The organism is Streptomyces sp. NPDC041068 (genome assembly GCF_040647455.1).
Taxonomy (GTDB): Bacteria; Actinomycetota; Actinomycetes; order Streptomycetales; family Streptomycetaceae; genus Streptomyces.
In genome coordinates this window covers 1-57,671 of the sequence record NZ_JBEZCG010000002.1, presented here as the reverse complement: position 1 = coordinate 57,671, position 57,671 = coordinate 1, and the positions used below count along the sequence as shown (strand labels likewise).

48 protein-coding genes are annotated in these 57,671 nt (G+C 65.9%); 25 read left to right on the top strand and 23 right to left on the bottom strand.

Features of this window, described 5'->3' with window-relative positions; genetic code table 11:
* Positions 1–2,733: 2,733 nt before the first annotated feature.
* The 3 genes from AB0B50_RS04065 to AB0B50_RS04055 all read right to left on the bottom strand — a co-directional run bounded on the left by AB0B50_RS04065 (position 2,734) and on the right by AB0B50_RS04055 (position 4,180).
* Positions 2,734–2,898, bottom strand: coding sequence for a hypothetical protein (locus tag AB0B50_RS04065; RefSeq protein ID WP_362325230.1), 165 nt, complete (start codon positions 2,896–2,898; stop codon positions 2,734–2,736).
* A 622-nt stretch (positions 2,899–3,520) separates the two neighbouring features.
* Positions 3,521–3,808 carry a hypothetical protein gene (locus tag AB0B50_RS04060; RefSeq protein ID WP_362325227.1) on the bottom strand — a complete coding sequence of 96 codons (288 nt, stop codon included), beginning with the start codon at positions 3,806–3,808 and terminating at the stop codon, positions 3,521–3,523.
* Positions 3,809–3,895: 87 nt separating this feature from the next.
* The gene (locus AB0B50_RS04055) at positions 3,896–4,180 is read right to left on the bottom strand and encodes a helix-turn-helix transcriptional regulator (protein ID WP_362325224.1); all 285 of its coding nucleotides are present in this window, start codon (positions 4,178–4,180) and stop codon (positions 3,896–3,898) included.
* Positions 4,181–4,558: 378 nt separating this feature from the next.
* On the opposite strand from AB0B50_RS04055, the gene AB0B50_RS04050 reads away from it, so the two are divergent.
* From AB0B50_RS04050 to gltX, 5 genes are all read left to right on the top strand, one after another.
* Entirely contained in the window at positions 4,559–5,755 is a 1,197-nt protein-coding gene (locus AB0B50_RS04050; protein ID WP_362325221.1) for a helix-turn-helix transcriptional regulator, read from the top strand.
* An 18-nt stretch (positions 5,756–5,773) separates the two neighbouring features.
* Positions 5,774–6,508, top strand: a complete 735-nt coding sequence (locus tag AB0B50_RS04045) for a creatininase family protein (RefSeq protein WP_362325218.1) — start codon at positions 5,774–5,776, stop codon at positions 6,506–6,508.
* A 1,015-nt stretch (positions 6,509–7,523) separates the two neighbouring features.
* Positions 7,524–8,513, top strand: a complete 990-nt coding sequence (locus AB0B50_RS04040; protein ID WP_362325215.1) for a hypothetical protein — start codon at positions 7,524–7,526, stop codon at positions 8,511–8,513.
* A 113-nt stretch (positions 8,514–8,626) separates the two neighbouring features.
* The gene (locus AB0B50_RS04035) at positions 8,627–9,271 is read left to right on the top strand and encodes a DUF6886 family protein (protein ID WP_362325212.1); all 645 of its coding nucleotides are present in this window, start codon (positions 8,627–8,629) and stop codon (positions 9,269–9,271) included.
* 230 nt (positions 9,272–9,501) lie between these two features.
* Positions 9,502–10,869 carry a glutamate--tRNA ligase gene (gene gltX / locus AB0B50_RS04030; RefSeq protein WP_362326767.1) on the top strand — a complete coding sequence of 456 codons (1,368 nt, stop codon included), beginning with the start codon at positions 9,502–9,504 and terminating at the stop codon, positions 10,867–10,869.
* Between the two features lie 11 nt (positions 10,870–10,880).
* Here the strand turns inward: gltX and AB0B50_RS04025 are convergent, their stop codons facing one another.
* The 11 genes from AB0B50_RS04025 to AB0B50_RS03975 form a co-directional block, all read right to left on the bottom strand.
* Entirely contained in the window at positions 10,881–11,873 is a 993-nt protein-coding gene (locus tag AB0B50_RS04025) for a glycosyltransferase (protein ID WP_362325209.1), read from the bottom strand.
* The gene (locus AB0B50_RS04020) at positions 11,870–12,475 is read right to left on the bottom strand and encodes an HD domain-containing protein (protein ID WP_362325205.1); all 606 of its coding nucleotides are present in this window, start codon (positions 12,473–12,475) and stop codon (positions 11,870–11,872) included. Before AB0B50_RS04020 ends, AB0B50_RS04025 begins: the two co-directional genes overlap by 4 nt.
* Complete coding sequence (locus tag AB0B50_RS04015) at positions 12,472–14,199, bottom strand: carbamoyltransferase C-terminal domain-containing protein (RefSeq protein ID WP_362325202.1); 1,728 nt, start codon at positions 14,197–14,199, stop codon at positions 12,472–12,474. Before AB0B50_RS04015 ends, AB0B50_RS04020 begins: the two co-directional genes overlap by 4 nt.
* A 23-nt stretch (positions 14,200–14,222) precedes the next feature.
* Positions 14,223–15,044 (bottom strand): radical SAM protein, encoded by an 822-nt coding sequence (locus AB0B50_RS04010; RefSeq protein ID WP_362325199.1) that lies wholly within the window; start codon positions 15,042–15,044, stop codon positions 14,223–14,225.
* A gap of 16 nt (positions 15,045–15,060) precedes the next feature.
* A complete protein-coding gene (locus AB0B50_RS04005; RefSeq protein ID WP_362325196.1) occupies positions 15,061–16,155 on the bottom strand; it encodes a hypothetical protein in 1,095 nt (364 codons plus the stop codon).
* Positions 16,152–17,270: a GTP 3',8-cyclase MoaA gene (locus tag AB0B50_RS04000; RefSeq protein WP_362325193.1), complete on the bottom strand. Its 1,119-nt coding sequence runs from the start codon at positions 17,268–17,270 to the stop codon at positions 16,152–16,154. Before AB0B50_RS04000 ends, AB0B50_RS04005 begins: the two co-directional genes overlap by 4 nt.
* Complete coding sequence (locus AB0B50_RS03995; RefSeq protein ID WP_362325190.1) at positions 17,260–18,249, bottom strand: D-2-hydroxyacid dehydrogenase; 990 nt, start codon at positions 18,247–18,249, stop codon at positions 17,260–17,262. The genes AB0B50_RS04000 and AB0B50_RS03995 overlap by 11 nt, the downstream gene beginning before the upstream one ends.
* On the bottom strand, positions 18,246–19,607 hold the full coding sequence (locus tag AB0B50_RS03990; RefSeq protein ID WP_362325187.1) for a glycosyltransferase family 4 protein: 1,362 nt from the start codon (positions 19,605–19,607) through the stop codon (positions 18,246–18,248). The genes AB0B50_RS03995 and AB0B50_RS03990 overlap by 4 nt, the downstream gene beginning before the upstream one ends.
* 517 nt (positions 19,608–20,124) lie before the next feature.
* The gene (locus tag AB0B50_RS03985; protein WP_362325184.1) at positions 20,125–21,570 is read right to left on the bottom strand and encodes a hypothetical protein; all 1,446 of its coding nucleotides are present in this window, start codon (positions 21,568–21,570) and stop codon (positions 20,125–20,127) included.
* A 212-nt stretch (positions 21,571–21,782) separates the two neighbouring features.
* Positions 21,783–22,508, bottom strand: a complete 726-nt coding sequence (locus AB0B50_RS03980) for a haloacid dehalogenase-like hydrolase (RefSeq protein WP_362325181.1) — start codon at positions 22,506–22,508, stop codon at positions 21,783–21,785.
* Positions 22,505–23,818 (bottom strand): helix-turn-helix transcriptional regulator, encoded by a 1,314-nt coding sequence (locus tag AB0B50_RS03975; protein WP_362325179.1) that lies wholly within the window; start codon positions 23,816–23,818, stop codon positions 22,505–22,507. The genes AB0B50_RS03980 and AB0B50_RS03975 overlap by 4 nt, the downstream gene beginning before the upstream one ends.
* Positions 23,819–24,347: 529 nt before the next feature.
* Between AB0B50_RS03975 and AB0B50_RS03970 the strand changes: the two genes are divergently transcribed.
* The 7 genes from AB0B50_RS03970 to AB0B50_RS03940 all read left to right on the top strand — a co-directional run bounded on the left by AB0B50_RS03970 (position 24,348) and on the right by AB0B50_RS03940 (position 31,441).
* A complete protein-coding gene (locus AB0B50_RS03970; protein ID WP_362325176.1) occupies positions 24,348–24,542 on the top strand; it encodes a hypothetical protein in 195 nt (64 codons plus the stop codon).
* A gap of 309 nt (positions 24,543–24,851) precedes the next feature.
* Positions 24,852–25,715 (top strand): hypothetical protein, encoded by an 864-nt coding sequence (locus AB0B50_RS03965; protein ID WP_362325173.1) that lies wholly within the window; start codon positions 24,852–24,854, stop codon positions 25,713–25,715.
* 79 nt (positions 25,716–25,794) lie between these two features.
* On the top strand, positions 25,795–27,330 hold the full coding sequence (locus AB0B50_RS03960) for an amino acid permease (protein WP_362325170.1): 1,536 nt from the start codon (positions 25,795–25,797) through the stop codon (positions 27,328–27,330).
* A gap of 269 nt (positions 27,331–27,599) precedes the next feature.
* Positions 27,600–28,640, top strand: a complete 1,041-nt coding sequence (locus tag AB0B50_RS03955) for a phosphotransferase (RefSeq protein WP_362325167.1) — start codon at positions 27,600–27,602, stop codon at positions 28,638–28,640.
* Between the two features lie 277 nt (positions 28,641–28,917).
* Entirely contained in the window at positions 28,918–29,739 is an 822-nt protein-coding gene (locus tag AB0B50_RS03950; protein ID WP_362325164.1) for a hypothetical protein, read from the top strand.
* 297 nt (positions 29,740–30,036) lie between these two features.
* Complete coding sequence (locus AB0B50_RS03945) at positions 30,037–30,699, top strand: hypothetical protein (RefSeq protein ID WP_362325161.1); 663 nt, start codon at positions 30,037–30,039, stop codon at positions 30,697–30,699.
* Positions 30,700–30,757: 58 nt separating this feature from the next.
* A complete protein-coding gene (locus AB0B50_RS03940) occupies positions 30,758–31,441 on the top strand; it encodes a 2'-5' RNA ligase family protein (RefSeq protein ID WP_362325158.1) in 684 nt (227 codons plus the stop codon).
* 39 nt (positions 31,442–31,480) lie between these two features.
* Here AB0B50_RS03940 and AB0B50_RS03935 read toward each other — a convergent pair whose 3' ends face one another.
* The 3 genes from AB0B50_RS03935 to AB0B50_RS03925 form a co-directional block, all read right to left on the bottom strand.
* Positions 31,481–32,053: an SMI1/KNR4 family protein gene (locus AB0B50_RS03935; protein WP_362325155.1), complete on the bottom strand. Its 573-nt coding sequence runs from the start codon at positions 32,051–32,053 to the stop codon at positions 31,481–31,483.
* Between the two features lie 310 nt (positions 32,054–32,363).
* A complete protein-coding gene (locus AB0B50_RS03930; RefSeq protein ID WP_362325152.1) occupies positions 32,364–33,260 on the bottom strand; it encodes a hypothetical protein in 897 nt (298 codons plus the stop codon).
* Entirely contained in the window at positions 33,257–34,369 is a 1,113-nt protein-coding gene (locus AB0B50_RS03925; protein WP_362325150.1) for a hypothetical protein, read from the bottom strand. The genes AB0B50_RS03930 and AB0B50_RS03925 overlap by 4 nt, the downstream gene beginning before the upstream one ends.
* A 459-nt stretch (positions 34,370–34,828) precedes the next feature.
* Here AB0B50_RS03925 and AB0B50_RS03920 point away from each other — a divergent pair, with 459 nt between their 5' ends.
* Positions 34,829–35,674, top strand: coding sequence for a glycoside hydrolase domain-containing protein (locus AB0B50_RS03920; protein ID WP_362325148.1), 846 nt, complete (start codon positions 34,829–34,831; stop codon positions 35,672–35,674).
* Between the two features lie 78 nt (positions 35,675–35,752).
* On the opposite strand, the gene AB0B50_RS03915 is transcribed toward AB0B50_RS03920, so the two are convergent.
* A complete protein-coding gene (locus AB0B50_RS03915; protein WP_362325145.1) occupies positions 35,753–36,106 on the bottom strand; it encodes a hypothetical protein in 354 nt (117 codons plus the stop codon).
* Between the two features lie 186 nt (positions 36,107–36,292).
* On the opposite strand from AB0B50_RS03915, the gene AB0B50_RS03910 reads away from it, so the two are divergent.
* From AB0B50_RS03910 to AB0B50_RS03890, 5 genes are read left to right on the top strand one after another with little or no spacing between them, the layout of a single operon-like run.
* Positions 36,293–36,664, top strand: coding sequence for a hypothetical protein (locus AB0B50_RS03910; RefSeq protein ID WP_362325142.1), 372 nt, complete (start codon positions 36,293–36,295; stop codon positions 36,662–36,664).
* Positions 36,657–37,079 (top strand): DUF6093 family protein, encoded by a 423-nt coding sequence (locus tag AB0B50_RS03905; protein ID WP_362325139.1) that lies wholly within the window; start codon positions 36,657–36,659, stop codon positions 37,077–37,079. The genes AB0B50_RS03910 and AB0B50_RS03905 overlap by 8 nt, the downstream gene beginning before the upstream one ends.
* Entirely contained in the window at positions 37,076–37,477 is a 402-nt protein-coding gene (locus AB0B50_RS03900; protein WP_362325136.1) for an HK97 gp10 family phage protein, read from the top strand. Before AB0B50_RS03905 ends, AB0B50_RS03900 begins: the two co-directional genes overlap by 4 nt.
* A 5-nt stretch (positions 37,478–37,482) precedes the next feature.
* On the top strand, positions 37,483–37,713 hold the full coding sequence (locus AB0B50_RS03895; protein ID WP_362325133.1) for a hypothetical protein: 231 nt from the start codon (positions 37,483–37,485) through the stop codon (positions 37,711–37,713).
* The gene (locus AB0B50_RS03890; RefSeq protein ID WP_362325130.1) at positions 37,710–38,156 is read left to right on the top strand and encodes a hypothetical protein; all 447 of its coding nucleotides are present in this window, start codon (positions 37,710–37,712) and stop codon (positions 38,154–38,156) included. The genes AB0B50_RS03895 and AB0B50_RS03890 overlap by 4 nt, the downstream gene beginning before the upstream one ends.
* Before the next feature lie 36 nt (positions 38,157–38,192).
* Here the strand turns inward: AB0B50_RS03890 and AB0B50_RS03885 are convergent, their stop codons facing one another.
* Entirely contained in the window at positions 38,193–38,834 is a 642-nt protein-coding gene (locus tag AB0B50_RS03885) for a DUF6461 domain-containing protein (protein ID WP_362325128.1), read from the bottom strand.
* Positions 38,835–38,920: 86 nt separating this feature from the next.
* Positions 38,921–40,846, bottom strand: coding sequence for a hypothetical protein (locus tag AB0B50_RS03880; RefSeq protein WP_362325125.1), 1,926 nt, complete (start codon positions 40,844–40,846; stop codon positions 38,921–38,923).
* Positions 40,847–41,643: 797 nt separating this feature from the next.
* Between AB0B50_RS03880 and AB0B50_RS03875 the strand changes: the two genes are divergently transcribed.
* The 6 genes from AB0B50_RS03875 to AB0B50_RS03850 all read left to right on the top strand — a co-directional run bounded on the left by AB0B50_RS03875 (position 41,644) and on the right by AB0B50_RS03850 (position 52,343).
* A complete protein-coding gene (locus tag AB0B50_RS03875) occupies positions 41,644–42,111 on the top strand; it encodes a hypothetical protein (RefSeq protein ID WP_362325122.1) in 468 nt (155 codons plus the stop codon).
* A 5-nt stretch (positions 42,112–42,116) separates the two neighbouring features.
* Entirely contained in the window at positions 42,117–42,704 is a 588-nt protein-coding gene (locus AB0B50_RS03870) for a hypothetical protein (protein WP_362325119.1), read from the top strand.
* Between the two features lie 402 nt (positions 42,705–43,106).
* Positions 43,107–48,083 (top strand): phage tail tape measure protein, encoded by a 4,977-nt coding sequence (locus AB0B50_RS03865; RefSeq protein ID WP_362325116.1) that lies wholly within the window; start codon positions 43,107–43,109, stop codon positions 48,081–48,083.
* Entirely contained in the window at positions 48,080–48,994 is a 915-nt protein-coding gene (locus AB0B50_RS03860) for a hypothetical protein (RefSeq protein WP_362325113.1), read from the top strand. The genes AB0B50_RS03865 and AB0B50_RS03860 overlap by 4 nt, the downstream gene beginning before the upstream one ends.
* Positions 48,991–49,923, top strand: a complete 933-nt coding sequence (locus AB0B50_RS03855) for a hypothetical protein (RefSeq protein ID WP_362325110.1) — start codon at positions 48,991–48,993, stop codon at positions 49,921–49,923. The genes AB0B50_RS03860 and AB0B50_RS03855 overlap by 4 nt, the downstream gene beginning before the upstream one ends.
* Before the next feature lie 971 nt (positions 49,924–50,894).
* A complete protein-coding gene (locus tag AB0B50_RS03850; protein ID WP_362325108.1) occupies positions 50,895–52,343 on the top strand; it encodes a hypothetical protein in 1,449 nt (482 codons plus the stop codon).
* 231 nt (positions 52,344–52,574) lie between these two features.
* On the opposite strand, the gene AB0B50_RS03845 is transcribed toward AB0B50_RS03850, so the two are convergent.
* Positions 52,575–52,769 carry a hypothetical protein gene (locus tag AB0B50_RS03845; RefSeq protein ID WP_362325105.1) on the bottom strand — a complete coding sequence of 65 codons (195 nt, stop codon included), beginning with the start codon at positions 52,767–52,769 and terminating at the stop codon, positions 52,575–52,577.
* 98 nt (positions 52,770–52,867) lie between these two features.
* Here AB0B50_RS03845 and AB0B50_RS03840 point away from each other — a divergent pair, with 98 nt between their 5' ends.
* A complete protein-coding gene (locus AB0B50_RS03840) occupies positions 52,868–53,386 on the top strand; it encodes a proline dehydrogenase (RefSeq protein WP_362325102.1) in 519 nt (172 codons plus the stop codon).
* Between the two features lie 108 nt (positions 53,387–53,494).
* Here the strand turns inward: AB0B50_RS03840 and AB0B50_RS03835 are convergent, their stop codons facing one another.
* Both AB0B50_RS03835 and AB0B50_RS03830 read right to left on the bottom strand, forming a co-directional pair.
* Positions 53,495–53,869 (bottom strand): hypothetical protein, encoded by a 375-nt coding sequence (locus tag AB0B50_RS03835; RefSeq protein WP_362325099.1) that lies wholly within the window; start codon positions 53,867–53,869, stop codon positions 53,495–53,497.
* Positions 53,870–53,880: 11 nt separating this feature from the next.
* The gene (locus AB0B50_RS03830; RefSeq protein ID WP_362325096.1) at positions 53,881–57,603 is read right to left on the bottom strand and encodes an RHS repeat-associated core domain-containing protein; all 3,723 of its coding nucleotides are present in this window, start codon (positions 57,601–57,603) and stop codon (positions 53,881–53,883) included.
* Positions 57,604–57,671: the final 68 nt, after the last annotated feature.

Here is a 57,671-nt window from a genome sequence, read left to right as displayed (position 1 = left end):
TCCTGCAGCTCCGCTGCATGCCAGGATATTCCCCAACTTCGTTACAAAGCTGCTCTGTTGTTCCGCTACTCCCCGCACACTCACGGATGCTCCCGACGCGGCGGCTAGGGTCGAGCACGGAGCGCCGTTCCCCACGTATATGGAGATAGTCGCTTCGACCGGCTCGTCCTGGCCGACGTGAACATCTATTTCCCGCACCAGCGGGGACGGTCCGTACGAAATCTCCAGGGCGGGTTTGACAGAGACCCGCTCCTGCCACGCGCGAGAATGGTCCCGCGCCGTGGGGGACGATGACACGTTCACCCTGCTGCCCCGGGCTTGCGCGGTTGTTCCCTGGGCCTGGCTCCTGGCGGGCGAGCTGACGGCCTGCTCACCGCACCCGCGGTGATGTACCCGGGCTGCGGCCGACGTTCAACGCGCTCACCCAGTGCTCCCCGTACCCACGGGGATGTTCCCACTGCTGGCTACCTTCGGACGAACCCCGCGTACTGCTCCCCGCGGCCGTGGGGATGGCCCCTCTTCCACGGTGGCGAACACCAGCGGCCGCGGGTGCTCTCCACACTCGCGGAGATGTTCCCCCGGCGAGCCCGAAGATGGCTGCGTACTCCGGGTGCTCCCCGTACCCGCGGGGATGTTCCTCGCCGCCGTCGCGGCCGAGGATGAGGCCGGAGTGCTCCTCGCACCCGCGGGGATGGACCCGCGTCGATGGCCGCCTCGGCGCGTTCGATCTTGTACTCCCTGCGACCGCAGGGATGTTCCCAGCAACGGCGGTCCGGGAGTTGGTTGCCCTTCACACTCCCCTCACCCGCGGGGATGCTCCCTCGTCGAACAGGCCGTTGCCCGAGTCCCGGGCCTCCTTCCCGCGCCCGCGGAGATTTTCCCGAGGAAGCGACACTTCCGGACGCGCAGTTCCGGTGATCCCTGCACCCGCGGGTACGTTCCCACCGGGCTCGTGGACCGGGACTTGTGGGGCCACCGCTCCCCGCGCCTGCAGGGATGCTCCCTCGGCCTGCACGGCGATCAGGTTGGCCAAGGCCTGCTCTCCGCGTCTGCGGGGATGTCCCCGGGCGCCGCTGCACTGGCCTCGTCACCCCATGCTGCTCCCCGCACCCATAGGGATGTTCCCGTCTGGCTGTTCTCGCCGCTGAGGTCGAAGAGCTGCCACCGCCGCGCGGATGTTCCCGGGACCGACGGGAGCACAGTGGAACTTCGTGCTGCTCCCTGCACCCGCAGGGATGTTCCCCCGAAAGCGAAAAGCCCGGCTGGCGCGCTGGGCTGCTCCCCGCGCCCGCGGGGATGTTCCCCAGCACTGACGGCACTGCCCCTTGGGCGGGTTGCGCACCCCGCGCCTGCGGGGATGGGCCCAGCTCGCGCTTGGTCATGTACGTGGCTTCAGCCTGCACCCCGCACCTGCGGGGACGTTCCCCCGACGAAGACCGACTCCATCACCCTGGGGCTCTGTTCCCCGCACATGTGGAGTTGCTCCCTCCTGGAAGGTCAGGGACGATCGCCACACGGACGGCTCCCCGCGCCTGCGGGGATGTTCCCGCGGAGACGGTTTTCGGAGTGGAGACGTGGAGGCTGCTCCCCGCACCCGCGGGGATGGACCCACGGCCGAGGAGGCTGAGGCCGCCAAGCGTGCCTACTCCCTGCGCCGGCGGGTATGGCCCCTTCTTCCTCGACCGGAACCCAAACAAGGAAGACTGCTCCCTGCACATGCGGGGATGGACCTCAGGGCCGAAGTCCGTCAGCTGGACACGATACTGTTCCCCGTTCACGCGGGGATGGTCCCAAGGTCCAGGAGGATGCTGACGGCTGGATGGTCTGCTCCCCACTCACGCGGAGATGGTCCCGTGATGTCCGTGCGGTGCTGAGCGGCAAGGCCCTACTCCCCGCGCACGCGAGGATGTTCCCAGAGCATGCTGACGCAGTGGAAGCGGCGGGAGGTGCTCCCCGCGCCTGCGGGAATGTTCCCAGCGGCCGCTTGTCGCCGTCGACCATGGCGCCGAGCTCCCCGCGCTTGCGGGGATGTTCCCGACATCACCCGCGCCGAGTACGCGCTCCGCCTGTGCTCGTTCCCCCTGTCTGCGAGATCCCCGAGCCGGACCCGCCGTGCTCCCCGCACCCGCGCGGATGTTCCCCACGACCTTCGGCCGCGTCGGTACCTGGAGAGGTGCTCCCTGCACCCGCGGGGATGTCCCAGCGGGCCGATACCGCCGGTACCGGTGTCCTCCTGATCCCCGTGTCCGCGGGGATGGCCCAACCTGGCCGGGGGCCGCCTCGTTTCCGGGGCTCTGCTCCTCGCGCACGCGGGGATGGACCCTTGGGAGACTCGGCTTCGGAGACCTCCGCCTTTTACTCCCCGCACCCGCGAGGATGGCCCCCTCCAATCGCAGGAGGAAGAGGCCCTCGACGTCCGCTCCCCGCGCCTGCGGGGCTGGACTCCGCGAGATCGCCGACCGCGTCCGCCCCGTCCTCTGCTCCCCGCGCCCATGGGGATGGACCCGTCGTCTCCGCCGGGCTGATGGCCACTTGGTCCTGCTCCCTGCACCCGCGGGGGATGAACCCTCGGCAGGAGCCGCAACGAGCGGCATCGGAGCCCCCTCCCCGTGCACGCGGGGATGTTCCCCTACGAAGCAGCTTCTGCGCATCAGCCTAACCACCTGCTCTCCGCATCTGCGGCTGAGCTCGCCGGTCACGCAGGGCGCTGCATCGGTGATGTCCGGGTGTGCGTTACGGGCGACTGCTCTCCGGGGATCCGGACGGGTGGACGCAGTTGAGGTCGAGGAGTGGTACGAGGCTGTTCAGCAGGCGGCGGCCGAAGGTCGCTTCTTCTTCGTGGAGATAGCAGTGGTCGTAGCGGCTGATCATCGCTGAAGGGCCGCCTAGCTCGCCCACGTAGTGTCCTGCCCCCCCCAGAACGTGATCGGCAACGGTCACAAGACATTACGGGCAGCCCTGTGCACTGCCTCCTGCCCACAGGGGGTGGGTATTCTCCGAGAGTCACGCAACGTGGCGGTCCCGGCAGACGGAGCTGGTGCCGTCGGACTGAGGAAACCCGGATGTGGGTGTGCAGCGTGATTCTGGATAGTTGCTGCATGAGCCCGCTTGCCGTTGCGTGTGCTGTTGTCGATGAGAAGTTTCCTGCCGCTCGGGCTGCCTTCTTGGAGGCAGCACCACCCCGAAGCGGTGCACGCCATGTCCGACCTGGACATTGTCGTTCTACTCCCCGGGCCTACGGCCCCGTACCGGGAGAGCCTCCTGTACAGCCCCTGGCCTGTGGAGCTCCTTGTTGCACACTGAGGTGTCCTGGCAGGCCTTCATCGAGCGTGAGATCAGCCAGAGGCGTTCGCCTCTGCTGTGGATGTGCGCGGAAGGCGTACTGCTCCTCGATCGTGACGGTGTCGGAGAGAAGAAGATCGCCAGCGAGGCCCAAAGACTCGTGGCAGCAGGAGTTCCAAAAGCGACAGCAGGCGAGTTAGGGGACCGGCGTTACGGCATCACCGATCTCTTGGATGACCTAGCGGGATGTGACGACGCCGGGGAACGAGTGTTCATCGTGACCGAACTGGTTCGGCGTGCAGCCGAGTTGGTCTTGGTGGTGAACGGCGCGTGGCTCGGCGGCGGGAAGTGGCTGGCTCATCACGTCGAGGCGGTCGAGCCAGGCTTCAGCAGGAAGCTGAGCACAACCGTCCGTGCTGACCTGGCGGGACACGGGGAGGATCTGGTTGGCATGGTTGACGCCGTGCTGAATCGGCGCGGCAGGCGCTTGTGGGCCGGTTGCCAACGTGGCGGCGTCGTACAGCAACTCGGCCAGCGGTCAGTCTCGGTTCGCCAGCCTTGGCGCCTTAACGTCCGGCAGCCATCGCCATCGGTCTTGGATCCTGGCCCGCACTCAAGAGGAAATGCTTGACAGTCCTGTGGAACAGCTTGTCGGCGGGGCTTCGTCGGGATGGGGGCGCAGCATCGGTCCGGTTACTTCGATGGGTGCTTCCAGACCATCGAGCAGCGCAATGATTCGGTCAATGTTGGTGAGGCGACGTCTGCCCGATTCGAGTAGGGACAGGAAGGATTGGCTGAGCTCGGTGAGGGTGGCCATGTCCTCCTGCCGGAGCTCGCCGAGTTCTCGGATGAGGCGGCATAGGGTGCCGAAGTCCCGTTGGATCAGGGCCGTCTTCACGTCCCTGTGCTGCCATACGTGCGGTGGGACGAAGGGAACCCTCGGCTGTTCAACCTCCCTTCCACGGCCGCATCCACAGCACAGGTCAGCGGGGTTGTACCTGCTCAGCCGACAGGAACAGCGGATGCACCGGCGTTCTCCCTGCGCGACCACAGGTACCTCGGCGGCTTGCATCGCCGGCACGGTCATCCACTCCTCCACGGAACGAGCCTTCAACCTGAAGAGCGCCACGTCGGCGCAGGTACCAGTAAGCCGTGGCCGCGAGCGATTGACAGTGGACAGGGTTAACAACCGGCCTCGTTAACTGTTAACCCCCCACGTCAGCCTGGGGTTAACGTCATGATGGGCTCCATGTGAGTTGGGATCGCGGAGGGGCCGATGGGGGCGAAGAGCAAGCTGCAGGCGGCCCGACTGCGTGCTGACTGGACACAAGCTGAGCTGATCGACGCGTTGGTCGCTGCTGCGGATCGGCTAGGCGTGGCATCGCCGTCACCGTCCAGTTGGAAGACCCTCATCTCGATGTACGAGAACGGGCGCCGTCCGGTCAGCCCGGACCATCGGCCTTTGTTCCGCGAGGTGTACCGGGCCACGGACGAGGAGCTCGGCTTACCGATCTCGGAGAAGGTGCCGGAGCTTCAGGCCGCTCCGCCTTCGACTCTGTTGCGCAGCAAACTGCCTGTGCCGGTGAACCCGGAGATGCTCAAGTACCTGACGTCGGTGCTTGATCAGCACGCGCAGGCCGAGCCGTTGGTCGGTCCGCTGTTTCTCGTCGCCCCTGTCGAGGCTCAGGTGCCTCTGATTGAGCAGATGTGCTTGGAGGCGTACGGGCCCCTGCGGGAACGCGTGCTGCGTCTCGGCGCCCGGTACACCGAGTTCCTGGGCTGGCTGTACCAGGACGTGGGCAACTCTGATGAGGCCATGAAGTGGACGAGCCAGGCCATGGACTATGCCCAGGAGCTGAACGACTCGTCGCTCATGGCGTACATCTTTCAGCGGCGAAGCAACATCGCCACGGAGGCCGGGTATGCCGGGCACGGGGCTGGACTTGCCAGCGCGGCCCTACGGTATGCACCGGATCTCTCCCCTCGCGTTCGTGCGGTTGTCCTGCGCCAGCTGGCGAACAGCAAAGCCAGCCTGGGCGAACATGCCGAGGCCATGCGGGCCATCGATCAAGCTCTGGAGGCCGCGGTCCAAGGGGACGACGACGATCCAATGGCCGGGTACTGCTCCGTCGCCTACGTCGAAATGGAGGGAGCCAACTGTGATCTCCGACTGGAGCGACCAGAGAACGCAGTCGGTACCTTCACGGAAAGCTTGCAGCACTGGCCGGCGGTACAAGAGCGTGATCGCGGGCTGTGCCTAGCACGGCTGGCGACAGCAGACGCCACCATGGGCAATGTGGAGAGCGCACACGCCGCAGCCCAACAGGCGCTCCGTATTGCCGAACAGACCGGTTCAGCTCGTATCCGAGATCAGCTGTTCCGTCTGCAGCCCCGTCTTGCGCCGTGGCGCAAGCTGGTGGAAATCTCCGAGCTGAACCAGGCGCTCGACAGTTTGAAGGGCGCCGCCGTGTAATACGAGCGAAGGAGCACCGTGAACCTGCTGCCGACTGCTACCAGCACCGACGTCGAGAAGCAGCAGCCCCGGGTCGCCGTGCTCCCCGTCGGCTCCTTCGAACAGCACGGTCGTTACCTGCCGCTGGTCACGGACACGGCGATCGCCTGCATCATCGCCCGAGAGATCGCGAACACCTATCCCGTGCATCTGCTGCCTCCCATTACCGTGTCGTGCAGCCACGAACACGGCTCCTGGCCGGGCACGGTCAGTATCAGCGCCAAGACCTTGTTCGCGGTGATCGACGACATCCAAGCGTCACTCGCACGCTCTGGGATCGAAAAGCTGGTGATCGTGAACGGGCACGGCGGGAACTACGTACTCTCCAACGTGGTCCAGGAGGCGAACGTCGACGGGCCTCGCATGTCGCTGTTCCCCCTCAGCTCCGATTGGGAGCAGGCCAGGAAGCACGCCGAGTTGGTATCCGACCGGCACGGCGACATGCACGCCGGTGAGATCGAGACCTCCCTGCTCCTGCACGCTGCCCCAGAGCTTGTGCGGCCTGGCTACGAGAACGCGGACCACGACGGTGGAGCACGGCGGTTCCTCCTGACGCTCGGCATGGGCGCCTATACCGACTCTGGCGTGATCGGCTACCCCTCCTACGCAACGGCCGCCAAGGGGAAGGCCGTGCTGGCCAGCCTCACGGACGCCTTCGCCGAGCATCTGGAAGTCCTTGGTGAGCCCTCGACAGGTCGTCTCGTAGGCGGCTGACTCGTCGCGAGCCCGTTGTCCGGACGACCAGCAAGGCAGAGTCCGTAATGCGGCATCTCCAGGCATACGCTGGCGGCCGGTTCGGCGGCGCTAACACGCTTCGTGGCGCTCGGGCCGGTCAGCGTGGTGCGGGTCTAGTGGAGGGCAGTGTGTCAACTGGTGCTGGCGGGGCCAGTCTTGGCGAGAGCGACCGTGGACATCTCGGTGGTCGTCGAGTACTCACCGCAGAGCAAGTCAGGCGGGCCCGGCAGGCGGCTCGGAAGGGCGTCTCCGTTGATCAGCTGTCGCGAGAGATCAACGTGAGCAATAGGGCGCTTTCCAAGGCGATCTACGGGGTGACGTGGAAGCACCTGACAGAACCGCCGCCACTGGCGCGGCCTGCCCCCGCGGACCCTGACCAGCCGAGCCCGACGGTTCTGGATCGGGACCGAGTCCGCAGACTGAGGCACGACCACGAGCTAGGCGCTTCGGTTGGCTCCCTCACGTCGGAAGAGGGGCTGTCCTACAACACCGTGCACGATGCAGTCCGCGGTGTCACCTGGGTCGAGGGGGACGGGGCATCAGAGGAATCTCCCGAGCACCAGCGCCCCGGCGTATTGCTGACCGCCGATGTGGTTGCCGACATGCGCCGTGCACACGCCACTGGCGCTTCCTTGCGTTCACTCGCCGACACGTCCGGCCTGGCCTACGCCACGGTCCGAGCCGCAGTGCGCGGAACCACATGGCGCCACATCACCGACCCACCTCCCGTGCCCCCCACAGGGCGAGGCGGGCAGCATGCGCTCACCGTTGAACAGGAGGCGGCTCTCGTGGAAAGGCGCGAGCGGGAAGGAAAGACGTACGCCCAACTCGGTGCAGCCTTCGGCATCAGCGAGGCCACGGCTTGGCACGTCTACCATCGCGCACTGCGCAACGAGCAGGGAGCCCACGGGTCTTCCGATTCATAAGGGCGCTGAGGTTGTCGCGCGGGCCAGCAGTACGCTCCCGTACTGGCTCGGCCAGCGGGAGGGGAACCATGATCCGGAGTCTGCGCAGTCAGCTCGATGCCCGACAACAGGGGAAAGCCGACGCGGCTATCCGGAAGCTGAAGGACAACACCGAAGTGCTCGGCATCGGTCCGGTGCCAGAATCGCTCTGCGCCGCCATCAAGGAGCGGTATTTGACGGCTCCGCTGGCGTGGGCCGTCATGGTGCCAGTCGCCGTGATTCAGTGGCTGCTCTTCTATCGGTTGATGAACAACCTACTGGTAGACGAACTACCGCAGCACGCTCCGCAGTGGCTTGTTGATGACTTAACAGGCAAAGCGCCTGGATCTGTCACGAGTGGGGCGGCCTGGATACAGTTCGCACGGGACTGGGTGCTGGGAATCAGCTATCTGCTCATTATGCGCCGCACGATGGTCTACCTGGCAATGACCTTCAACCTGCGAGCGTTCATGTTCGAGCGCGTGGACAGGTGGGCCGACCTGATAGGCGAGTGCGCGGAAGTCGTGCGCGCGCCGTCCGTTCACGAGCGCCACCATCATGGGCCGAGCCTCCGCTTCGCGATACTCCGCGTGCGCGGGGCGGCTTGGTCGCGAGGTACCGTGCGCTCCTTCGACTGGCAGCGTCGCATCACGCTACGCCGCCACGCCTTTCGCGTCGTAGCGGCGCTACGGGAGGCTCGGGGAGAGTTCGTCACCGACCCAAAGTCCGCGGCGAAGCGACTGGGAGAGCTGACGCTGACGATCAGCGAACGGTACGTGGACCGGCGTGTCGACATGCTGCTTGACGAAGGCGACATCGGGGAGGCTGGACGTTCCCGGCCGCGCGGCGAGGCACTGCAATTGGCGATCTCGGCGGTCCTGCTGGCGGTGATCGCATTGGTGGCTTCAGCCTTCCACCTGCCTGTGCCCATCACCATGGCAGCCGTCGTGATCACCGTCGCCGTCGTATACCGCAGTGCGGTCGCCGCAGGTTTGGGCGTTCTAGCCGCCCTCTCCCCCCTGTTCTTCCCCGGGAAATAGGCCCAACCTCTGGCGCATGCATGCCTGCGCCGGGTCCCGCATCCTCGGATAAGGATGTGGGAAGAATCCCGAAACGCGATTCCCGTGCGTGTCGGCTCAAATAGCATGCTGTGATGCGGCCAAATCCTGGGCAAGTACTGCACTTCTCCGAGGATCCGACGATCACCCGCTTCATCCCCCGCGTTTCACCGACGTCGAAGGATTCGGGAGCCTATGTCTGGGCGGTCGACGCCGCCCGCGCCCCGGACTACTGGTTCCCCAAGCAGTGTCCCCGGGCTATGGCCTGGGTGACGCCCGACACGTCCCCTGCGGACCGCGAGCGGATCATCAGCCCAGGCGGGGGCTATCGAGTACACGCGATCGAGTACGACTGGTTGGACGAGATTCGAAACGTCCGTCTCTACGCCTACCGGTTCGACTCCTCGCTCTTTCGCCCCATCGGCGGGCCCACCCCGCGTGCTCACGTCGCGGAGGAGCCCATCGAGCCACTGGGTCCCCCCGAACCCGTCGGTGATCTCTTTGCCCTGCACGCCGAGGCCGGCATCCAGCTGCGGGTCATGGATGTCTTGTGGCCGTACTGGGAGACGGTGATCACTAGCACCCTCGGCTTCAACGGCATACGGCTGCGCAATTCCTTGGGGCACCCCGCCCACCGGCCCGAGGCCCGCCCGCGAATGCGCCTCGGCCAAGCAAGCTCGGCTGGAGCAGCTACGGAAGGGGAACGAGACGGAACGCAGGGCGGAAGGGTGTCCCAATAGGGTCTGCGATCCGCGCGTTCAGGCGAGGATCGGCCCGGTGATCTCAGCGGCGAGGCGGCGGCGACATGCGGCGAGCCGTCCGGTTCTCCCCCTATCCCGCAACTGATCGCGGTCTGTAGTTCCACGGAGACAGATCGAGAAGGCGCGAACGAGCACCCGATGGGAATCGGTAGGCTTGCGGCATGTCTACTGCCTCCACGCGCGTACGTTTCGCCCCGTCTCCGACCGGAATGTTCCATGTTGGCGGGGCCCGGTCGGCTCTCTACAACTGGGCCGTCGCACGACAGTCGGGGGGCAAGTTCGTCCTACGCATCGAGGACACCGACGCGGCCCGCAACAAGCCCGAGTGGATCGACGGCATCATCAGCGCGCTCGCATCCATCGGGATCTCCAAGGACGACCCCGCCTTTGAGGGCCCCTACTTCCAGTCGCAGAACGCTGACCGGCACCGCGAGGCCGCCCAGCAGCTCTATGCGCAGGGCCGCGCCTACTACTGTGACTGCACCCGTGAGCAGGTGCAGGAGCGGACCGGTTCGCAGCACCTCGGCTACGACGGCTTTTGCCGGGACCGGGGCCTGGAGTACGTGGAGGGCCGGGCGCTGCGCTTCAGCACGCCCACCGAGGGCGAGACGGTCGTCGTGGACCTGATCCGCGGGGAGCCGTCCTTCCCGAATTCGGCGATCGAGGACTTCGTCATCGCCCGCGGAGACGGCTCCCCTGTCTTCTTGATCGCCAACGTCGTCGACGACCTCGACGAGGGGATCACCCTCGTCATCCGGGGCGAGGAGCACCTGTCGAATACACCGAAGCAGCAGCTGCTGTGGGAGGCGCTCGGCGCGAAGCCCCCGGTGTGGGCGCACCTGCCGGTGATCGTGAACGAGAAGCGGCAGAAGCTGTCCAAGCGCCGCGACAAGGTCGCCCTTGAGGACTACCTCGCGGAGGGCTACCTGCCCGAGGCGATGACCAATTATCTGATGCTGCTCGGCTGGGGCCCCGGCGACGACGTAGAGCTCCTCCCGTACGAGGAGCTGGAGCAGAAGTTCCGCGTCGAGGACGTGAACACCTCCCCGGCCTTCTTCGACGTCAAGAAGCTGTCCGCGTTCAACGGCGAGTACATCCGTGCCCTGCCGGTGGAGAAGTTCATCGAAGCGTGTGAGCCGTGGCTGCGTGCACCGCATGCCAACTGGGCGCCCGAGGACTTCGACGAGGAAGCCTGGAAGGCGATCGCCCCGCACGCCCAGACCCGCGTGGCCGTCCTTTCCGACATCACGGCCAACGTCGACTTCCTGTTCCTGAAGGAGCCGGTCGAGGATGAGGCGTCCTGGACCAAGGCGATGAAGGGCGACCCGGTAGCCCTGCTGACTACAGCTCGCGCCAAGCTGGAGACGGCTGACTGGTCGAGCCCCGAGGCTTTGAAGGAGGCCGTCCTAGCGGCCGGCGAGGAGCACGGCCTCAAGCTCGGCAAGGCCCAGGCTCCCGTCCGTGTCGCCGTCACCGGCCGCACGGTCGGTCTGCCCCTCTTCGAGTCGTTGGAGGTCCTGGGCAAGGACCGCACTCTGGCCCGGATCGACGCCGCTGTGGAGAAGCTCGCCGTCTGACCAGAGCGTGATCAGGGTCCCGCCACCTCTGTGAGGAGGCGGGACCAGGCGTCACGGAAGTACGTCGTGTCGAAGCGGGCGAGTGTCTCGTACACGGTCTTCGACTCGCCTGGTGGCGCGTCTGCGCGGTCCCGAATCTGCTGCGGCAGCTGCCGCAGATCGGGTACCGGTTGCTGGGTGAGGTTCGCGAGATCACCGAGTCCGGCGATCGGCCGGATGAGGCAGGGCAGGCCAAGGAGCAGTGCTTCCGCTGCGCAGCGGCTCCAGCCTTCCTTCATACGGGGAGCGAAGACTCCGACGTCGCAGGCCCGCAGCAGTTGCAGGTACTGCGGGCGAGGCAGGTCGTAGTGGTGTCCCGGGGAGCCGATGGTGTTGCTGCCCGTGGTCACCAGGTGGAGTCCGGGCTCGTTCTCGATGGCGGCGGCCACCGTGTCCGTGCCTTTCCAGTGCACCGCTTTGCCCGCGTACACAGAGATTTCGTCTTCCGGGAGATCGAACTGAGCCTTGCACTCGGCAGAGTCCATGGCGTGTACTTTGTCGATCTCTGCGAGGTCGAAGGCGTTGTAAATCACCTGGACGTTGTGCACTCCGCGGGCCCGGAGGAACGCCGCCCAGGACGGGGCGACACATACGACCGCTCGGCATTGAGTCAGTACCGCGAAGAGTCGGCGCCACAGCAGCGGTTCAAGGGGGCGGGAGTCGAACTGCAGCGGTTCGTAGTGGTGGAAGATGAAGACGGTGCGGGCCCGCATTTCCGGGGTGAACAGCAGGATGCTGAGGTCGTCCCACAGGAACGTGCCCGGCTCATGCTTGAGGTCGCGGATGTGGGGCGCGAGGCGGGCAAGGTGGCGTACCTTCCGGCCTGGGCGGACGGTGTAGCTGCGTTTGAAGTCCGGCACCGTACGCCAGTCGATCTGGTCGGCGGTGGTCTCGTGGATCATGCGGAGGTAGACACGGCCTCCGGTGCGGCCTTGTGGCTCCATGGAGTGGATGACCGGCTTCATGTGGCGGCCTCCGCCTGAGCGTGGTGCTCGGCGGTGAGTAGTTCGTGCGCAGCACGCAGCGGTGCGCTCGCGTCGCGGTGCTTCTCGGCGAGCGGCAGGTACGTGCCGGTCAGGGTGCTGAGGAATCGTGCTTGGCGCCCTGGATCCGGGGAGTGGCGTAGGTCGCGGAGGTTGTCGATGCGGTCTGCGAGACGGACAAGCAGTTCGTCTGAGCCGAGGGCTTGGATCTTGGTGTGCCAGGCGTCGGCGTCGCGTGGCTGCTTAGGGCGTTGTTCCAGGCGGTGGTCGGGCGTCATGGCGCGCAGATGCTGCGCGAGGGGTCTGCCCAGGCCGGATTCGATGAGTGGCTCAGCGGATGGGGAGATTTCCAGCGCGTCGTGCAGGAGGCCGAGGATGAGCAAGTCGGGCTCGACGACACCGAGTTCGCTCCTCAGGATGGTCACGACGCGCACCGGGTGATTGATGTAGGGGGTGCCCTGGTCGCGTACGTGACCGGAGTAGATCGCTATGGCTAGGGCTATAGCGTGTCGGCCGCGCTCTCGGTCGGGCGCCGCCCAGTCCTTGAGGCCGAGTTCGTGAGTCACGGTCGAGGTATTGGTCATGTGCGATCCGTTCCAGAGTTGGCCGGCAGGACGGTGGACTCCTGTATGTGGGGGGCGAGGATCAGCCTGTCGCCGACGGCCAGGGCGTCGAGGCCCAGCTCGACCGCCGCGTCGACGGCTTGCTTGGCGGTGCGGAGGATGGGCGTTCCCTTGAAGTTCAGGGAGGTGTTGAGGAGCACGGGCACGCCGGTGAGCTGGTGAAATTCCTCCAGGAGCGGGCGGACTCCGGAGTGGTCGCGGCTCACGGTCTGCAGCCGGGCGGTTCCGTCGTGGTGGACCACCGCGGGTATGCGGCTCGACTTGCAGTTCCGGACGCGTACGACACGGTTCATGAACGGGTCGGCCTGTCCGAGGAACCAGGCGTTGGCTTCCTCAGCGAGCGTCAGGGGTGCCAGGGGCCTGAAGTCGGCGCGCTGTTTGAGGGTGTTCAGTCGGGTCTTCGTGGCTTCCTTGCCGGGGTGGGCGAGGATCGACCGGTGGCCGAGGGCTCGCGGTCCGAACTCCATTCCGCCCTGTGCCCAGCCCACGATGTGGTGGTCAGCGAGGAGTGCGGCGACCGTGGGGATCAGGCGGTCGCCGAGGCCGGTGATGCTCCGGTATCCACCTGCAAGGACGCCATCGGGCAGAGTGCCGGGGAGCGGGCCCCAGTCGGCATCCTCAGGTGTAGGGAGGAGCGGTTGGCCAAGAACGTAGTTCCAGGCGTAGAGGGCAGCACCGACCGCAGTGCCGGCGTCGTGGGGTGCCGGGGCGACGAACAGGTTCTCGAAGCCGGATTGTTCGGCGAGTGTCCCGTTGAGGTGCGAGTTCAGGGCACAGCCGCCGGAGAAGACCAGCGTGCGTGCGGCCGTCAGATGTCGCAGGTGGCGGGCCACGTGAACGACTGCTTCGGCGAAGACTCGCTGTGCTGCTGCGGCGAGGTCGGCGCGCGCGTCCAGCGACTGCGCGTGAGCAGACCGGGCGGTCCGCATGCCGCCGTCGAGACGGAGCGGGGTGTCGGAGTCGTAGGAACCCCAGGGGGCCGCAATGTGTACGTGCCCGTCGTCGCCGAGGTGGATGAGGTCTCGGAGTTCCTTGTAGTAGTGATCCGGGTCGCCGAACGCGGCCAGGGCCATCATGCTGCCCTCGGCTTCGTTGCCCGGCGGAATTACCCGCTGTGCGAGGTTGCGGTAGAAGTGACCGAGTGAGGGGTGGGTGCGTTCGGGGCCGGTGGGACCTGGGGTGACTGCTGGCGTGACCTGGTGGATGCGGTCGATGCGGTCAGGGGTCAGGGTGTAGCCGGTGATGCGTTCTCGTCCTTCGGCGACGTCCGCGCCGAGGGCGGAGCCACCTGCGTCGATGACGAGCCCGGCTGCGCGCTCTTCGCCGGAGAGCAGGTAGCCGGAGAGAACGTGCGCGGTGTGGTGAGAGATGAGCTTGAGCCGCTTACCCAGTGCCACGGGCAGCATCCCGGCGAGTTCCGTCTGCTCAGGTGATGCCCACGACCCGCTTCGGGGGGTGGATCGCATGGCGGGGGTCCATACGTGGTCGATGTCGTCGACGGTGATGTTGGCGGCTTGCAGGCACCAGTCGAGAGCGTTGGTGGGGACGGTGAGGATGCCCTTGCGGGTGGTGCGGTTGTGCTTGATGCCGCTCCATCTCTCCTCCTCGGCGGCGTAGATGCGGCCGTCGACGATGAGGCAGGCGGAGGTGTCGTGGTGGAAGTTCAGGCCGAGTACAGCGGGCATGGAGGCTCCCGGAGAGTGGGGGTTCAGACAGCGGCTGTACGGGTGGGGGCGGCGGGTGCGGGGACGATCTGGAGACCCGAGTCCTGGTACTCGTGGCACTTCAGGCAGAAGTCGTAGTGCTTGCGGCGCGGCGCGAAGACCTTGGCGGCGAAGTCGTCGTCCCAGACCGTGAATTCGCTGTCGTTCTTGGCCATGGCGTTAAAGCATCGGTAGCAGTCGCCGTCGACTTCGATCATGAGGTGTTGGTCAACGTTGCGGTCGCAGAGTCCGCCGAGGTCGTTGGCTGGCTGGCCGACGTCGATGTGGTGGACATGGTTGGTGACGTGGATGGCGCCATGCTCGTCGCACAACGCAGCCAGGTCTGCGAGACGGTCTGGTGCGATGGCCTCCAGGACGCTGTTGATGACGACGGTCGTTCCGGCCTCACGAAGGACGGGGATGACGGCACGGACTTCGTCGTAGTTGTCGTGTTCTTCGTCGCAGCCGATGAGGACCTGGTCGTAGTGCGCGAGGGTCGACTCGAGGATGCGGTCATTGCGGGCCAGGGTGATCGCGTTGGTGCCGAGCACCATGGTCAGGTTCGGGAAGCGGTCGTGCGCAAGGCTGCTGAGCTGGCTGAAGTCGCGGTGGACGGTGGGCTCGCCACCGTTGATGTGCAGCTGCCGGAAGGGGATCTGTTCGAGGCGGTCGAGGACCTGGGTGAAGGTGCTCAGCGGCATGTTCTCGCCCTGGCCGCCTTCGGCGAAGATGCAGAAGTCGCAGTGGCGATTGCATTTCGTTGTGATCTTGATCTTCGCGGTCTTGAGGGTCCTTTGGGCGGCCGGCAGCAAGGAGGACGGCGTCATGGAGAGCCCCTTTGGGTCACGCGGAGTGGGCGGAGAGGAAGTCTTCGACGACCGAGTGGTGACGGCGCCAGAGGGCGAGGAGGTCGCGAAGGGTGTTTGCTGTGGTCGGGCCTGGCGGCAGCAGTGCCGTCATGGCCTTGGCGAGCAGCGCGTCATCGCTGGTGACTCGGTCGGCGAGGCGGGTCAAGGTCTTCCGCGCTGAGTGGAGTTCCTTCTCCTCGCGGGCGATGAGGTAGCCGGTTGCGGTCTGTGGCGGCGGGTTCAGGTAGTAGATCCAGCGTGCGACGCGTACGCGGAGCATTCCTGCGGTAGTGGTCCAGGCTTCCGTGTCTGTCGCTGCCGCTTCCGGTAGTGCTCTGGGTGCCGGTGTCCGGTGGAGTATGGCGTCGACGGCGGCATGGGCTGTGCGCAGTAGCTCATCGGAGGGAGGTCCCGCGTCTGGTGTCGTGGCCAGTCGAAGGAACTCCTCGGCGTGCGCTTCGAGTTCGCCGGGGTGCCATTGGTTGAGTGCTGCGGTCTTTCCGGGGTAGCGGGTGCGCGTAGCGAGAGCGGCGGCCGCGAGCCAGCAGGGGGCCACGTAGTGCCAGGCGATGCAGTGCTTTCGATAGCTGTCGAGATCGTGGAGGACGTTGTCGGTGCTGTCCTTGTCGAGCTGGTATCGGCCCCCGATTCGCGCATCGAGGATCCCTCGGTAGAACCGCTCGTCTGCGCTGCTCCACGGCATCATCTGTGCTCGGGATCTCCACTGCTGGAGAGAGGTCGTGTTGCCCGCGGCCAGGCTCCAAGTGAAGAGTTCGGCCGGTGAGACACGGTTCCGGTCGAGCTCGCTGATCGTGAACGCGAATCCCGGCGGGTGCTCAAGCAGACGGCTGTGCGCCGGGTCCAGGCGTACCGCCTGGTCGTGGGCAGCAGCCAGGCGCTCATTCCACTCCCACCAAGAGCCGGGGGCCTGGTCGAGGATGACACGAACGTCGATGTCGGAGTGCGGTGCGATGAGGTCGCCAGCCTGCCACTTGTGCGTGAGCATTGTCGCTGCCGCACCGTGGGTGGCCAGCTGCTCGGCGTAGACGACTCCGAGGTGCGTATACGACGTGGTGTGGGTGGTTGTCACTCGGCCTCCCCTGCCGGTCGGCGAAGAGAACACCCTCCGCCTGTATTGCCGCCCACCGGCAGCAGGGGAAGAACGGGCACGCCCTGCGGCCTCTCGAGGCGGTCCCAGCGGAGGTCGTAGTCGACGTAGTGGAAGCCCTCCCAGGCTTCGTTGCTGTCGCGTTCGAGCATGGCGCGGAAAAGGTGGGCATAAGCGTCGGCCATGGTGCCGTCCGCGAGATGCGGCTTCAGGGGAATGTCCCGGTTGTGGAGGATGCAGGGCCTGGCGATGCCGGTGGGGGTGATCTTGATGCGGTTGGCGTCGGAGCACGTGGCGCACGAGGAGTTGGAGATGAACCCGATGGAGCCAGCCCATCCCTGCGGTTGCAGGTAGCGTCCGGGGCTTCGTACTCCGAGCTCGGTTCGCGAGATTTCGCCAGCTTGCTCGAACCAGGTGTGGAGCCGTTCGCGGACTTCTGCCTCGGGCACGAACTCGGTGGGGAACAGTGCCTCGGCCGGTCCGATACGTTGCAGCTCGATCAGCCGTACAGCAATGGGGAGTTGCTTGGCGAGCTCGGCGACGCCGAAGGCATCGTCCAGGTAGGACCGCTGAAGGACGCAGTTGATTTTGACCTTGAGGCCGAGTTCCAGTGCCCGGTCGATCGTGGCCCGGGAGATGCGGGGATCACCGCCACCCATGATCTCGGAGGATCGTGACGGATCCAGGCTGTGGAGGCTGATGTTCAGGTAGGTGAGCCCGGCGTCGTGCAGCGCGTCGACCGTAAGGCCGCGGCGCAGGTTGCCGTGGCTCGTCATACCGATCGTCGCTTCGCTGCCGAGCCCGTCGGAGAGCGCCCCGATGATGTCGATGATGTCGGCGCGCAAGGTCGGCTCTCCCCCGGAGCAGTGCGCCTTGCGGATGCCCCAGCGTCCGGCTTCATTCGCGATGCCCGCGTAGTCGGTGACGGTGAGCGTCTTGTCCTTGTGCCCGTAATCAGGCATGCACCGCGGCTTGCAGAAGACGCAGTCGAGATTGCAGATCGAGTTCAGCGTGAACGCCAGGTATGGGTGGTTGCGGCCAGTCGCGCCGAACGATTGCAGCAGGTCATTCTGGGACAGGTGCTGCTCAGTGGTCATGCGGCCCTCCAAGAGTTGGGGTGACAGCGCCGTTGAGGGGCTGGTCGGCCAGGAAGAGCTGAAGGTTGTCGTGGAAGAACGCGACCGCCTTGTTCATGTACGTGCGGCTGAATACCGCGCTCTTCGGCGTGAGCACGATCCGTGGATGGTGGCGGAGCGGGTCGTCGAGCGGGGGTGGTTTGTGCGGCAGTACGTCGAGGGCCGCGCCGGCCAAAGTGCCTGAGTCGAGGGCGATCAAGAGCGCATCGTGGTCGACGGTGCTAGCTCGCCCCAGGTTGATGAAGACCGTCCCAGGGCTACACGCCTTGAAGGCGGCCTCGTCGAAGAAGCCGTGCGTTTCTTCGGTTGCGGGAAGCAGGTTGACGACAGCCCGTGAACGCGCGAGTGCTTCATGAGCCCGATGTGTCGGCGTCCATTCGATGCCGCCGGGTTCGGAGCGTGGAGAGTGGCGTCGTACACCGATGACGTGCATGCCGAGGGCTTGTGCGATCCCTGCGAGTTGGGTGCCGACAGATCCGCAGCCGATGATCGTGAGGTTCTGCCCGTTCAGGTCAAAGAAGCTGTTGGCGAGGTTGTCCTTCCACCACACGGACCGGGTTTGGAGCCGGGCGCTCTCGAACAAGCCGCGGGAGAAGCCGAGGAGCAGGCCGATGGCGTGCTCTGTCATCGGTTGGCCGTGGTAGCCGTACCCGCGGGTGAGCAAGATGCCCGCACTCTGGATCTCTGCGACCGGCCAGTGATCGATGCCCGCAGATGGGGTGGCTGCCCAGGTGAGTCGTGAAACGGTCGTCAGCCATCCCTTGTCGAACGTCCAGCCGAAATAGACGTCGGCGTCACGGATCTCGTCTGCGACGGCGTGATCCTCGACGAACCGGAAGCGGACGTCCGGAAAGGCGGAGTGCAACTGGCTGGCGTGCTGGTTGGATAACTGCCAGAACTCGTAGGGCGAGTTGAGACAGATCAGCGCGTTCGTCGTCATACACGCGTCCTCTCAGCAGTGCTGAGCGCCATCGCCCAGGGGGTGTGCTGGCGGAGGTAGGTGCGGATAGTGGCGTCGTAGTCGTGCCGGGTCGAGAGAAGAGCCCGGCTGCGGCTGCGCATCTGCTCACGCTCTTGGCTGCTCATGTGCAGTGCGTGCTTGATCGCACGGCCAAGGTCGATGGGGTCACTGGACTTGGCCGTGAATCCGGTTTCCCCATCGATCACGGTCTCGGTGAGTCCGCCGGCTCGTGTCGCGACGACGGGCGCCGCTCCTGCGGCGAACGCTTCGAGGGGGATCCTTCCGAACGGCTCGGCACGGGAGGGCACCACCACAGCGCGGAGAGCAGGGCTGCGCAGCCACGAACGGTATTGGGGCGAGAACCGCGCCAGGAATGTTGCGTCGAGTCCATAGTCGCGGACCGTCGCCCGGAGCCGCCGTTGGTAGGCGGTGAGGTCGTCCGTGTGCGTCGAGGCTGCGAGCACAAGGTGCGGCACGCGGGTCCCCTGTGCACCGAGGAGATGGAGGGCTTCCAACAGGTCCTCGAAGCCCTTACTCTCCACGGCCCGGCCCATGGCCAATAGAAACCCCGCCTCAGCTCGAGGAGGCAGCGGCGCAACAGGAGCATCCTGCTGGTCACTGAGAAGAAGCCCGTTGGGAAGGTCGAATATCGCATGCCCAGGGATGCCGTAGGCGTGTTCAAGGTGGCTACGCATGTGGTGCGAGATCGCAGCTACGCGTGCTCCGCCATTCACGGCGGCCGCCAGCCCTTTGTGTTCCCAGCGGATACGTCGCCGGTCTTCTGGCGAGGCGAGTTCACTCGTTGATCGGGGCACGAGGAAGAGGCTGAACGGATCGTTGGGGCGTCGATGCAATCCGAGGCCGAGGAAGGGGATGTCCAGGCCGATCAGTTGCGCCACGGAAGCACGAGCAAGACGCTCTCGGGCGACTTCGATGACGTACTTGCACAAGGCGTCACAACCCGCGAGGCCAGCAGTCGCTGCGCGATCTCCCGGAACGGGCACAACCTCAGCCTCAGCTCGCTGCACGAGCCTTTCCGTCTCCGCCACCCAGATCGGGTCATAGCTGGGGTCAGTGCTCGGGATGTGGAGGGGCATGATCTGGAGACATCCGGGGGGCAGCGTCCGTGTCAGCACTTCGAGGAACGCGCGGTTGCTGAATCCCGTGCCCGACGTGCAGCCGTAGTAGCCGTCGTGCAGCGCGACGGCGATCCGCGGCTGAGTCGTGCCAGATGCCGAGTCGGCAGATCGTCCGCTCCGGGGCTGCCGCTGAACCGGTACGGCGTCACCAGGGACAAGGGGGATCACGTGATGTGAATTGTGCGGCTGAACTGCCATGGGACGCCTCCAAAACGCGAGGGCGGGAGAGCGCGATAGCTCGCGCATGCGTGGCGTGGGATGCCTGGAATGTGTGCGACGACGTTGCGCAGGGAACCGACCCGTGCGTGGTGTGGGCGTGCGCGGGATTCGGTGGACCCAACCCTGCTGGACAGCAGGGCATCTCGCACATTGCAGGGGTGATATCACCCCGGTGATATCGGAGAGGCGGGGGCAGCACGGAGCCGTATCGCAGTGAACCGTCTCTCGCGAAGTAGCATGCCTCTTGCCGACCCACGGGATGCACCATCGGCCCGGTCCGTGAGGTCATGCAGGCATGCGACGGCTGCAGGTCGTTGAGTAGCAAATGGCCTTAGATGTAGACGAGCTAACCGGCCCCACCCTGCGTATCACAGGAAAATCAGACTCAATTCGGCGGCTGGCTGTCGGTAGCCGACGTAATTCGTCCTACCCTGGGCTTCTACGGGTGCGAAATTGCGGCCAATGGTCCGCTAAAAGGTCAGGGCGAGCCTGGAGTTCAGCCAGTCTCGGCGTCCACCGCGTCGAGCAGCCTGGAGGCGCACTCCAAAACTTCGTCGGGGCCCAGCGAAATGGCGCGCGTGCACCACTGCCGACTCTCCACTAAGGCACCGTCACGTGCGGCAAGTAGAGCGAGGCGGAGAGCCGCTCGCCCGAGGCCGGCATCCGCAGCAACAATCCACCACTGACGGGCCTCTTCCACGCGGCCCTGACCGTGGAGCAGGAAGCCAAGGTTGAACGCGCTGATGCGGCGTCCACCCTCAGCCAGCGGGCGGAGCGACCTCTCGGCTATGTCGGGTTGGTGGGCATGGAGGGCATTCTGGCTGATCGCGACGAGATCCGTCTCGTCCGTAACATGCGCCATTGCCGCCTCCCATATACAGGAAGGAATCTCCGAATCCGTCTGGTCCACCAAATATTCGAAAGGTGCCCACTGATCACCTCCAGAATCGTCCTGCGCGGGCAGGAGCAGACTGGCGACCCCATAACGGATGCGAGATGCCCAGGCAAATTCCGCGTCCAACGGCTCTGGGCGCAGCACGGCGCCGCCCGCCGCGACGAGATGATGTTCATGGAGCTCGGTCAGCAAACTACCGGGCCAGGGGGCTCGGAGACCTGTGCGGGCGAGGTCCACGGCCGTCGCTACCAAAGCCGAACCACGTGCGTGGCCGTGTATGGAGCGTGCTCGCCGCCACTCCTGCAGCAGCACCGGGCCAGCGGCGACATATTCGGCAATCCCGAAACGGGCGTGGTGAGCGAAGGCATCGACGATGCGGGAGTCATCGCAGTCCGCGGCCCGGGACAGTTCGGTGTTGCTCCAAAGGCGGTGAAGATCGAAAACCTCCGCGCTCCGAACTACTTGCGAACCGGTTCCGTTCTCGTACTCGTCGGAGAACGTCTCGAGCGCCTTGAGGCGCATCGTCGCCACGACTGGTACTCCCAACTGCGTGAATTCGGCGAGGACTTCTGGCGTTAGGCATTCTGGGACCAAGTACTTCTCCAGGTCGTCCAGCCACACCACGGTGGAAAGGCCGGAGCACTCCACCGCGTCTGCGGCCTGGCGCAGGCTGCTGCCGACCGGGGGCGCCAGCACCCTGTGGCCAGGGAGTACGTTCCGCACCGCCTCGAACGCCGCACGGGTCTTCCCAGCAGTGGAATCACCGATCACGAGGACCAGGCCGCGGTCGACGATGCGTTCACGCAGCGCGGCGTCGATGTCCCGAGACACATACGGGGGCAACTTGCAGCCGTCTCCGCCGGGGCGTGCTCTGTGTACGCCAGCAGAAAGGGCATCCCAGTCACGGGCCAGCGGCCAGGAAGCAGGGTCCCGGAGAAAGCGCGGCACGACAGCCGCCTCGGCTGGTGCATTGATCGTGAGCTGATGAATCTCATGAGCTTGGACAACCTTGCCCTGCATCCCACCCGAGATCTCATTCTCCGCCATACGCAGTGACGGTAGTGCGACCGGAGCACCAGCGTGCCCAGATCAAGGTCATCAGCTCCTACCCTGCCGTGGGATCTCCGAGATGGCCGGTTTCAGAGAACGCCCCGAGGGCAAGGTGAGGCACAGCCAGCAGGTACGGAGAGCGGTGAGAGTGAGAGAGTGGAAGGGAAGATGCTTGCGCGTGCCCTGAGAGGGTGTGCCCGAGCTCGCGGTCAGGACGTGACCGACTTGACCGCGTCCACCAACCTCTGTACGTCTTCGAGATCGTCGAGAACAACATGGGCTCCCGCTGCTGCGAGCTCCTGTGCTGAGGTCTTCCCTGAGGCCACACCAAGCACTGAAGCGCCGCCTTCAAGGCCCGTGCGAACGTCTTCGAGGGAGTCCCCGATGATGACCGTGTTGGCGCGTGTGAAGGCCGTGCCGTGCTTGGCCTGCGCACGTTTCTGCGCGATACCGACGAGGGCGGGACGATGCACGTCGTCGGAGGCGTATCCACCGATGTCGGTGTCCAGGTAACTGTTGAGGTTGAAGGCTGCGAGCTTCAGCAGCGCGTTCGGCTTGAGGTTCCCGGTGACGGCCGTCGGCACCCAGCCCTTGTGACGGCGCACGGCCTGGAGCGCGGCCACCGCTCCGGGCATGAGGACCCCTTGGCTCCGAAGGTCATCTGCGTGACCGGCGAGCCGCTTGGGCAGCAGTTCCACCATCAGGGGCAACAGCTCGGGGACCATCGCCTCCGGCACGCCGTTCTCCAGGAGCAGGGACCGGATCGCGAGGGGCATGGTGACGCCGGTGCCACGGGCCGGAAGCTGCTCGGCGGAGCGGCCGACGACTTCGGCGAACGTCTCGCGGTACACCTGGCGGTCGACGTCGCCGACGTAGAGCAGCGTGCGGTCGATGTCCCAGAGGATGAGGGTCGGCTGCTCCTCGGTGTCGTTCATTTCCTTGCTCCCGTGAGGGTGGCGGCACGGTCCAGTAGCTCTTGAGCGTACGTGGCGTCTCCGGCTGTCTGGAGGTCGCTCAACATCGCTTCGACGTGCTCGTTGAGGCGGGCCGACTGAAGTTGTTCGGCCAGGTCGAGAGTCTCGTGTGCGATGCCGCATCCCGCGTCGATGTCGCCCTGGCGAAGGTGCGCGGACGCAGTCCGGGCCAGGAACAGGCCGCGTGTCCGCTGGTCTGAAGGGTTCAGCGAGTCATGCGCTTTCGACAAACTGGTGACAGCACGCTGCGGATCACCCAGGTCGAGGAAGCAGCTGCCTGCTTGGCCGTGGATCTCGCCTTCGTTTACCCAGTACAGCCAGTGCGGGTCGCGTTCGGAGCGTCCGCGTGCGCACAGTTCGGCGGCTTGTCCCAGTGCGGTGAGCATCTCTTGTCGTTCGCCGAGCTTGGCGTGGCCACGGGCCTGCCTGGTCAGCAGCATCGCCTCCAAGGCGGGCGTGCCGAGGCGTTTGATCTTTTCGCGGGCGGCTCGTGCTGCGGTGACCGCGGCGCGTGGTGCGCCGGTGGAGTATCTGTGGATGGCTAGGTAGGAGAGGGCTCCGGCTCCGAGCCGTGTGTCGCCGGAGGCATTCGCGGCTCGAAGTGCAGCGAGCAGGTACGCGGGGGTGCTGTCCCGGTCTCCGCCGTCGAAGGTGAACCATCCGGTTTGGATGGCGGTGTCCGCGATGATCGCCGCGAGTCGCCTGCCCGTGTTCTCGTCGTACGAAGCTTGGTCGACGAGGCGCTTGAGGAACAGGAGATGGGCATCACCGAGGTCGGCCAGGGTGCCGCTGCCGGCGCTCGCGTCCATGCTGCGCAGGTTGTCAGTGGTCACCTGCAGATTGTCGAGGAGTTCGTGTGTGAGCTGACTGCCCTCTGCGGCACGGATGAGTGGCTCTGCTTCGGCGGTGCTCCAGTGGTGCACGTAGGAAGTGAGGGCCAAACCGCTCACTGCCAGGAACTGTCGGCGATCCATCGCACCCCCTCCAACCGCGGTGCCGAGTGCCGCCACCATACGACTCGTCGTCCAGGGCAGGGCTGGGTCTAAGTCACCGTTGACCAGGCTTATGGGCGGCTGAGCACGACGAGGAAGCGGCAGTGGAGAGATCTCGGGAGGTACCCCGAGGCCGGAGAGGAACTCGGCGATCTTGTCGATATTGGTGAGGCGTCGGCGCCCTGCTTCGAGCATGGAGAGGAACGCTTGGCTGAGGCCCGTTAGTTGAGCAACGTCGTCCTGGCGCAGCGATCCATGCTGGCGGACTAAGCCAGCCACCTGGCCGAAATCCCATACTGCCAGAGCTTCTTGAACATCAGCATTTCGCCACACGCGTTCTGGAACGGAGGGAGTCGCTGGAAGCAGGTTGTGCGAGCGGAGACACGCCGAGCACAGCGTTCCGGAGTTGTACTGGCTCAGTCGGCAACCGCACCGTTCGCAACGTCGCGGCGACTGCGCAAGCACTCGTGCCTCCCGAGTTGAATGCGGGCCTGATGGCCCAACTGCCCCTGGCGGAAACGAAATCACTTCAGTGATATCACCTGGGCAATGTGTGCGCCGCGCGTTTTCCCAGCACTCTGGGGTCTCCCGCAGTGCGCGGCCTCGACGAACCATCTGGGAACGGATCTTTCGGGCGTCTCCTGCTGCTCGCGCTGCTGGTTCAGCTGTCCCTGATCTCGTCCACCGGAGTCCAAGGTGCTTTCGGCCTTACACGTACGAATGGATCAGCTCTCGCCGCTGGTGGCTCACCGGCCCCCGGCGGTGCAGCACCGATCGCGCTGCAGGCACTTCCATCGGGAGGCGCTCGGTGGTCGTTAGCTTCTCTGCCGTCGTGCTCCTGGGCGTGGTCGTCTTCCTCCTGGTGAAGAAGTCGGGCCTGAAGGTCGGGCACGGCATCGTGTGCATCCTGTTCGGCTTCTTCCTGGCCGGCAGTTCTGCCGCGCCGAACATCAGGGAGGGCGTGCAAGGTGCGGTCGACCTGATCGCAAAGATCGACTTCTAGGCCGACCGTCGGAGCAAGGGCGAGGTTGCCTTTTCCCCTCCCTCCGCCCCGCGCTCTGACGGTCTTTCCACTCTGGACGTGACCTGAGGAATTCGATGATGCCGATACCGGATGTGCCAGTGCGTATGACGATGGGCTTGGCTAGCACCGCGTTGCCGCTCGCGCCCGGGCACCTTGTGCTGGACCAGCATGTCGCCTCATCCGGGAAGCGCGCGAGGCAGGACCGACATGGGTAGTCGCAGACCTGTCCTCGACCGGCATCCAGCCCGGGACGACGCTGCCCTTCGCCGGGTCATCGAGGATGCGGCGATGGGCCGCTGGGAGAGCGCCCGTGAGCTTCTTACGTCGACGGGTACCGACTGGGATAGACGGATCTTCCGCCTGCAGGTCCTCGCTCGCGTCGGTATGCAGCTGACGTTCGCCGACACTTGGGCGCAGGCGGAGCCGCGCTCCCCGCATTCCCTGGCTCTGATGGCGAACGTGTTGGCCTTGAGGTCGATGGCCGACGGTCGAGGGCGCGGGCTCAGTGACGCGATGCAACAGGCGTGGAAGACCTGCGATGAGGCCGCGGACGTCTGGCCGAACGATCCATCCCCGTACGTGGTCATGCTCGCCTTGACGCGCTTTCATTCTCCTCCTCGCGACCGCGAATGGCGTGCAACGGCAGAGCAGTTGTGGGCACAGGTACTTGAGTGTGATCCGTGGAACCGGGAAGCGCACCATGAACTGCTCATCTTCCTCTTCCCTTCCTGGCATGGAACGGGTGGTGAGGTCTTCCACTGGGCGCAGGAACGGTGTGCCCACGCGCCGCGCGGACTGGCGCTGCACGTACTGCCGCTGGTCGCCCTCGCCGAATCCCACCGCCTGCGCATGGAAGTGGACGGAGACCGCTACGGACTGACCGTGCACCCGTGGACGGACAACCCGTCTACCTGGCAAGCGTGGGAGAACTGGTGGGACTGCCGGGCTCCCAAACGGCCACATGCCGCCTTCCACGAAGACGCCAACTATTTGGCGCACGCATTGTCGTTCGCGAGCCGACATCTGGAAGCCGCTGATGTCTTCGACGCTATCGGCCCGTACGCGACTGATGTGCCGTGGAGCTACTGCGGCGACGCCCCAAAGCTGTTCCTCCGCCACCGCGGCTGGGCAATGAAAGTCGCCGAGCCCTGAGTTCGATGCCGACGGGCAAACGTCAACCAGCCGCACTGTCCGCTGAGTTCGATGCATTCACGACGAAGGAAGCTTCCCCATGCCCTTAGAGATTCCGAGCACCACACAGCCGGAAGAGGAACGCCTCGCCGAGCTGGGTATTACCCAGACACTCGATCGCAGCATGAGTGGTCGACAGAACTTCGCGGTCAGCTTCACCATCATCAGCATTCTGAGCGGTTGCTTGACCATGTACGCGTTCGGCATGAACACTGGCGGTCCGGCGTTGATCATGTGGGGCTGGGTGCTGGTCGGCCTGATGACCCTGTTCGTCGGCCTGGCCATGGCGGAGGTCTGCTCCTCATACCCGACGTCGGCTGGCCTCTACTTCTGGGCCCACAAGCTGGCCCCTCGCAAGTCAGCCCCTGCCTGGGCCTGGTTCACCGGTTGGTTCAACACCCTCGGCCAGGTAGCGGTCACCGCGGGCATCGACTTCGGCGCCGCCAGCTTCCTCAACGCCTACTTGAACCTCGAGTTCGGCTACGCCGCCACTCCGGGCCACACCATCACGCTGTTCGGGACCATCCTGCTGCTCCACGCTGTGGTGAACACCTTCAGGGTCCGTATCGTCGGCTTCTTCAACACCGTGTCGGTGTGGTGGCACCTGATCGGCGTTGTGGTGATTGTCGGCGCCCTCCTGATGATCCCGGACAACCACCAGTCCCCCTCGTTCGTATTCGGCGAGTTCGTCAACAACACCGGCTGGGGATCCGCTGTCTACGTCGCGCTCATCGGCCTGCTCATGGCCCAGTACACCTTCACCGGGTACGACGCCTCCGCCCACATGACCGAGGAGACGAAGAACGCCTCCGTCGAAGGCCCCAAAGGAATCGTCCGCTCCATCCTGGTGTCCTGGGCCGCGGGCTTCGTTCTGCTCTTCGGGCTGACCATGGCCATCCAGTCCTACAGCGGCTCTCTCGACTCGGAGTCCGGTGTGCCGCCCGCGCAGATCTTCCTCGATGCCCTCGGGGAGAGCACGGGGAAGATGATGCTGCTCATCGTCATCGGCGCTCAGCTGTTTTGCGGCATGGCCTCGGTAACGGCCAACTCCCGTATGATCTACGCGTTTTCCCGCGACGGGGCGCTGCCGTTCTCCAAGGTGTGGCACAAGCTGCATCCGGGAACGCGCACTCCGACCAACGCGGTCTGGCTCGCTGCTGGCGGCGCCTTCGTCCTCGGCCTGCCCTACCTGTTCAATAGCACTGCGTACGCGGCCGTCACCTCGATCGCAACGATCGGCCTTTACATCGCCTACGTGATCCCGACGCTTCTGCGTCTGCGTCAGGGCGATGAGTTCCGGCGCGGTCCGTGGCACCTGGGGCGTTGGTCCAAGCCCGTGGGCATCATCGCTGTGTTGTGGGTTGTGGTGATCGCCGTGCTGTTCATGCTGCCCCAGGCGGCCCCTGTGACCATGGAGTCGTTCAACTACGCACCCGTCGCGGTCGGCGTGGTGCTGCTCTTCTCTGGCTCCTGGTGGCTCGTCTCGGCCAGGAAGTGGTTCCTGAACTCAGCACACCCGAAGAACAGCACGCCGGCGCTCACCGCCTCGGAGGTTCCTGGGCAGCCGACACGTTGAGCTTCTTTGGCGGACAGCCGAGATAGCAGCGCGGCGGCGCCGTCCCGGCTGCCGATCCCGATACGTCCTGCTCACGACAGCGGCGGTGAGCGCCTGCTGGTGGCGCCCATCTGTGAGTGGAACTGCATCGAGCGTGAATAGAAAGGTGCGTAACCGTGAAGATCCTCCCCACCGCGTATCGCAGCCAGCTGTCCACGGTGATCGTCACCTTCACCGTCATCGCCAGGCGTCCCCCGCGGGGCCGGCTTCGACCGGTCGGGAGGTGAGCCGTGGAGCAGGAAGCCGCTCGCGGCGATGAGATCCTTCCCAAGGTGCTGTCCGACCGCTACGGCATCGATCTGGCCTCTGCGGAGCTCGTGCCGATCGGCACCGCGGCTATCAATCGGCGCGCCACCCTGACGGATTCGCGGCGGATCTTCGTCCAGCAGTACCGGACCACCGACGATCTGGAGCGTGCCCGGGCCGCGTGGGTCATGTCGGAGTTCTGCCGTACTGTCCGCGTGCCTACCCCGCAGGTGTGGCGCAACCGGGATGGGGAGATCCTCACCTGCGTTGACGGCATGGGTTGGGTGGTGACCGACGAGGTGCCTGGCAGAGTCGCCGCCGAGCCGCTGACCGTGCCGCGCGCGCAGCACATTGGTCTGCTCCTCGGCCGCATACATCGGACCCTGGCCTCGTATCCGGCGCCAGCTCGCATCCGACAGGCCCGGTGGCGCACAGCGCCGCTCGACCGGGTGCTCGCCGATACGGACACTGTTCTGGAACGCGCCGTCGCACAAGGCGAGCCTCGCCTCCATCAGCTCCGTGGTGATCTCAAGCAGCGCCGAGTCGACGTGCAGACGCACGCTCCGCGTCTCCGTGCCGGGCTGCCGGAGCTCCTTGTCGCCCAAGCTGGACACGCCGACTTCAGCCACACCAATCTCCTGGCCCAAGGAGATCTGATCACCGCGGTTCTCGACTTCCAGGCCGAGATCTGTTTGCCCGCCTGGGAGTTGGGACGCGCCGCGTTCGCCCCGCACACCGTCGCGAACAGCCCGGCATGGCCCCAGAGCGCCCTGCGCATGATCGAGTCCTACCGTGTGGAGAACCCGCACCTGCCGCTATCGGACGTCCGTGCCAGCGCGCGCATCGCCCTGCTGTACATGCTGTTCAGCCTGGACGGCGCCACCGCTGCCGAGTGCGGACTTTCTGGTGGTGCAGAGGCCGATCTACGCAGGCACTGGGCCGAGCGTCAGGTCGCCATCCGTCGCCTGCTCGACGAACTCGACGATCTCGAGGCCGCTCTCGCGGACCTCGGGCAGGAGAAGTGAGGAGGGGCGTGGCCAGCGCACCAGCGCGTCCCGCACGGCTTTGCCCCGCCAGCATCACACCCTGGGCTGCCCGCCCCACCCAGCTCGAACTCTCCTAGCCGCCAACGACCTTGAGGACTGCTGTGCCCGACTCCCCTTCCTCTACTACTCCCTCATGAGCCCCTACCCCCCTACCCGCACCCGCCGACCTCCGCCCGTTCCTTCAAGCCCTCTCCCGCCCCAGGTCGCCGAATGGGCCAAGGCCCACCTCGGGGCTATCACGCCCTGGTCCCTCCCTGTGGGGCTCAGCGGGGCGCGGGCCTGGCGCGTCTCGACCCCCCAGGGACTCACCGACATACGCGTCACCCGCAACCACCTGGACTTCCGCAGCGAAGTCCTCGCCCACCGGACGGCAGTCCACCGCCTCGGCCCCAACCAGGGGCCGCGGCTGACCGCCTTCGAACCGCGGACACGCACCTTGCTGGTCACGCATCCGCGCGGCAGACCGGTCGACGACGAGGCTGCCCTGCACCTGCTCCCGCGCATCCACCAAGACGCCGGCCGCCTGCTCGCCGTCCTCCACGACAGCGTCGAGCAGGTTCCCGATGTCCGCGCACAGAGCGCCCGACACCTGGGCCAGTACACCCAACGCGTCCTGTACCTCCTTGACCGGATCGGTACGTGGCTCAGTGTGGAGGAAGTCGAGAACGTTCGCCGCAGTGCCGCCCGGCTGCAGCAGCAGGGCAACGAGCTACCGGTCGCGTTCTGCCACGGCACGTTCGGGACCGGTTCCTGGCGGTGGAACATCCAACGCCAAACCCTGTCAGTGACCAACGTGGAGCGCGCTAAAGTCCTCCCTGCCATCTGCGACTTCGCGCGTAGCGCCTCCCTGTGGGCCGCACACAAGCACCTGGCCGAATCCTTCCTCACGGCGTACGGACGCCAACTCGATGACGCCGAGCAGCTCCTCCTCTCCGATGCTGCTCTCCTCACCGCTGTAGAGGACGTCCACCACGCGCTCGTCTTACGCGATGGCGATGCTCTCTCTGCTGCTGGAGCGGTCCTCCGCGACACAGTTCGTCAGCGATCATCCATTGACCGCCGGGAGGACTGGAGCTGATGCGGAGTAGCAGCGCGTGGGCCTCGGAGCAGATCGAGGGTTCGTGGGGACAGCGGGGCTTCTGCCCGAACGAACTCCAGCCTCTGAACTATCTCGTTCCTACCACTTCGCGAGGAGGCACATCGTGTTGACCGTGGTGAGCCAGAACTCCAGTACGGGGCAGACAAGGACGGCAGATGGGACGGCATCATCGAGAAGATCCGCGCCAACAAGCTGCAGATCGCTCTTCTCCAGGAAGTTGACTTCCTCGCTGACCTCGACAAGGCCAAGGCGGCAGCGGACGCTCTCGGCCTACAAGTGAAGGTCGCCCCCAGTCGAAATCGAAATACAGCGGTCGCCTGGGACCCGGCCCATCTGGAACTGCTCGGCGTCGAGACCAAGCTCAGCGTCACCGAGATGCATCACGGCTACTGCGCGGCGCGGTTCCGTCCACTGAGTCTGGAGCGCGAGCTGCCGGTGCCACTGGTCGCCGTCAGCACACATCTCACCCCGTACTCAGCGGAGGTCGCCGCTCAGGAAGCACAGCTGCTGTGTGCAAGGGCTCGCCGTTACGGCGGGATCGCGCTGGTGGGCGGGGACATCAACCACGTGCCGCTTGGCGACGAAGAGATCGACTGGACGCGCGTTAAGCCCTACAACCGCGCCTCACGCTGCCACCGCCGGAAGAGTCCCGATGAGCCATGGATAGGGAATCGGGTCGTCGGCGAGACCTTCCGCGATGGGGAGTTCACCGATGTCGCCGCGTATCTCGCCGACAAGCTCGAAGATCGCTCCCTGCGGGAGTGCACCGGCAAGGGTGGTCTGCTGCGTGTCGACCAGGTCCATGTCACGGACTCGCTCGTGCCTGCAATCAAGGACTACTGGCGGGTGGGCCCTGGCGAAGACTCCGACCATTACGGAGTCGGAGTCAACCTCGACTTGGATCGCACCGATCACTCTCAGGCCCACGACTGGACGTGAGGTTGCGACCAACTCATGCGCGGTTGCTGATCGCCGGACGACGCCAAAGGACCTATCAGTGAAGAAGTGGACCCCATCTTTCCAGTCTCGGCCATGGCGGCACGCAATGCACGCCAGGCACGTATACGCCCTTCCGGAGGAAACCGATCATAAGCTGTTGGCGCTGGCAGCGGCCTGTCGTTCCGCGATGTCCTCGTACCCGATCGCCCCGCAGCCCGATGACCTGCTGCACATCACGTTCGCGATGGACACCTCGGTGTCGTCGGATCAGATGAGCCAGCAGGACACCGAAGACTTCGTGTCCGCACTCGAGCAGCGCCTGGTCGATACCTCCGCCTTCACAGTCATGTGCGGCCCACCCATCGCCAACAGTGCAGGGGCTCTGCTGGACGCGTTCCCTAACGAGGAGTTCGACGAGCTCCAGGCCCACGTGCACAAGGCCTTGCTGGACGCCCGCGGTCCTTCATCTGTGCAGTACGAACCGGGTCGGCCACACGCGTCGCTCGGCTACTCATTTGGTTCTGCCGATAGCGATCCGCTTCAAAGCACGCTCCGGAAGATCACGCCGCGCCATGCTCCATGGAGCGTCTCGCGTGTGCATGTCCTCGACGTCGCGTACCACTACGCAGAGGCTGGCAACGGCCAGATGGCCTGGCGCATGTCTTGGGAATCGGTCGCTCAAATCCCGCTGGTTCCCGTACAACGCAGGAACGCTGCATCCACTTCCACTGAGGCTACCTGACACGCACTCTCGAACAGCGTCAATCGGTTCCCTTGGGTATCAGTCCAGGGGCTCTTCGGTCCATACCAGCCATCCAGGGAAATCCGGGTGCCTGTCGGTTACCTCCCACTCCTCGTCTCCTGGCAGCGTTGCAAACCAGGGAGGCGGCGAGGCCAGCAGGTTTCCGACAAACTCAAGTGCCACGGACAGAGAAGCATGCAGTGGATCCTCGCTGCGGAAGTAGCCTTGCTCGATGTCCCAGGAGCCGAGCCGCCCTGTTCTGGTGTCGACCATCATCTTCGCGACGCTCAGCTCGGCTACAGGGACGAGGAACGGCTTGTCCTCTTCTGCCAGGTTCGCGTCGTCGGGCGTCGCGTACTTCAACCAGGTTGCACGGTTCTCAAGGATGCCTTCGATACCGAGGAGCGTGTACCCCGGTGGGAGGATGTCGGTGAGGCCGGAGCCGTCATGCCGTGACAATGACTGCTCGACGTCCTCGGGCAGCCGTACGCCGAGGTGTCCATACAGGCGTTCCAGGTCCTCGCGGGTGCAGGGGCCCGGCAACTCGGGCTCTTCCGGAGCGTGCTGGGCTATCCAGTGCTCGATCTTCGCCCAGGACTCCTGAACCGACATGTGCTCACTCCTCTGCTGTGTCGAGCATTGTTGGACTAGACCACAGTGAAACGGGCGGGCACGCGATTGAACAGGATGCAGCGATGTGTCAAGTTGCAGTTGACTCAATGACCTTCGAGTCGGCTGTCCAAACGGAATGGCACTGCACGGGAGAGCCGTCTGTGAACATGGCGATCAAGCAGTGCGGACAACGTGACGCATGAGACTGAACGGAAGATTCAGCTCCCTACTGGCGGATGGCACGTTCAAGCCGGATTGCGGCTGCCCCTCCATGCCCACGGACAGTGGGCATCTCTGCCACTTTAAGCGGTCACAAACGGTGCCTGCTGAGGTCACCGCTCGCGGGAGGCCTTGTAGGCACAACGGCCCGGGTGATCACGCCGAGGGTGGCCCAGTCGCACAGAACTGGCACCCTTGTGGACAAGAGGTCAGCCACCCTATGGATCTCTATCGCCTTGAGCAGAGCCGTCTCGCCGTGCGCTCCTTGTCGGGTCTTGAGGCTGTCGAGTTCCTCCTCCGACAGCTCCAGGCATTCGACGCTGCGCTGCGTGGCGAGCAAGTTGGACTCCGGACGAAAGCCCATGCCGCGCAGCTGGTCCTCATGAATGGCGAGACCAAGGTCTGAAGTCAGTTCCTGTAGAGCCTGGGTGCGCTTGCCTTCATCACGGTAGAAGGCGATGTCCCGGTCTACGGTCGGCAGTTGCAGTGGGAACAGCGTAGGCGCGGTGGCTTTGGGTTGGGCGGCGATGCTGTTGGGGCTGCGGAGGAGGACGATTTCGCTGTCGGTCCAGACTTGGCGTCGCACGCAGATGACGAGACTGAGTGTGTTGCTCCGTCCGACGACCAGCTCATTGGTGAGGTGATGGTCGGGGTGACGGATGCGAGCATTCAGTGCCCACCACTGGGCGTGTTCGTCGTCGGGGTTGCGGAGGGCCCACTGAGTTGTCGCCGCATCGAGGGTTCGGTCTGCGTCACGCAAGGCGTCCCTCCAGTACTGGTAGCCGGTGTTGCGCGTGACCGGGAGTGGCACTTGGCGTTGGCCGCCCTCGCGTTTCCAGCCGCGGTCGAGGCGCTTCAATGCGGCGGCGGCTGCCTCGGCTGGGGTGTGCGCGAGCGGGACGGCGTTCTGTGCGGCCCAGGTGCGTGTGGGTTCGTCGGGTGTGATCATCCGCAGGATGAAGCGGTCACATGCGTCCTCGAGGTTCACGGGCCCCCCGATTTCAGCAACGACGGGACGTCGGTCTCCGGAGTGGAGTTGAGGATGATCTCGTCGGCCCAGGCGTACGCGTCATCGAGCCATCCAGAGTCCTCGTCGGAGGCGGGAGTGCCGTCTACCTCGTGCGGGATGAGGACGACGAGGCGTCCGGTTGCGCTCTGCCAGCCGTCCTTGAGTGCCGCAATGGCGTCTTGCTGCCACTGCCCACCAGGTTCCGCGCCGGCCAGCAGCACGGAGGCGCTCCAGGAGAGAGGCATCAGCTGGCCTGCGTAGACGACGGCGAAGAACTGGTCCCACTCCGGCTGCGGCTCCAGATCCTCGGGCCCAAGGTCCGCCGCATCGCGGCGATCATCGAAGCTGACCTTGAACGATGCGGGTGGTTCGGAGCAAAGGTGCTGGCTGTCGTGGATGGTCCAAGTGACGGAGCTCAACCGTCCGCTGCGCCCTCGGTGTTCGGTGCCGGTGACGAGGACCTTGGTGCCCAAGAGCGGGGCTCCGCTGGCGGGTAGAAGTAGCCTGTCAAGGACTTGTGTGAGGCCCTGCACGCTGTGCTCGAAGACGGTCTTGCCTGACGCGACGTGGGCGCGGTCGCCGCCTGATGCGTCGTAGGCCGTTAGCTCGTCCGCGGGCAGGGTGTCCTCGTAGGGGACGCCATGCGGTGCCTGGAGAGCGGCCCATCGCCGCCAGATCCGTCCTTCCAGTGGAGCTCGGCCTGAGAATCCGTGGCGTTCGCTGACGACGGCTTCGAGGTCGCTCTTGAGGAGTTCTTCCAAGCCGGGTGTTCCTGTGTATTGGCCGTGGTCATCTACGAGTTCATCAAGTCGGCTTCTATACAGCTCGGTGATCCCGCCTTCGACGGTGGTCGCGCCCTGGTCGAGTGGTCCGGGCAGCAAGGCCGACAGGTCTTCGTGCAGCAGTTGGGTATCGAGCAGCCGATAGCGCACGGCCCAGTGGGCGATGTCGTCGATTGCGGTGCCGTCATCTACCGCGATGAGTGCGTAGATCAACGCGAGTACGTCACGCTGTGCTCCGTCCAGACCACGGAGTTGACCGGCGCGGGCGCGGGCGGCTTCCCAGTGCGGTACGACGCTGTTCAGCATGTCGGGATCCTAGCCAGCAGGCCGAGTACGCAAGCGTGATGAGGCGGAACGGGCAGAGTGGGTTACTGACAGTCTTGGTGTCTTGATCGCCTTGCTGGTGAGGGAGTACCTGGGGTGCCCCCTCCCCCGCGTGCTGGTGATTCGGAAAACTCCCCGCGGGGCCCTTGAGCAGCACCTTCGTGGCGACCATGTTTCGAGCAGCAGCCAGCTTGCTTTGGATAGGACGTGACTCACGGTACGGCAGCCGAGCTCGGTGCCCGGTTGCGTTGGCTTTCATCGGCAGTCTCTTGATCGGATTCAAGAACAGCGGCTGATGCGAGTCGTTCGGATCGGGAGGCCGGCACGTTCCTGGTGAGATCTGCACCACGACCACCTCAGCACCCCCCGCGCCGGACATATCCTGCAGCGATCAGCGACAACAGAAGTGTGCACCAGTGCACATCAAGGGGTGGGGACCGTATGTTCGGGAAGGCGCGCAAGCCTGCGCACCGGCTGTCCAAGAGAAACCGCTACATCGCCTGGGGCGCCGCGGGTGCCACGATCGTCGCGGGTGGCGGGGTCCTCGTACAGAGCGCGTCAGCAGGTACGGCCATGCCTGCGAGGAAGACGTACACCGGTCGTGCCTTCGACACCTGCACCGCTCCCTCGGCCGCCGCGATGAAGGCGTGGCGCACCGGGTTCTACGGCGCGGCCGCCGTCTACATCGGCGGCAAGAACCGCGGCTGCGCCCAGCCCAACCTCACCGCGTCCTGGACGAAAAAGGTCACCGCCCAGGGGTGGAAGCTCATCCCCCTCTACGTGGGCGCCCAGCCGTACTGCCAGCGGGGCTCCAGTCCGGAGAAGCTGACGGCGGCCAACGCCTCCTCCCTCGGTGTCACCCACGGCAAGGACGCTGTGGCCAAGGCGTCCAGGCTCGGCATGAAGGCGGGCAGCGCGATCTACCTTGACATGGAGCCGTACGACATCGCGAACGCCTCGTGCAACAACGCGGTGCTCACGTACGTGCGCGCCTTCACCAAGACCCTGCGCGCCAAGACGTACCGGGCCGGGTACTACGGGTTCAGCAGTTCCAGTGCGAAGGCCGTGGCCACCGCTGCCGACCGCACCGATCTGCCGGAGTACCTCTGGTATGCGAAGTGGGACAAGGTCAACACCACGACCAGTGACTGGCCGTGGTCGAAGTCGCTGTACACGAACCACAGCCGTGGCCACCAGTACATGGTTAACAGCAAGGAGAAGCGCGGCGGTTACACCATCACCGTCGACCGCAACGCCTGGGACGCACCCGTGGCCATCATCGGCTGAGCGCGATGGCGCTCGCACGGCCCCCTACCTGGTGATAGTGAAGGGACCACCTGCTTTGCCATAACATCCCTGGCCTCGCTACATGTTGGCCACGGGAATCGTGTAATGCAGGCCCTCGAAGGCTTGGAGGAGCTTCATCTCCATCGGCCTCGTACCTGCCGCGCCTTCCACGGAAGGTAAGTAGAGGCAGGTGCCGCCACGGGCGGCAATCCACTCATAGCGTGAGTAGAAGATGGAGCCGTCCTTGTCTACCTGGCATGCACGGGCGTGGTAGCGGTGCACCGCTATGCGCTCCTTGAGATTACCTGTCTCTCCGATGTAGCCGATGGACGACTCTGATCGGGGGTAGGGCAGCCTTTCTCCACCCAGGACGAAGACGTAGACCCCAGGGGCAACTGGCGCAGGAACCTCTTCCCCGCCGAGAAGATCCACGAGGTTGTTGAATGGTCCCCAACCTTCCTACAAAAGTACGTTGTTGAGTATGTAGAGAGAGTCATGCACGCTCGTTCCCCCTCGCTTCGACAACAAGGCCGGGACTGTACTACGGAGCACTGACAGAGGCGCCCGGCCCTCATCTGCCCCGGGGGCCGTGCGTTTCGCGCACCTAAGGTCGTCGGCATGAGCACCCTGCCCTCTGACGCCCGTCATGTCCGTATCGCAGCCTTCCCTGGCGAGGCAGCGACCATCGAAGTCGACGGGCATTATGTCGCCTCTTCTGTGGAGGCGTACCGGATCACGCAGACCGTCGATGAGGGCCCCGAGGTGACGCTGTACGTGGTGCAGGGCTGGAAGGGCTTTGAGTTCGACGGCATGGCCGACGTCGTCGTGGAGCCCGCAGACGTTCGGCATGTGGTGATCGGCTTCCTGGATGCGGTGGACGGGCAGAAGCTCGACGAGGCTGTTCTCGCCCGTGACGACCTGGACGGGAAGCCGGGCGAGTTGACCCGCGGCATGCTCACTCAGCTGAGGGAGTGGGCAGCGAGTGCTTGATCAGTCGGCACTGGCCCGGTTCGCGGAACGTCATCTGATGCCGGACAAGGTGCGGGTCGCCCGGAGCAGCGGCGAAGACGTGCTGGATCCAACAACCGGTGATCTCATACCGGTTCCGCCTGTGATCGTGTACGAGAACAAGGCGGGCTTGTACGCCCATCAGGAGCGCATCCGCGGAAACGGCGCTGGGCAGGACAGTGCGTGGGTCGAGGAGGTCCGGGCCGGCTACCGGATGCTGCTGCCTCTGGATGCACCCGAGGTCTGGGAGAACGACACCGTGCTGGTGGTCGAGGCGCGCGACGAACAGGCCGTCGACCGTATGTACCGGGTGACCGCTCAGGGCGAGGTGTCGTCCTTTCCTGTGCTGCGGACCGTGTGGTTGGAGGAGCACAACCGGAAGCCGGTGACGCGGTGAGCGGCGGCACAGTCACGCACCCCGACCAGTTGGCTGCGGCCCTTACGCGCGGCGGGAAGGCAGCAGTGGCTGCGGCGGATACGGTGATGCGGCATAACGCGAAGGCGCTGGTTGTCGAGGTGCAGCGCAATGCATCGGGTCGTCCTGGCCCTCGGGTGATCACGGGCCGGTACCGGGCTTCGTGGCAGTCCGACGTACACCGGGCAGGGCCGGTGATCGTTGCCGAGGTCGGCACAAACGCCCCGCAGGGCCGCCGACTTGAGTTCGGGTTCGTCGGGGTCGACAGCAACGGTCGGCACTACAACCAGCCCCCCTTCCCGCACCTGGGGCCCGCCGTCGCAACGTTCGGGCCGCTCCTCACGCGGGAGTTGGGCGCGGCGATCGCGAGAACCCTGTGAGCGATATGACCACCGATCTTGAGGATGCTCTGTCTGGCGTGCTGGCGGATCACGAGCGGGGTCTGCTTGCGCGGGCTGTCGTGGTGGTCGAGGTCTTTGATGAGGATGGGGAGCGCAGCTTGTCCATCCTGACGACGCCCGGGGTGATGGAGTGGGATGCGTTGGGCCTGTGCCGGTACGGGGTTCTCAGTGTTGAGGGCCCGGCGGCCGCCTACTTTGCTGGAGGCGACCTGTGATCGACCGGGCTCGTGTCACGGACGCCGTACAGGCGATGCTGGCCATGGCGACGGGGAAGCCGTGCGGGCGTGGCCGTCTGCCGCTCATCGGTGGAAAACCTGCGGCGTTGCCGTACACGGTGCTCTATCCGCAGGGCGGTCCGGTCGGCGGGGCGCCGCTGGCGGACAGGTCGGAGGATGCGCGTCTCGTATACCAGGTGACGATCGTGGCGGCACGCGCAGATCAGGCCGAGTGGCTCGCTGACCGCGTGCGGCAAGCCTTCCTCGGCCGGACACCAGAGGGCGCGTGGCTGTGCACGATCGAGGCGCTGGCGGTGGATGTGTGGGGGCGTGAACTCCTGGCCGACGAAGGTTTGGATGAGGCTGGGGCTGGTGACGCCGTCGTGACCGGAGTGCAGCGGTACGAACTGGCGGTCACAGGCCGAGTTGCCAGTTGCCTGTAGCCGCCGAACGGGTCGGATATCTGAGCACGCTCGAGGTCACCAGGAAGACGGAGGTGAGGTGCGGGTGATCACGGCGGGAAGCTGCCCGTTCTCGATCACCTGCCGTGGTAGTGACAGCCCGAAATACTCACCGGCGACCTTCAATACGCGGCGCTTCTGTTCGAGAGGCGACAGCTCTTCGTCCTCGCCGAGCAGCTCATCGAGGGAGTCTTCCGGCGGGATGATTCCCGCCGCTTCCAGCGCCGGGCGCAACAGGTCGGGCTGGGCTCCGACGGGGTCGTAGCCGAAGCCCAACTCGAAGTGCAGTTGCAGCTCACCCTCGGCGAGGTAGGTGAAGAAGGAGGGCGGGTCGTCCGGCCGTGGGTCGAAGATCAGCACCTCGGCACCGCGGGACGTTGCCGGGTCCAGGGCCCAGCCTTCGCTGCCTACGCATTCGACGATGAACGACCAGTCGCCGCTTTGGCCGATGCGGCCGACGCAGTAGATCTGCGTGAGGTCGACCATGCCGTGGGCTTCCTGAATGGTGAGGGCGGGCCCGACCTCGACAGGCTCATGGTCGGCCATGCGTTCGGCCAGTTGCTGAGGGCTGAGGCCGCGGGCGCAGGTGATGTACAGGTCGGTGGCGCTCGGGCTCGTGCCGCTCCAGGCATCGGCGATCCACGCCAAACTTTCGGCCATTGCTGCTTTCTCCTTCCGTGCACAATGTGGGGCTGGTGGGGCACAACGGGAATCGGTGCTGTGCCCCACCAGCGGTCAGCAGCCTGTCACGGCTTGGGAACCTTGCAGGCCACGGTCACCTTGGACGCATCGCAGTGCGCGAACTGGGGGAAGTCCACCCAGTACGGGTCCTTGTCCAGCAACCGGTACTTGCCGGAGAAGCCCGAGCTGAACGCTCCACCCATCGAGGTGGAGTTGATCCATCCCGACATGGCCGAGCGGCCACACACTTCCTTCCATGTCGGAGCAGCCTCGCGGACGTCGTCGTACAGGTGCCATTCGCCCTGCTTAACTCGGGTGGCGTAGGTCTGCACGCAGTCGTTGCCGGTGTCCACCTCGTTCATGCCGCCCATGCCGGCGGGCATGCCACCGGAGTTGTAGGTAGAGGCGTAGGCGAACTCGTCGCACGACGGCTTGTCGGTCGGACTGATCTCGGGAACGGTGGTGGCGTCCGGGTTGCCGTAGGTGGCCGCCCACTTGTCAGGGCAGATCACCTTGCGGTTGTCGTCAGGGTCGCGGCCGGGGGCGTTCTTGTCCTTGGCAGGCAGGTAGAACAGTGGCTTGTTGGCTGCCTTGCTGCCGGGGTGGGTGGGCAGCTTGGACTGGATCAGCCAGGCATGCGCGACGGCCGGCGGCGTCTTGTCGAAGTTCATCACCCACGTCGGAATGTACTTGTGGAAGGCGCACCCTGGCGTGTCAGAAGAAATCTTGTCGCAGCGGATCTGCGCACCATCGGCCTGCCACCGCATGGCGGCCGGGTTTGCCACCGGCGCGTAGGCGGTGATCTTCGGGGATAGGTCGAGTGTGTCGGCCTTATTCGCCGCGTTCCAGGTGTGGTCGATCTTGCCGACCGCCGTGTGCGCGAGCGGATCCGCACCCACCCAGACCAGCGCCCCGTCCCACGACTGCGGACCGTTCGAGCACCGGTCGGCCTGGAGGCAGTCGAACTCCACGTTCAAGGTCACCGACCCGAACTTTGCATCGATGTCGATCGGCACGAGAGTGAGCTGCTGGGTGAACGTTGCCGAGGTCCCCGACAGCTTCACCTCTTGGCCGACGGCCCAGGTGGCATTCAGAATTTCACCGGTGGGCTTGCCGTTCTTGTCGACGACGCGGCCCTCGTACTCGTACTTGAAGCTGCCAATGCACGCCTCATACCGCTTGACGTGCGAGTTAGCGAAGCCCTCGCACCAGTCGACCAGGTGAGGCAGCCCAGCCCTCGCCCGGCTCGTGCCCTTGGTGAGGGCGTCGCGGATCTTCTTGCTGTCATCCGGCACCAGACGCGAACACGGCTGAATGGCCGTCTTCTTGTTCAGCTCACCACAGCTCCAGCCCTCCGAGGCGCTACGACCGATAGGCGGCACAGTCGGAAGCGCCGGCTTCACCTCCGGCTGGGCAATGACCTGCGGCCTCTGGTGATCGTCCTGATTGACCGCCGGCGCGTTCTTGTCCGGCTCGGGCAGGGTGATGCTCACCGCCCGGCCGCGGGTGTGGAACTTCGCCCATGACGACCAATCGGTTTCGTACAGGGTGCCGTCGTAAGCACTGGTGCGGAAGGCGTAGGTGGTGTTCGTCTTCAAGTCGCCGTATCGGAGCGTCACGGACGCCTTTCGGCCGGACGTCACGAAGTCGGACACCACCACACCGTACGTGGCGGGTTTGCCGGTATCAGGGTCGGTGAGTTGGACCTGGCTTTTTGGATTGCCGTTGGCATCCGTCGTGTAGACCTGGAAGGTCAAGTTCGCAGTGTCGTCGTCGGCGTCGGTGACGGTGTTGCTGAGCGTGACGGTGGTGCGATTGACCTGCCACACACCGGCCGAGTCCTTGGTCGACGGTGGACCGGCCTTGAGGTCCTTGCCGGAGACAGGCCGGTTGTTGTTGGCCCTGGCGAGGGACTCCGGACCTGCGGCAGGCCGGGAGGACGGCGCATAGTCCCACTCGGGAGTGCCATCACCACTGTCGGCTGCGGCCACGCCGCCGGATCCCAGGAGCAGGATCGAGCAGGCGCCGAGAGCGAGTTTCGACCGTATGCGTCTTCTCTTGGAGCTTCCTAACAAGAGGAGTTTCCCTTCTGGCCGCGCCCGTATGTCCTGCCGAGCGAGGCTGATCGGTTGCGATTCGTCGCACTGGCGTTTCTATGAGTGCCTGGCGTAGGCGGCAAGGCCGTCAAATCAGGGTGCATGCCGTGAACTGGATGTGGCGGATGTGAAGCTGGACACAGTTGCGCACCATGAGGTGATGATTGCGTGGGGACATCATGAAGGTGCATGAGTTGTCTTGAGGGAAGACCCGAGGTTCAACATCGAAGCGGCATCGGCGGATTCAACATCCACGCACCGGCCAGATCACGTGTGGCGTCCAACTCCACGTCCTGGACACCGACATCGCACGAACCCGCTGGCTACAGGCCTGAACGATGCCCCTCGAAAGCAGGGCAGTGGGCCCACGTCCTGGCTTCTGGCGAGACTTCCTGCATTGGCTGGCTCTATTGGCTCCGCGAGGCGTTGGTTCAACGCTCACCAGCAACCGCAAGTTGGTCTGACCGTTGACGGCAGTATCGTGATCTCTGTGCGGCTGTTCGAGGTCTTCTTAACCGTCTGAGCTGGCTTGCATCCTCACCGCGGAGGCCCACGCGGACGCCCAACCACCTTGTGGTGCGGGCCGGTTCCCCGACAGTGCGTCGAGGGGCGGGGCCTCCTATGTGGTGTGTGGCTGCCGTCCCGGAATCGGACAGCAGACCTTGCAGGTAAAGAAGTTTTCCCGGCGCGGAGTGACCCGCGTCCTGTGGCTCCAGCACGTCAGCGACTCGGGCCACGTACCCACTCGCGCCGAGCTGACCGCCGGCACCGACCTGACGGACGCGATCGCGGCGATCGACGGCTGGACGCTATCGAACCAAGCCATCGAGACCCCCGATCTGGGTTCGACGTTCGAGTCGAAGATTCCCGGCACCGACCAGGCCGACGACTCCTCCCTCGGCTTCTACGAGGACAAGGTGTCGGACGAGATCGAGCAGCTGCTCAAGAAGGACGACACCGGTTGGGTCGTCTTCCTGCGCAAGGGCGACGTGGCGGGCTCCCGGTCGATGGATGTGTTCCCGGTGCGGATCGGGTCGCGGTCACCGAACTATTCGACGGACAACGAGGCCGCGAAGTTCACTGTGAACTTCTCGATCACAGAGAAGCCGACCCAGGACGCTGCTGTACCGGCTGCCGTGCCGCCGAAGGTCGAGAAGTGATGCCGGTGGCTACGGCACCCACGACTGCTGCTGTCCCGCCGGCGCAGGCTGTTGCCCGGGATGCGCACTGGGCGGACAAGCTGGCCCGGCTGCGTGCCCGGCAGCTGCCGGAGTACACGCTTGTCATCTGTGACGACCAGGACGCCAAGCAGTACCTCGACGAGTCGCTGCGAGACCTTGCTCGCTGTCGCATGGCGGATGCGGAGAACGGCCGGGACCACAGCGACGCGACGGCGAAGGCTGAGGCAGAGGTCGAGACGGCGCAGGAGATGTTCGACAGCGTCGCCCTGGACTTGACGTTCAAGGCGCTGCCGCGGCCGATCCTAGACGGGCTGATCAAGCGGTTCCCTCCGACCGAGGCGCAGGCTGAGGACGGGGACGCATGGAACCCGGAGACGTTCCCCGCGGCGCTGATCGCCGCTGCGCACATCGAGCGGGACGACAACAGGCACACGGTGGAGGGCATGAGCGAAGAGGATGCTCAGGAGCTGCTCGATTCGTGGCCGGTAGCGGAGTCGAACGCGCTGTTCGCGGCCGCGTGGCAGGCGCAGCAGATTGTGCGGACGTCGACGGCGGAGCTGGGAAAAGGCTGATCACGGACGCACAGCTCCGTGCCGAGTTGGAGTTGTGTGACCGGTGGGGCATTCCGCATTCGCAGTTCCTCGGTGCGGGTGATGGGCGTTGGACCGAGACTGACCGGGCGAAGGCGCTCGCCTTCGCGGCCTATCAGCGCACGGTCTGTGGTCAGTGCGGAACTCGGGCAGCGGAGTGGGACGAAGCTCAGGGTGGTGATCGGTTTGCGTACGTCACCACCAGTGTGCGGTGCACCGGGTGTGAGCTGATCGCGCACGAGCAGGACCAGGTGCCCGACGGCCCGGACGGCTATGGGGTGCGCATCGGTTTGGTGCCCCGCACGTAGCTGATCCGGTCCGAAGTTGGGTGCTTGAGGGTGGGGTGAGAAGGACTGGGGCGTGGGGAGGTAGGGGCACCGGCCGGTGTCGTCGTACACGCTCAGCGTCCAGGCGCGAGCGGACTTCTCCCATCTCCTGTCGGAGATCCGGCAGGCATCGCGCGCCATGCGCGGCCTGGGCCGGGACACCGCCACCCTCAACCGGCAGCTCCACCAGATCGGGTCGGGTGCCCGGGGCTCCGCTTCAGGACTTCGGGGCCTTACCCGTGACTCGGATCGTGCTCGTGCCGGTCTGCGCCGTATCGGCGCGGACGGGCACGCGTCGATGCGGCAGCTGCGCCACGGGCTGCTCGGTGCCCGGCAAGAAGCCCATCATCTGCGCGGTCTCCTGGTCGGCGGCGGCATAGTCGCCGGGCTGGCGGAGATCGCGAAGGAAGGCAACGAGTATCAGCGGGCCATCAACAAGTGGGGCGCGGTCACCAACGCGTCCGGCCTGGAGATGGTGCAGGCTGCGGTGAAGGCCCGCGAGCTCGGCGCTGACCTCCAGCTGCCCGGCACGTCGGCGGCGAAGGCCGCGGACGCGATGCTGGAGCTGGCCAAGGCGGGCCAGACCTCCACCTCGTCCATCGCGAATGCGCGGGCTGCGATGCAGCTCGCCGCGGCCGACAATCTGAGCGCCGCTGACGCCGCCCGGTATCTGGGCGACGTGATGGACCAGTTCGGGCTGAGCTCGAACAACGCCGGGCGCGCGGCCGATGTGCTGGCGGCGTCGGCGAACTCGGCCTCGGGCGGGCTGCAGGACATCTATTACGCGATGTCCTACACCGGGCCGGTCGCCGCCCAGCTCGGTATCTCCATCGAGGACACCTCGGCGGCGGTGGCGATGCTGGCCCGCTCCGGCATCCTCGGCTCCAAAGCAGGAACATCGCTGCGCGGGATGCTTACGAACCTGTCCCGCCCGACGGCGCGGATGAAGCGCGGCCTGGCCGAGCTCGGCGTCGAGGCATGGGACGCGCAGGGCAACTTCCGTGGCCTGCGCACGGTGATCGAGGGCTTCGAGAAGGCCCAGCACCGCATGTCGCAGAAGGACTTCCTCGGCTCCCTCGCCGATGTCGTCGGCAAGCCCGCGCTGGCGGGTGCGTCGGCGCTGGCGCATCAGGGTGTCGAGTCCTTCGACCAGATGCACACCGCGATCGCCCGGACCGGCGCAGCCGGTGAGATCGCCGCATCGCAGACCAAGGGCCTGGCCGGTGCGGTCACCCAGCTCAAGACGCAGGCGAAGAACACCGGGCAGGTGCTGTACACGGCGGCGGCACCGGGCCTGGAGAAGGTCACGCGGCTGATGTCCGCGGGGATGGCCGCCGCGACCCCGCCTCTCGCGGGCGCGCTGGACTACCTGCACGACCTGTACACGCTGGCCGGGCCGTCGGTGTCGAAGGCCGTCTCGGCCGGGGTGAACGAGATCGGTGACGCGCTGAGCGGCCTGGGCGGGCCGGTCAAGGACTTGGCGTTCGACACGGCGGCCGCCGGGCTGAACGTTCTGGTCAACGGGGGCCGTGCACTGGTGGACATCCTGGACAGCGTGGCCTCGGCTGCTTCGCCTGTGGCCGATGCCATCAGTGATGTCGCCGAGGAAGCCGACGCTGGCGGCACGGCGCTCGACATCATCGTCACCGCCCTCAACTTGATCTCTGCCGGTGCCGGAGCTGCCTCGGGGGCTCTGGTGCCGATCGGGCATGTCGTGGCGGGTCTGGTGCGCGGCTTCGGGGCGCTGCCGGGACCCGTCCAGACTGCGATCGTCGCGATGCTGCTGGCCCGCCGTGTGGCGCCGGTGATGTCGCGGCTGGGCCAGACCGTGTCCGGGCCGGTCACCACTGCCTACCGGTCGCTCGGTGATCAGATGCGGGTGCAGGAGCGGCTTGCCGCCGCGCAGGGGCAGTCCATCGGCCGGATCGGGCAGGCCCTGGCCGTCGTACAGACGCGCATCCCGGTCGTGGGCCAGATGACGTCCGCGTTCCGCAACGCCTCGGGTCCCATCAGCGGGGTGGCGCGTGCGATCGGCGCCGGAGTCGGCGGCGCGGCCAAGGGGCTGATGGGCGCGCTCGGCGGGCCGTGGGGTCTGGCGCTCGCCGGTGCGGGTGTGGCGCTGTCGCTGCTGGCCTCCCATCAGCAGAAGGCGGCCCAGGCTGCGGCCGAGCACCAGTCGCGGATCAGCAGTCTCACCCAGGCGTTGCAGGAGTCGAACGGCGCGATCAACGGCAACGTGCGCGCGGTGGCCGCGCAGCAGGTGATGGACACGAAGGTCTTCGACGGCAAGGAGCGCCTGGTCGACGTCATGTCGAAGGCCGGGGTGTCCGCGCGGGAGCTCACGGACGCCTACATGAGTCAGGACGGCGGCCTCAACGCCCTACAGAAGCGGTTGAACGCCACCGCCGAGGCGAACACCAAGATGCACGTCTCTATGGGCGGGGCCTACAAGGCGTACGAGGACAAGGGTCTGGCGGCGGCTCGTGCGGCGGGTGCCCTGGGGTCGGTCAAGGGTGAGATGTCGCAGGCGGTGAAGGACGCCAAGGATCTCGCGGACGCGACCGGCTCCACGGGGCGTTCGGCGGCTGATGCGGTCGGCCCGTTCGGGAAGTTCTCTGATGCTATGCGCCGTCTGTCGGACACGACCGCGGACGCCGATTCGCGGGCGCGGGCTCTGCACGATGCGCTGGACATCTTGGCGGGCGGTTCGGTGAACCTGTCTGCGGCCGAGGCCCGTCTGAACCGCTCGGTCTCCGATTCCGCTGAGGCGTTGAAGGGCGGTGTGGATCACGCGCAGGGCTACGGCAAGTCGCTGCTGAACATGGACGGTTCACTCTCCACCGTCACCCGCAACGGACAGAAGCTCTATGACCTGCTGCAAGGGCTGTCGACGAACTCTGCTGATGCCGCTCTGGCCGCCTACCAGTACGCGGAGGCGAACGGGAAGTCCGTGCCGGAGGCGTTGAAGGCGGCGCAGGCGCAGATGACCACGGCCCGGGACTCGGCGATCTCCACTGCCAAGGGCTTTGGTCTGTCCGCTGAGCAGGCGGCCAGGCTCGCTGACAATGCGGGGTTGGTGCCGGAGCAGGTGTCGATCCTTCTTCAGACGGCCGGCATGGACGAGGCGATGGCTGAACTGATCGCCGTGCAGCAGGCGTTGAAGGCCGACCCTGGCAAGAAGACGATCACGATCGCCACGCTGTCCAACGACGCTCGCGCGGATCTGGAGGACCTCGGCTTCAAGATCCGGGACCTGAAGGACCGTCGGGTGGAGGTGACCGCTCCGACCGAGATGGCGCGCACGGATCTGGACGCGCTGATCGCGAAGATCGCGCAGACTCCGGGCGGCAAACACGTCAACGTCAGCTCCTCGACCGCGGGCACGATCAGCAGCCTGGAGGAGGTCAAGCAGAAGATCGTCGGTCTTCCGCCCGGTCGGATGATTCCCATCAGCGCGCCGACGGCGGAGGCCCGCCGACAGTTGGAATCGCTCGGCTTCTCGATCACCGCTATCCCGGCCAGCAAGAACGTCTACGTCACCGTGCCCACCGGGGCCGCGACGTCCAACGTGGCGACGATTCAGGGCGCCATCAACAGCCTGCACGGCAAGACCATCGGTATCGGCGTCTACCGCACCGAGTACATCAACACCGTCCACCAGCAGGGCGGCAACTACGGCCCCTACAAGGACGGCTACCGGCTGGGCAAGAAGGACGGCGGCATCGTCACCTACGCCGACGGCGGGGTGCGCAAGGAGAACCACATCGCGCAGATCGCGCGCGGCGGCACCTGGCGGGTGTGGGCGGAGGACGAGACGCACGGCGAGGCATACATCCCGTTCGCGTCCAGTAAGCGGGCCCGCTCGAAGCTGATCCTGGATGAGGTGGCGCGGCGGTTCGGCGGTCAGGTCGTCTACAACGCCAACGGTGGACTGTCCGACTGGTCGTACCAGCCGCTGGGCTCCTCCGGGCTGACGGTCTCCGACGTCATCTCCAAGTCGCAGCGCAAGGGCAAGGGCGGTAAGGAGCACTTCGACCTGCGCCTGTTCGAGAGGAACCTGCGTCGCTCGGTGCGTACCGCGCAGTCCTGGCGCGGTGATCTGGCGACGGTGGCGCGGCGGGCGGGCACGGATGTCGCCAAGGCGCTGGAGGAGATGGGCGAGGACGGTATCGCGCTGACGCGGAAGATGGCGCGCGGCTCCAACAAGTATGTGAAGTCGATGGCCGCTCAGCTCACCAAGCTCGCCGGCACCGCGCGGGCGACGCTCGGCGACTACACCGGCCAGTTGAACAACGCCGTCAAGAACAACAGCGCGTTCCAGAAGAACCTGACGACGCTCGCCTCCCGCGGCTACGGGGCGCTCGCGCAGCGGCTCGCCGAGCAGGGGGATGAGAACGCGGAGGCGCTGGCCGCTCAGGCGGTGAAGGACCGCAAGAAGGCCAAGCAGGCGGACACGGCAGCCAAGAAGGCCGCGAATGCTCTGGATGGTGACCAGCTCGCGGACTTGATGAAGCTGGTCGGCGCCCTGTCGAAGAACAAGGGCATCCACTCCGTGGCGGAGGCGACGGGGCTGGCCGAGGACCGGATCATCGAGATCGGGAACCTCGCAAAGAGTCAGATAAGGAAAACGGGCAAGGCTGACCGGTTCTTGGCCGATCTGGTGAAGGCGAACGCGGGCCGCGCGTATGCGGACGGCGGGATCTGGGAGCCGGGCGTCTACTCCTCTCCGCGGGGACTGATCAAGTTCGCGGAGCCGGAGACCGGTTCCGAGTCCTACATTCCGCACGCGGCGGCGAAGCGTGGCCGGGCAACAGCGGTGCTCGCGGAGACGGCTGACCGGTTCGGCTACGGGCTGGCCCCGCGCCGCCTGGTTGATGCCCATGCGGGACGTGGGCAGATCACAGTGGTACACCAGGCTCCGGCGATCGGGCAGCAGACCATTCACGTTTCCCGTGCGGCTGCGAGCGCCGACGACATCGCGGCCACGGTCGCCTACCAGATGCGCCGGGCTCGTCGCGGGGGTGTCCTGCGATGAGCAGTGAACTCACTGACTTCCAGCTGGAGATCGCCGGGGTGCGGCTCGGCCATGGGACGAGCGTGCCCGTCGCCGCGATCGAGGGCCTGGCCCGGCCTGCGGTGCGCGGTGAGGTGGTGGAGCGGCCGAACGCGGACGGGGCGTGGATCGGCCCGGACTGGTACGAGGCGCGCACGCTGCGCATCGACTGCGCGGTGAAGACCCCGGGAGACCCGGCTGCGGCCGCTCGCATCGTCGCCCAGCTTGAGGAGGCCGCGGACAGCCCTCGTGTGCGCACGGTGGGCGGGGCGGTGCTGCCGTTGCGGATCAAGTGGCCGGGCGCCCCAGTGCGGGTGCTGTTCGGACGGCTGCGGAAGGTCGAGCCGTCGTGGGAGCAGGCCGCGTTCGGATGGGTGCCGCTCGACCTCGAGTTCACCGCTCCCGACACCCGCTATTACGCGGACGTCGAGCAGCGGGCGGAGCTGCGGTTGGGCTGGCTGTCCGGTGGCGGGTTCACCGCCCCGGTACAGGCCCCGATCCACGTCAGTGACGGTGATCTGTCGGGGCAGAACCGGCCCGGCTGGGTCACCAACAACGGCACGGTCGACTCCTACCCAGTGCTCAGGGTGTACGGGCCGTGCGCGAACCCGGTGATCACGCACGTGGAGACGGGATCGCGGATCGATCTCGGCATCACCGTGCCGGCGGGCGAGTACGTGACGGTCGATACCCGGCCCGGACAGCGCACGGTGACCCGCAAGGGCGGCGGCACGCTCGCCACGACCTCCCCACTCGGTTCATTCCGGCTGCCGCCTGGCCGCTCCGAGATCCGCTGGACCGCTTCTGATCCGACCGCATCCGCCCGACTGACCGTGGCCTGGCGGGATGCGTTCAAAACCCTCGTGAACCCGAAGGAGAACCTCGCTCGATGACGCTCGCCCAAGCCCCGCTGCTCGTGAACGGCGCCACCCACTCAGCCCAGACGTTCCGGCAGATGATCAAGGACCTGTCGCACGGCTCCGAAGGCGTCACTGAGGCGACCGACTTGAAGGTGACGCCGCTGGATGTGCCGGGCGGCGGGGTGCAGATCGCAGACGGTTCGGCGGTGATCCGGGGGAAGGCGTCGGCATGGCAGGGCTCGTACACGGCGTACAACATCGGCACCGCCGCGGTGGATATCGCGCCGACGGGGGCCGCGCCGCGTTCGGACCTGATCGTGCTGCGGGTGCAGGACCCGGAGTTCGAGGGCGGCCTTGACCCGGCGAAGGACGCGATCAACTTCTTCGACGTCATCCCCAACGTGTCCTCCTCCGCCACGGCGGTACCGAAGGGGGTGACGGGGGTGCCGCTGGCCCGCATCGATCTGCCGGCGAGCACGGGGACGGTGACCGCGGGTCTGATCAAGGATCTGCGGAAGGTGGCGAATCCGCGCCGGGAGCGCACCTTGTACACCGCCTATCCGACGAAGCTGACGAAGGCGTGGAAGGACGACGACAAGTGGCATGACTGGCCACCCGAGGCGCGCTGGAAGATACCGGTGCCCGAGTGGGCGACGAAGATGATCGTCACCATCACGATCGCCGGTCTGCGGATGGACTACGACTCGCTATACGGGAAGTTGCAGCTGGTGTTCGGCACCATCCACGGTCAGGACACCGTCGTCGACGATAACCAGGGCAAGGTGGTGCGGCGGCAGACGACGGTCGTCGCGGACACGATGACGCTGCCCGCTTCGTATCGGGGCACCACGCAGGTGCTGTACATGCAGGCGAAGATGTCGAAGGACTGGAAGGGCGATCTGAGTGTCGACGGCGGCACGTCGATCATCGCCGATGTCGAGTTCACCGAAGGCCCGGTGTAACAGGCGGTGGCATACCGGTATTTGACGCAGCACGCCCTGACCGGCGAATGGCTGTCTCACGATCTACCGCTCAAGGGCGTGGAGTTCGGGCCAGACTTGAATGGGCCGGGGCATCTGCGGGGTGCGTTGTCGCCTCGGCTGGCGTGGTCGCATCCGGGGCTGACGGATCCGGGGAACACGCTGCTGTACGCGGAGGCGGGTGGCCGGATCCGGTGGGGCGGCATCATCTGGCAGGCCGAGCCCGATGGCACCACGATGCAGATCGAGGCCGCGGGATGGTCGTCCTATCTGCACTACCGTCACGATCTGGACGGCGAGCTCGGCGGGCGCGGCCCTTATGTGAACGCTGATCCGTGCCGGGTGATGCGCGACATCGTGGCCTACGCGCAGTCGGTGCCGGACGGCAGCCTGGGCATCTCCGTGGACCAGGCGACGTCGACGGCCACGGTGGGCAGCCCGGCGGAGCCGTGGCATTCCCGCTGGTGGGAGACACCGGTGCTCGGTGACCTCTTCGACGACCTGATCAAGGTCCCGGGTTCGCCGGATTACACGTGCGCCACCTGGTGGGGCACAGGCCATCGGCCCGTGCGGCGTATCCAGATCGGCTACCCGCGCCTGGGGGCGCGCCGCACCGACATCGCGTTCACGTCGGACACCAACATCGTCGGGCACACGCCGGTCACCTACAGCGCCGACGAGTACGCGCAGGTTGTCATCGCCACCGGGGCGGGGGAAGGCCGCGCCCAGCAGCGGGCCGTTGACGCGGTCCGCAACAAGCGGCTGCGCCTGGAACACGTCCTGGAGCTACCCGAGGTGCGCGGCCGTGACGCGCTCGCCCAGCGCGCCCGCCGCGAGCGGGCCTGGCGGCAGAGCCTGGGGCACGTCGAGGAGATCACCGTCCGCAACCATCCTGCGGCGCCGGTCGGCTCCTGGCAGGTCGGTGATGACGTCCAGGTGGTGGTGCAGGACGAGTGGGCGAACTGGTCGGGCTGGTGCCGCATCACCAGCTACACGATCCGCCCCGACGTCGGCGAGACCGCCACCCTGCAGCTCGAACCGGCTGGCGCCCACCAATACGCCACCGCCGCCTGAACCCGAAGGAGAATCTTGTGCGTAACGACATTGGGGCCCGCCTGGCCCGGCTGGAAAAGCTCGTGCAGACCATGCTCCGCTCCCCCAAGCTCGTCAATGCCAGCCTCGAGGACGGGGCGCTGGACGTGTATGACGAGAACGGCTCGCTGCGGGCGGTGATAGGACGCCAGCCTGACGGAACGAGCGGGGTCACCGCGGTCAACGGGCCCAGACCGCCCGTCCCTTCGCCTCCGCAGGTGGAGCCGGTCCTCGGCGGTGTGCGCATCACCTGGAACGGCGGTTTCGCCAGCGGTGAGCCCGCCCCGCTGGACCTGGTGCGCGTCCAGGTGCACGTCCGCAAGTCAGCGGACGAGGAGCCGGACGTGCAGTGGCCCACCACCACGATCGAGGCAGCGTCGGGCGCCTCGGTGACGGTCGCGGTGAACCACTACGGGCCCGTCTGGGCCCGGCTGGTCGCGGTGAACAGCTCTGGCACACCGAGCGCACCCTCCGCAGCTGTTGAGGCCGCGGCACGCCGGGCGGCAACTGATGATCTCGGCAACGGCGTTGTGCAACGTGAGAACGTGGCGGCAGGGGCGATCACTGCCGATCTACTGCACGCGGACGCGATCAACGGAAAGATCATCACCGGCGCCACGGTGCAGACCGCCGCCGACGGGCCGCGCGTCGTGCTCAACAACGCGCGGCTGCGGGCGATCGGCACGAACGGGTCCGCGATCGGCATGGAGCCCAACGACACCTACCCGTACATCTACTGGTCGTCCGTCGACGGCACGAATCAGGCGTTCATCAACGTCAGCGGCAGCAGTACCGCGGATGCGAACATCGGCATCAACTCCGGCACCTTCACCGACCCGGATGACAACGGCACCTACCGGTGGAGGACGTTCTTCGGCCACGACTTCTACGCAGCGGAACGTATCACCGCCAAGGGCAGCAAGCCCGTCGGAGGGCGCCTCTACCTGGGCAAGAGCTCCGCACATGTGCAGTCCGGGCTGGGCGGCGGCAGCATCTCTCTGACCAAGGGCGCGGCCTCGGTGTCCGCGGCGTCGATCCGCGCGGCCGGAGTCCTGCGGGCAGACAACGTCTCCATGGGCATGGCGACCATCACCCCCGTGGCGAACAAGCCGACCTCCATCACCCTGACGGGCGGCAACATCAAGGGAACGAACTTCCGTGCCTTCGTCACGCCCAACACCTCAGTGCCCGGCAAGACCGTCGTGGGCGTTGGCGTCACCGGCGTCTCATCGAGCGGCCTGACGATCTGGGTGCACCGCACCAACAGCACGCAGACCCAGGTGCACTGGATGATCATTGGAGAGGACTGAACCACCCGTGGACGACCCGAACCCGGTCACCATGACTGCGACCTGCCGGACGCTGGCATGCCCGGTGGAGGGTCAGCCCTTCACGGCCGCCTTCTACGCCAACAGCGCGCCGCCCATCTACCGGGGCATCTGCCTGCAATGCGGTCAGGAACTCACCGAGCTCGTACCCGCTCATATCTCCGGGGAACGGAGCAGAACGGAATAGGAGGCGCAAGCCATCCTGCTACGCCCTTACAGCTCCATGGGGCGGTACGCCAACGCTTGGTCGACTACTTGCTCTGCGGTCAGCGGGGGACCCTGGTAGAAGATCAAGTCAGATACGCGCGGGTGCGCAACACCCGCCTTCAACTCTTCCAGCAATGCGTCCTCTTCTGTCTCCGGCAGAGTCGCATCAATGAGTTTCTGCACCATCTCGATGAGTTCCACGCGAGTCTTGGAGGGGGGCATTGAGGCTTTCCTCTCAGTTGCAACTCGTACAGGGGACCAGCCCACACGGTGGCCGACAAGACCGCCAGACTGAACCCATGGACGCAGGACTCGCCGCTCTACTCGGCGCCGCCGTCGGCTCCCTGGCCACTCTTGGTGCCGCGGTGGTGAACGGCCGGACCCAGGCCCGATCGCAACACGACCAGTGGCGCCGTCAGCACCGCCGTGACGCCTACGCCAGCTACCTCAGCTCCCTCCACGACCGCGACATCGCTATGGACGCAGTCCTCGACGCACTACGTTCCGACGATCCCGACCTACCCAACGTCGACGAGAAGATACGCCACTTCGTCACCCTGGCTCGCGAGGTTCACCGAGCAGTCGAAGTCGTCGTCCTCGAAGGCCCGGATCCCCTCGTGGCAGCAGCCGAACGCATCACCCACGCATCCAACGATCTCTCACATGTCATGCGGCAGATGGCCGAGAACGCCCGCGCTGGAGACACAACCCACAAGGCCGAAGCTGCCGCACTGGCCAACGAACGAGAACGATTTCTCTACCAAGCCATCAAGAACTTCCGCCTCGCAGCCAGCAGCACCCTCGACAAGAGGAACTGATTCAGACGAAGAGAAGTCGATCCGTGACAGCGAGGTACGGAAGGGCCTGAATTTCCATCGTTCCGGCACACTCGCCCATCCGGATCCCGCGCCATGATGGATCTCGCGTCAGAGCTGGTAGGGATACAGATGGATCTCCGGTGTGTCGAACCTGATCGTCGATCCGGGCTGAGGTGGCACGGTTTCATTCGACATCTCGATGAGCATGATGTCGCGGCCGACGCGGAGACTCGTCATGGAGTCCTCGTCGACCGTCTGGACTGTTCCGTGCACCGTCACGGCTTGCCGTCTCGAAGGATCGCCGTTGAGCATGTCGGCGTCTCCGTCGCTCGGGAGCCAGGTCGTGATCTCCTCGGGGATGTCGATCTCCACGTCGAACGGGCCCTCGCTCGGCACGACGTCGGCTTGCCATACCCCCCAGGCGTCTCCCAGGTCGCTCCTGAATCGCACTTCTCGGCGTTCGGCGTCGAGGATTTCGAGCACTTCGATTCGCATTATTTCAATCCCAGTGGAACTCTGACCATGGTGTTGTCCACGATCCAGGTATTGGTGGGCGCGACGAATGTCCACGTCTCCTTGTGGAAGTGGAACTTGGTCGGCTTGCTGTTCATCTCGTGTGGGCCCATCCGGATACTCCGCAGGCCATCGGCAGATACTAGGCGATCGGGGTCCGAATTTCCTGTCCGCGGGTGGACATTGGTGTACGGGCTGTCGCCCAGGAACTTCTGCCATTCGTCCAAGACCTGGTGTGGTTTCAGCGGCTTGGGCGCGACGAGTTCCGGGGTTTGGATCACGTTCTGTGGCGGCTCTGTGCATGCCAGTCCGAGAGGGTCGATCCAGGCATGCGGATTGTGCACGTAGGCCACGGGGTTGGGAGCCGGAGCGAGACCGAGCGGATCGGGGCTGAGATAGCGCGCGGTCTCGGGGTCGTAGTGGCGAAAGTGGTTGTAGTGCAGCCCAGTTTCCGGGTCGAAGTACTGTCCGGGGAACCGGAGCGGCGTGTATGCGGTGCTGTCCGACGCCCACGTGGTCGTGCCCCAGAGCGTGGCGCGGGTGCGCCAGGCGATGGAGCCGGTCTCGTCCACGAGCTCGGTGGGAGTACCGACGAGGTCAGTCACGATGGCGAAGAAGCGCGAATCGATCGCGTCCTGGGATTCTCCAGCGACGTTGAGGCGCTCGGTCTGAGCAATCGGGCGCAGGTCCCGATAGTCCCAGGTGAGAGTGACGGGATCCGGCAAGGCGACTGATGCCGTGGTCTGTTCGCACAGCGTGGCGCCGTCCCACGTGAAGTCTGTCTGCTCAAGCACCGTGTCGTCGTCGGCAAGGCGCTGTTTGGCGATACGGCGGCCGAGCGGGTCGTACGCGTACCGCCATCGGGCGCCGTCCGGGGTGACCACTGACGTGAGGCGGTCCTCGGCATCCCACACGTAGTGCCAGGTGTCGGGCTTTCGCGAGAGCCGCGCCTTCTGGCGCAGGGTGACGCGGCCCGCCGCATCGTGCTCGTAGCGGGTGCTGCCCGCTCTGGTGATGCGCGTTCCGCTGTAAGTGCGGGTGCCGGTGGCCTCATGGCCGGGGTGAGAGCTGGGCCAGGAGGCTTCGGTCTGATTGCCCGCCGCGTCATAGGCGTATGTCTCGGCCCAGTTCGAGGCGCGGACAGCGGTGACCCGGCCCGCTGCGTCCAGGTCGAAGTCCCGGGTGCCGTTCAGTTGGTCGGCGAGGTGGGTCAGGTTGCCGTCGTGCCCGTAGGCGTAACTTCGACGCTGGACACTGCTGCCGATGCTGTTGGCGGTGCTGTTGTCGGTGACGGACTGCTGGGTCAGGCGGCCGAGTTCGTCGAAGGCGCTGGCTACTGTCAGCGATTCACCCATGTGACGGGCCAGCTCACGGCCTACCGGGTCGTGGTCGAAACGGATCGTGCGCCCGCCCGTGGCGAGTTCGGCAACGCGGCCCGCCGCGTCGTAGCTCCAGCTGCTGGTGGCACCAATGGGTGTCGTGCGGCTGACGCGGTTACCCAGAACGTCGTAGGCGTGGGTGACCGTACGCCCGTTGACCGATTCGGACAGCAGGAGTCCGGCAGCGTCACGCTCTTGGGTCAGGTCTGCGTCCGGGCCGGTTGCGCGGACGAGATGCCCGGCGAGGTCGTAGGCGTAGGTGCTGACGGCCCCGTCAGCGTCCTTGCGGGTGGTTTGCCCCAGTACGTCACGCGTGTAGCGGATCGTCTGGCCGAGAGCATTGGTACGGGAGATGAGTCGGTCAGCCGCGTCGTAGGCGTAGGCGACACTCCGGCCATCGAAGTCCGTCTCTGCCACCAGGCGTCCCGCGGCGTCATAGCTGTACCGCCAGGTCATTCCCTGCCCGTTGGTGACCTGGATGGGACGCAGCTCTGTGTCATGGACGAAGGTATAACGGGTACCGTCCTGCTCGGTGCGAGCCGCCGTCAGGCCGAAGTGGCTGTACTCGAAGCGCGTGCACGCGCCTGCGGAATCGATGTGGCTGGTGCAGTTGCCCTCTCCGTCGTACGTCCACGACTCCGTGGTGCCGTCCGGTGCGATACGACGTGCCGGATGCCCCTCGACCGTCCATTCCTGCTGCGTGCGGGAGCCCAGCGCATCCGTGAGGGCGACAGTGCGACCGAAGACGTCCCGCTCGCTCCGGGTGACCGCGCCCAGCGGGTCGGTGATCTCGAGCGGGAGACCAGCCTGATCACATCGGATATGGGTGGTCTGGCCGAAGTGGTCGGTGACCTGCGTCAGGTGCCCGGACTTGTTGTATGTGAACTGCGTGGTGGCCCCGGTGGGGTCGGTCACAGACGTGCGATTGCCCCGCTCGTCGTACTCCTGGATCCAGGTGCCGCCATCCGGACCGATCACCATGGTGGGCAGACCCAGGCTGTTGTACTCACCTGTCGTCGCATGACCATCCGGGCGGATGACGGACGCTATTCGCCCGTGCTCGTCGTAGAGGTAGCGGGTGGTGTGGCCCAGCGGGTCGGTGACGGCGATCAGCCGTTGCTCGGCATCCCATTCCTGGACGGTGGTGTGGCCCAGCGGATCCGTCTCCCTGACCAGCCGCAGAGCCTCGTTGTACTCATAACGAGTGATATGCCCCAGAGAGTTGGTGACAGTGGTGGTACGGGTGGCGTCGTCGTAGCTGAGTGTGCCGGAGAGAAAGTCGGCGCTGCCCTCAGTGTGAACAACTCGGCCATGCTCGTCGTAGGTGTAGTGGTACGCGGTGTCGTTGCGGTCGGTCCACGAGGTGATACGCCCCTCGGAATCGTAGGTGAACCGAAGAGGCAGGCCGGAGGAGTTGGTGACCTCGGTGAGGTGCCCGTCCTCGCTATAGCCGTAGGAGACAAGGACCGTGCCGAGGCCGTCCGGCCGCTCGGGGTCCAGCAGGCGCAGGGCGCTGATGCGGGGCAGGTCGCGGTGGCGGTCGAGGGCGATGCGGTAGCCGCCGGAGTGGGCGACTTCCACGGGCGTACCGTCGTCCGCGTAGTGGAGGGTGATGCGCTGGCCGTTGCGGTCCTGGATGGACTGCAAGGGCAAGTCGACGGCATCGCTGTCGTCGGTGGGCCGTGGGCTGTGGAAGGTGTAGGCCAGCCCTGTGTCCGGGTCGGTGATGCGCAATGCGCCGTCGACTTCACCGTCCCAGGCCAGGGGTATTCGCGGTCCAAGCTCTGGATAGACGGGGTCGGCAGTGTCAGGGTCAGGGTGCGGGTAGATCAGCCGTGCGCCGTCGGCCGCCGCGTAGACGATGCAGTCGTCATCAGCTTGGAGGCGCTGGTCGAGAGTGGAGGCCCAGGTGGGGCCAAACCAGCCGCCCCATCGGTACGACGACAGGTGGGTCCGCTCCAGCACCAGGGAAAGGGTGCCGGGCAGTTCGACGTCGGTCTGAGGCATCAGCATGTCGCCGGTAGCCACATCGATCGGGTCGCGGTCGCACTTCTTGAACATGGACCGGATGGAGGCGGGCAGTTTCTCCCACTCCGAGGGGCGCAGCTTAAGTCGGGACAGGCCGGAGCCGTCCATCCCCAACTTCTGGCCTAGCTTGGCGAGTTCGCTGGGCTTGAGCTTGCCCAACCCCTTGCCGAGTAGCTTGCCCAGACCTCCCGCACCGACCCCGAAGGCGGCCCCCATGGCCAGTGTCTCCGCCAGCTTGTCCGGATCCTTGAACGTCCCCGGATCCTGCAACAACGCGTCGAAGGCCGCGAACTTCATGCCCTCGCCCGCGAGTTTGCCTGCCTTGGCGATCGTCTTGATCTCCCCGAGGGCCTTCAGCGCCCGCT

Coding starts and splice junctions, on each gene's coding strand:
- AB0B50_RS03920 (WP_362325148.1), top strand. CDS start 34,829: ATGTTCGGGAAGGCGCGCAAGCCTGCGCACCGGCTGTCCAAGAGAAAC.
- AB0B50_RS04015 (WP_362325202.1), bottom strand. CDS start 14,199: ATGCCCGCTGTACTCGGCCTGAACTTCCACCACGACACCTCCGCCTGC.
- gltX (WP_362326767.1), top strand. CDS start 9,502: ATGTTCCATGTTGGCGGGGCCCGGTCGGCTCTCTACAACTGGGCCGTC.
- AB0B50_RS03910 (WP_362325142.1), top strand. CDS start 36,293: ATGAGCACCCTGCCCTCTGACGCCCGTCATGTCCGTATCGCAGCCTTC.
- AB0B50_RS03830 (WP_362325096.1), bottom strand. CDS start 57,603: ATGAAGTTCGCGGCCTTCGACGCGTTGTTGCAGGATCCGGGGACGTTC.
- AB0B50_RS04035 (WP_362325212.1), top strand. CDS start 8,627: ATGCGGCCAAATCCTGGGCAAGTACTGCACTTCTCCGAGGATCCGACG.
- AB0B50_RS04025 (WP_362325209.1), bottom strand. CDS start 11,873: ATGAAGCCGGTCATCCACTCCATGGAGCCACAAGGCCGCACCGGAGGC.
- AB0B50_RS03840 (WP_362325102.1), top strand. CDS start 52,868: ATGGACGCAGGACTCGCCGCTCTACTCGGCGCCGCCGTCGGCTCCCTG.
- AB0B50_RS04020 (WP_362325205.1), bottom strand. CDS start 12,475: ATGACCAATACCTCGACCGTGACTCACGAACTCGGCCTCAAGGACTGG.
- AB0B50_RS04000 (WP_362325193.1), bottom strand. CDS start 17,270: ATGACCACTGAGCAGCACCTGTCCCAGAATGACCTGCTGCAATCGTTC.
- AB0B50_RS04050 (WP_362325221.1), top strand. CDS start 4,559: ATGGGGGCGAAGAGCAAGCTGCAGGCGGCCCGACTGCGTGCTGACTGG.
- AB0B50_RS03925 (WP_362325150.1), bottom strand. CDS start 34,369: ATGCTGAACAGCGTCGTACCGCACTGGGAAGCCGCCCGCGCCCGCGCC.
- AB0B50_RS03860 (WP_362325113.1), top strand. CDS start 48,080: ATGAGCAGTGAACTCACTGACTTCCAGCTGGAGATCGCCGGGGTGCGG.
- AB0B50_RS03885 (WP_362325128.1), bottom strand. CDS start 38,834: ATGGCCGAAAGTTTGGCGTGGATCGCCGATGCCTGGAGCGGCACGAGC.
- AB0B50_RS03980 (WP_362325181.1), bottom strand. CDS start 22,508: ATGAACGACACCGAGGAGCAGCCGACCCTCATCCTCTGGGACATCGAC.
- AB0B50_RS04010 (WP_362325199.1), bottom strand. CDS start 15,044: ATGACGCCGTCCTCCTTGCTGCCGGCCGCCCAAAGGACCCTCAAGACC.
- AB0B50_RS04040 (WP_362325215.1), top strand. CDS start 7,524: ATGATCCGGAGTCTGCGCAGTCAGCTCGATGCCCGACAACAGGGGAAA.
- AB0B50_RS03965 (WP_362325173.1), top strand. CDS start 24,852: ATGGGCCGCTGGGAGAGCGCCCGTGAGCTTCTTACGTCGACGGGTACC.
- AB0B50_RS03985 (WP_362325184.1), bottom strand. CDS start 21,570: ATGGCGGAGAATGAGATCTCGGGTGGGATGCAGGGCAAGGTTGTCCAA.
- AB0B50_RS03855 (WP_362325110.1), top strand. CDS start 48,991: ATGACGCTCGCCCAAGCCCCGCTGCTCGTGAACGGCGCCACCCACTCA.
- AB0B50_RS03990 (WP_362325187.1), bottom strand. CDS start 19,607: ATGGCAGTTCAGCCGCACAATTCACATCACGTGATCCCCCTTGTCCCT.
- AB0B50_RS03995 (WP_362325190.1), bottom strand. CDS start 18,249: ATGACGACGAACGCGCTGATCTGTCTCAACTCGCCCTACGAGTTCTGG.
- AB0B50_RS03960 (WP_362325170.1), top strand. CDS start 25,795: ATGCCCTTAGAGATTCCGAGCACCACACAGCCGGAAGAGGAACGCCTC.
- AB0B50_RS03935 (WP_362325155.1), bottom strand. CDS start 32,053: ATGTCGGTTCAGGAGTCCTGGGCGAAGATCGAGCACTGGATAGCCCAG.
- AB0B50_RS03895 (WP_362325133.1), top strand. CDS start 37,483: ATGACCACCGATCTTGAGGATGCTCTGTCTGGCGTGCTGGCGGATCAC.